The sequence below is a fragment of the Nocardia pneumoniae NBRC 100136 genome (genome assembly GCF_000308755.1).
In the GTDB taxonomy this organism is placed as follows: Bacteria; Actinomycetota; Actinomycetes; order Mycobacteriales; family Mycobacteriaceae; genus Nocardia; species Nocardia pneumoniae.
On the sequence record NZ_BAGF01000152.1, the window covers coordinates 229,229 to 286,899 of the forward strand.

Consider the following 57,671-nt stretch of genomic DNA (forward strand, 5'->3'; position numbering starts at 1 on the left):
GTCGAGCGCAGACCTGAAGGTGCTGAAGCACGTACCGCACGTGCGATGGAACGGGACCTCCATCGACGTACTGAAGTGGACTTCCGAAGAACTGACGGTGCCTCGGGGAGGTCGGTTTCCTGGTCGAGGCGTGACCGGGTACAAAACGCTGTCGGTGGACAGCGCGGACGTCACCGCCAAGTTCTTGCTCGAATTCAAGGATCGACCGCTGGTCGTGCGTGCGGATCGCCCCGAGGACGCCGCACGCATGATGGCACTCGGGCTCGACGTTCAGACGTTGAACCCGGACTTGTTGCCGGACATGCCGATTCCCGTACCAGGGTCGCGTTCGGTAGCGCCGGTGGCGTCACTGGACCTGATGTACCCGGCTGGCGATACGGCGAAGTCCTTCGTGCGGGCGCTGGAATCGGGCGCCACTACCGTCATGATCAGTACCACTGCGGTGGAGGGTATTCCGGTCCTCGGTGAGAACCGCTTCAGCACCGGAACGGCCTTCATCGACACCGGGGCATTCCCGGTTGCGCACGCGGCACGCCTGGCGCGAGAGCAGGAAGTCACGCTTCTTGTGTGTCCCGACGAGCTCAACGACGACGCGCTGCGCATGACGTTGTCGGTGTTGGAGCGATCCGGAGTCGAGTACCACTTCACGGTCCGCGATGCCCGTACAGCGAAGCGAGTCCGCAAGTTCGTCCGGGACGTGCGATTGGCCACCTTCCTTATCAACACCGATCTGAAGACTGCCGAGGCCCGAAGCAAGGCGCGCGTCGGCATGGTGCTGGTCGAACAGAACGCAGCGTTGAGTAACGACACGAGTGTGGCGTTCGGCCAGGAGTCGGTGATCGGCGTGAATCCGTTCAACGCTGGTCAGACGCGTAATCTGGTCCGTCGCGGCGTCGCCGGACTCTGTTATCCGTTCTGGAGCCTGGACGCGAATGTTGTTCCCGACTCGCTTACGAAGTTGATCGCTGAACAGCCCGTTGTCGACAAGCTCGGCGGAATGCCGAACACCCGTCCCGCACTGGAACCGACGAATAGCCGTGGCAGTCATGAACTGCGCATGGAGCACACGCTGCCGGCGGACCCGGGGTTCTTCGGTGCGAAGAAGATGTGGACAGTGTGGCGCATCGGAGATCAGTTGCGGGCGGTCGGTTTCCCTCCTTCGGCCGTTGAGTCAGCATGGCGTGCCTTCCGGCCGCTCATCAATGGGGCGCTGGGCCACGGGAACAAGCGTGTCGGCGTGGTGACACGCTTGGTCTACGGTGACCGGGTGCCGGTGTGGCGGCTCGGGGTGTTCACCGAGGACTCAGGATTCCCGGAGTACCAGTGGCTTGGCTACCGCGTCGAGCGCGTCTACCACCAGGATTGGGCCGAGGTCGCCCACGCGGAAGTTCGGCTCGATGGCGGCTATTCCTACCCGCGTGGTGAGGTCCTCGAATCCGGCGAGGACCCGAACCCGGTTGTGCGGATGCTGGACGCGTCAGCAGCGGTGCTGTGGTCCGCGAAATCTCTTACTGCCTATGGAGCCGAGGACGCGCATACGGCTGTCCTGCGTGCCCTGGACATCGCGCAGAACCTGCTGCGTGATGTCCAGGCGCATCCGGGGTGGCTGTTGGTGCGAACCGCTCGCCGTGTGGAACAAGGTGATGAACCCACTCTGGCAATGAGGGTTGCGGTGAATGCACCGATCAGACGGTTCATCGAGCTGCTGAAGGCGTTGCGCGAGGCCGGTCTCGTCGACGCCGAGCTCGTTGCGGGCGTCGACCGGTTCCTGTCCGAATGCGAGCGTTACGTAAGCCAACTCGCAGATCCCTACGCCGCACCCGACCTCCGCAACGCGGTGTCGGAACTCCGTGAGTGGCAGAGGGGTCGCGATGCGGAGCAGGCGAATCCGCAAATCGACGCCGCACCCGCTGACGAGACAGCCAGCTCGGACGGCTTGGCCGCTGAACCGGCCGGGCCCACCGACAGCGACATCACACCGCAAGACGAGGTGGTGGGTCGGCCGGGAGCGGAGGGCAACGATCCCGATAACCAGCATGTGGAGTTTGTGCGCGCGGCCGGCACCATGCCCACGTCGAACCGTCTGCGCGACTATGCTGCTCAGGCTTTGCCGACTGGAACCGACCCGGCCGAGGTTCAGGCGGCGGCTCGGCGGGTGCTGCAAATGTTGGAGTGCTTTGATGCCCGTGTCGATCTGGGCGTTGTACTTTCGGTGATCGACACCGCCGATGGTCCGGCGTTGGTGATTCACGTCGATGAGTTGGGTGCGGTGCAGCGGCGGGCGCGGGTGTTGCGCGATGGTGCTGACGTGACCGGGGTCGATGGTGGTCTGCGTTATACGGTGCGGGTTTTGTTGTCGGATATGGGTTCTGTCGATGTCCCGCGTCGTCGGCGCGTGGGTGATCTGTCTGGGCGGGCTCCCTATCGGCGCAGTCATGATGGGAGTGGGCATCGTCCGGACGGTCCGGCGGGCGAACCTGATGGTCCGGCAAAGCTTTCGGTGACAGGTGCGCGTCCCTACGATTCCGCGGTGCAGCCGGGTGAAGTGGGCGACCCTGGTCGATTTCCAGCCGCCGAACCCGGCTCGACGATGGACGTGGATGAGCAGATCCGGCGTGTGCGGGTCTCCGACGTGGGTGATGCCGATGTCGACGGTCCGCTGGTTCGCGTGCTGTCCAGGTGGGGTCTGGACTCGCGTAAGATCGAAATGGCGCGGACGGTAGCCGAATACGCGCTGAACGCGCACGGCGGCCGGGTATTCGTCATAGTGCAGGAAGCTGCGACCGGTCCCGTCTTCCAAGTGAATACCAGGGACGCCGACAACAATATGGCGTTGCGGGTGGGCTTCGAGGGCAGGGAACTCTCGTTGAAGCTGAGGCTGCCCTGGGACAGCGCCTGGACCGGTGAGGACAGTCAGGACCTGATCGACCTGGCAGGCCAGTTGGCCAGCAGCCCGGTGCTGTTCGGCCTGAACGAGGCGGACCGCGGTGACCTGCAATTCAGATTGGACATGCAGCTCGAGAACGGCGACGGTGAGGTCCACGGCCAGACCGCTGAGCTGGTTCTGAACCGCACCGGCATTCAGGTGACGACGGCGCTGTGGCCGACGGAAACCGACGAACGGGCGTGGCGAACGTACGAGGCCGTCTCCGCGGAACCCGCTGCCGAGGACGATAGTGCGCAGGCCGAGAGAGCTGCCTGGGAGAACGAGGTTCGGCAGGCAGCGGAAGCGCTGGGCGAAGACCCGGAGCAGTTCTTTATCCATGATCTGCTGGCGGCCCCCGATGATGTGCTCTCGAGGCTGCGGGCAGCCCTCGACCCGGACACGACCCGGATGACCGCAGCCGAACAGGCGCGCGCGTTCGCCGAGGGCAATCCGGACCCGGTACAGCGGTTGCGGCGTGCGGTCCGCAGGTATCTGGAGTTGGCGCTCGTCCCCGATTCGACATCGGTCCCGCTCGGTGCCGCGGGATCGTCGGCCGCGATCACCGAGATCAGTAGCCGCGAACACAAGAAGCACAACGAGGATGCCTGGGCGTACGACGAGGTCGACCGGAACGGCACACTGTGGCAACTCGGTGTGGTGTGCGACGGCATCGGGGGGACGACCAGCGCACATGTCGCGGCACAGTTGGCAGCGCAGGTCGCACGAGCGAGCCTGGTGCGTGCGCTGGGCCGTGGGAGGGCGGCGCACCAGGCGATGAAAGAGGCCGTCGCCGATGCCGACAAGATCGTGCAGACCGTCAACGAGTTGCTGTACGGCCATGAACCGAATCCGCCGGGTACCACGATCGCGATCGCCGTCTCCGAACCCGGTGAGGTGACGGTCGGCTGGCTCGGGGACAGCCGTGTATACGGACTGGGCGCTGACGGCATTGTTGAAATGCTCACGCGCGATCACGGGGCGGGCAACGTTGTCCTGAAATCCATCGGCGACGGCATCCCGGCCAATGACGCGCAGTACATCGACTCCGTCGGTAATGACGACGGCAAATCCGTTCGCGAGGACGAGATCACCGAACTGCTGGTGGTCAGCGATGGCGTGACGAAGAAGCTGAGCGACCAAGAGATCGCACAGATCGTGCGGAACGCGGCGACCGCCCAGGATGCCGTGAACGCTCTTGTCCGTGCGGGGCGGGAAAAGGGGGAGACCGACGACATCACCGCCGTGCTGATCGACCGGCGGAGCGGGCAACGTTATGTCGGTCGAACATCGGACCGGGATGCGGACGGATCGCCCACTGCCGAAGCTGTCTCATCGGTGGATGACGGCACCGATGAGATGCCCTTCGTCGCGCCGGAGCCAGGCGGCGGTCCGTGGGGCATCCTCTTCGAGGAACCGGACGACGAGGGAGTCGGCTTCGAGGTAGCTGACGATCCGCTGGCAAGTTCGACAGACGTCGCCGGGGAGTCGACCGGCTCCGATGCGCTGGTCGATGCCGACCAATCCACCACCCAGGTGCGCCGCCTTGTGGCGGTCCTGCGGCATCGTGATGGTTCCTTCCGGGAGGACCATCTCGGCGCAATCGACAAGCGTGACGATGTCAAGAGGTTCGTCGATCATTTGCGCACCCAGCTGGATGGCTGGAAATTCAAGGGCGCCGATATTCGTCGTCACTATGACGAGGACCTCGCGGAGCTGGTGTCCAAGACGCTGTCTCGGGCGATGAAAACCCCCGAGGGGCGTCCGGACCTCGCTGATTTCGACGTCGCGGTGCAGCTCGATGGCTGGGGTTTGCGGGTCGAGGTGGTCAATACGCGCAATGGCGCGGTGCACGTTGTGGAGGTGTCGGGCGAATCGGGTGTCTCCCGGTTGCGGTACGAAGCGCGGGCCGGTGCGGACGGGTGGATGAAGATTGTCGACGATCACCTGAAGACCTGGTTGACGGGTACGCCGATGGCCGCGGGAGCTCATGCCGCGTGGCGGCAGCGCACCGCCCGATCCTTCGATGCAGCGGATGGTCCGGTGACCATGATCGTCGATCTCGAGGACGTCGAGCCGACGGTGCTGCGCAGCAGCTTGCGCCAGCAGGAGCGCGAGTTTCCGTTCGAGTACCGGGAGTCGGTGTTCCCGCCCGCGCGAGGTGAGGACAACCCGGGGCTGGTGGAGTCGGCCTACGAAGCGGGAGCATTCGAGGCGAGCGTGGCCCCCGGCGACGGGGTCGCCGCCAAGGCGGTGAGCACAGACCTCGCCGGGTTGCTCGGCGACCGTTTGGACGAAACGACCCGGCGGGCGGTAGTGGGTGCGGTCGCCGGAACCTTGCGTGCCGGTGGTCGCCTGAGGTTCCGCCGTCACAGTGACATGGCGGGTTGGGATATGTCGCTCGTGGACGGCACCTCGGCGGAGCCGATGCTCGAGCTGACTGCCTATAACGCCCGGCTCGAAATGACATTCTCCAAGGAGCCGTTCGCTGATACGCCCAAATTGACCGCAGCGACAAAGGCGATGCTGCGTGATCAGTGGCGGGAGTTGCTCGCAGGCTGGCAGGACTCGGATCAGTCGGTGGACGCGAACCGGTGGCTGGAAGCGTGGCTGGATTTCGGTTTGTCGTCGATTCAAGTATCGGGCCAGTGGCCGGACCGCACCATGGGGCTGACTCGAACATTCTTCGTCGGCAAGCGCAAAGACAATGAATACCGTGAATTCGGTGAATCCTTTGGGGGGCACAGTCTCCCGGTCGTCGAGCGTGACACCACAACGACATCGCGCGAGGTCGGGTCGCTGGTGGAAAGCCGGATGGCCGGGTGGGTTGATCGCCGACAGGTAGCGGTCGCTGTGTCGTTGGCGGCCCGCGTGGCCGAGCTGGTGGATTCGCGTGGTGTGGACTGCTCGGTAGCGGTGGAGAGTTCCGCGGAGCCAACCCGTTTGCGGGTGGAGATGTCGGCGGTGGGGCTGTCCGGCAGTGATGTGGCTGAGCTGACGGCTGCGATGGAGACTGCCGGGCTCGTCGGTGGAGTCGCAGAAGACGTTGTCTGGTTCGAGGCTTACGACGACATCACCGGCAACTTCTTGGCGACCTATGAGAACCGGTACGGGACGAACGGAGAATTCAAGGGAATTCGCGCGAGGGTACGCCACGACGGAGTTCTCGACTACATGATTGTGGCAGAAGAGGGTACAACACCCACTGGCCGGGAGATGTTCGAGGAGATGGCGGCCGCATTACGACCGTGGGTGCGCGCTCTCCTCGTTTTCTGGCGCCCAGACCTTCCCGACAATCTGGCCAGTTTCAACGCGGGGATGCAAAACGACCACTCGCGGGAGGACGCGGCGAGAAGTACCTTCACCGGAAGATTTGCAGAATCCCAGTTCGGGTTCACCGAGGTGGGATTCAGGAAGCTGGTGGGTTCGTTCGGCGAATACGAGGACGTCGAATTGCTGTTCTCGCAGCCGGACACGGAATGGTCCGATGACGGGGCGTGGCGCACTAGCGCCAACGTCCAGAACGGCGTCGGCGTCGATGAGGCCGCGGCAAAGATACGCACGCTGCCCGGGCCCGATTCACAGGTTGTCGAGGTGGCAGCCGAACTGACCCGGCATGGGCTGACCGGGGTCACTGGCGATGTGGCGGCGACCCACGACCCATCGGGGAAGACAAACCTCAGGGTGTCGCATGCGGAGTACCACCAAACATTCTTGGATGCGACCGCTTACGGCTCGCGCCACTGGAAGCTGAACCACTCCGTCCCGGTGACCGACCCGGAGCTGGTTGCGGTCGTCGGCGAACAACTCGACGCCGTGACCGGCCATTTGCCACCTGAGCTGCGTGCCGCGCTGCGCGGCCGGGTACAGAGCATGCCCGCCGTATTCGGCCGGCTGCGAGAATCGCCGCCGCGGGGCATGGCCAACAAGATCCAGGTCGGTTCCGCAGTCGACGACGACTCCGTGGGATGGCAGTGGTCCGCCGGCTACGACTTCGAGTGGTCCTACAACTATCACCGGGACAGCGGTGACGGCGTCGCCTCGCGAGTTGGTCTGCGGCTCGGGCGCACTGACTCGGTGACATCGGAACAGTTGGCAGATTGGCTCGGTCAACTGGTGGCCGACGGCACCGCCAACGCCGGAGTCGTCATGGCGGCGACCATGTTGACGGAGCTTCTCCGCGACCAATCGGTGCGGCGGCAAGGGTCTGCCGAGATCGTCCCCGGCGAACACGGCCCCGTGCTTCGCGTCGAACTCGACTGGCGCGGTGGCACACTCGCCGACGCCGACTTTGCCCACGCATCAGGGTTCGCCGACCGCAGCGGATCGGAACCCGTGGACAAATATGGAACTGGCACCCACCTGTGGTTCGAATTCGATCTCGCCGCCGAGCCCACCTCGGACTCGCTCGAAGGTCCCGCCGGTCCGTCGCCCGAGCTTGTCGCTGGGGTGCGCGCATTGGCCGAGGCAGGTGCGGAGTTCGTCACTCCGACGGCGGGATTCGTCTCCGACGGTGCGGAGCGGGGGCTGGCGGTGCTGGTTCCGGCGGGTTCCGGCGAGAAGACCCGGCGCGCTGCGGTATTCGCGGCACTGTCCTCGCCGGGCGCGGCCGCGGGCATCGGCAAGCGTCAGATGCCGGTGTGCGTGCGGGAAGTCGACGCCGACGGCGTGGTCACCGCGGTGGAATCGCGTACCGCGCAGATCTTCGGTGGGATGGCAGTACTGCTCGACCCCGACGGGCGATGGCGTGACGACAAGGGCGTGGTGCGGACCAACCGCCCGATCTCCGACGGTCCGATGCGACGGCGGAAGCCGTGGGAGCATCCGAGGAAAGAACCGTCGGAGATGGGGTCCACCCATTCCCACCGCGGCGGCGATTCGCCGATCGATGCCGGAACGGACGACGATTCCGTGCCGCTACCAACGCCGGAGTCTGCCCAGGATACCGAGGTCGAAATCGGAGGGGAGGAGCCCACCGGTGCGCATGCTGAGGCCAGCGATTCAGAGCGCTCCGCGGAAGTGCCGGTAGCGGACGACACCCGGCCGACCGAATCCGACCCGCCCGATCTCGCGGACCGCTACGCGAAGGCGGAGCGACTGCTCGGCGCATTGTCCACGCAGATCACCGAGCTCGTCGCCAAACTGCCGTACCCAGTCGACCCCGCTGACCTCGACCCCCACAGGTTGCCCCGTCTCGTCCGGAATCTGCGGATCGGGCAAGCGGCCTCGGGCGATGCTGGGCGGCAGGTCGCGATTGTCGGTGCGCTCGAGGAACTGGCGCTGCGGCAGATCCTGGTGAGCCAGGTGCTTGCCGGCATTCGTGCCGAGCTGCGCGCGGCACGCGAGGCCATCTCGTCGGCTGCCGGAGCGGCCGTTGAGGTATCGGCGCCCGCCACATCGGTCGAGAACGGTGCCCCGCCACCGCGTACCGGCGATGCCTCGGATCAGGACCTGCCCGAATTCGTTCGCGAGCACGACAATGACCGGTATCGGCGGTGGCTGGCGGTGTTGCCGGCGGAGCAGCGCGACGCCGTCGAATCCCGTCTGTCCGACGCGGGTTCGACCGGCACGACAGAGGCGGCCGGAGCCGGCTCCGAAGGCAAGGAACGGTACCGCCGCGGCTACCGCAAGCTGGCGAACTTCCTGCGGTGGGAGTCCCAGCTCGCGGCCGCGACGCCACGGGTTGTGCACCAGCGCCGGCAGACCCTGTCGCCGGTGGAAGCACAGGTCCTCGTGATGATGACCGGCCCAGGCGAGTCGGTGACGAGCACGGCGGCAGCGACCGGCCTCACCGAGTCCGAGGTCGCCACGGTGCTGCACCGGGCCATGGGCGATCTGGCGACTTGGGTCGCCGAGCACTCCGCCGTGGCCACGGACAACGGGCTCGGTCTCGAACTGGAGCTCGCGCTGAGCGAAGCGAGGGCGGCGCGCGCGGGGTTCCTCGCCCAGCTGACCGGCCACGGTCGCGACGCGGCGGACTTCCCGCCCGGTGCGCCCCTGGTCGATCTGCGTCGGATGCGCAAAGAGTACAGCGATCAACTCGCCGGACTCCCGGCCGGCGAAAACGACGCGATCGCGCGGCTGCACCTGCTGATCACGGCCCACGACAACTGGATCGAAGGCGCCGAGGGGTACTACCGCACGGAGGCCAGGATCGCCGCGCTCTCCGCATTGGCCGACGTGCACCGCGAAATCGAACAGGCTCGCGCCCGTGCCGCCGCCCTCACGACGGAACTCGGCCTCGGGAATGCGGCCGCGGTACCCGGGCCGGACGACATCCGTGCGCTGGTCCAGCTACGGGAGGCGGTCTCGACCGAGATCACGGCGACGTTCACCGACATGCCAGCTGTGCTGTCTGCCGCGGCATTGCGGCCGCTGGTGGATCGGCACACCCTTCTCGGTGATCTGATCGCCGCCTCCGAATCGTGGGCGGACACGGTCCGGCGCTCTGGCTGGGCGATCGAGCAGGCGACGCGGCTGGGCGCGGTATCCGGTGACGAAGCGGCATTCGATCGCGCGATCGGCGACGCGCTCGTAGCGGCATTCGACGTGCCTCCGGAGCCGGAAGCCACTCACGGATCTGCTCCACATGTGAATGATGGTGTAGCCGAGTCAGATTCGGGAGCATATGACGCACGTCGTCACTTCGGGATACGTGCGATGGTTGACGCCAACGCCGAGTTCATTACCGAGCAAGCAGGATTCGTCGCTTCGGGTGTGGCGCGCAAACTGGCGGTGCTCGTCGATCCGGCCGATGATTCGTCCGCTCGGAGCGCGGCGGTGTCAGCGGCCATGGCACGGCTCGGCGCGAGTCCGGCGGCCTTGGACACGATGCCGATCGAGTTCTGGCAGGTCGACGACAACGGCACGATCACCATCTCCGATCCGATTGCCGCGGAGCTCCCCGGATCCGAGATCGGTAGACGTTTGCTCCTCGACATGTGGGCGCATCCGTATTCGAATCGGGTAGGACTGCTCGGCGAAGGCCGTGACGCGCGTGTGATCGTGCTGGAATCCGAAGTATCCGAGGTTGATTCGGCGTCGACATCCGACGCGAAACGGGTCCAGGTCGTGGTGGCTGCGCTCACCGACCGGGCGATGGCTGCGGTGGAAGCGAGATTGTTGGCCAGGATCGGCGCTGGGATCGGTGTTCCTGCGCGTGCCGGTTGGACCTGGGGGGTACCGGTCGACTTCTATCGGGTCGGTGCGCTGCAGAGCACCCTGGTGGAGAACGCGGAGATACTGGTCGACGATCGCACCGTGCTGATCCGACTCGGCGACGTCTGGTACCGCAATGACGGCAGCCGAGCCGATGCGGAGGAAATATCCGCCGCCCGGAACTCACTGACGCGAAAGGCCGCTGGGCCTCGGGTCGACGGCCTGTTCACCAACATGGGAAGTCTGGGTGACGGAGGCACCAGTGGTCGCCGGGACGCGGAAACGACCGCTCTGACCGACGATGGTCGCCTGCGTCTGCTGGAGGCTGTTCAGGAGGACCACGGCCTCGATCGGTCCGAGGTACATCGCCTCCTGGAACAGACCGACACCGAACTGATCAATGCCGGACTGGCGCAGCTCGCCGAACCTCAGCGCACCGCGCTGCTCCTGCGCTTCGGCCCGCGTCCGCACAGCGTCTCGGCGGTCGCCGTCCAGGTCGGATTCGGTTTGGACACAGCGGGATACCTGGCCTTCGAGCAGGCCGCGATCGAGGCGCTTGCGGCCGACCTCGGAAGTGCCGACCACGGTTCCCCGCGCAGCGCGCACCGCGATGGCGAGCACAACACGTCCGATACTCGGGAAAGCGACTCGGACGCAATCGGTGGGAAGACCGGCGGCAACCTGGAGGCAGTCTCGTTCGCGGCGTGGCCGGAGGGCCTGCGGCCGTGGTTGCAGGAGCTGGACGGTCGGGCCGATGCCGAGCGGGTGATGGCCGACCTGACCACAGTGTGGGAATTCCTGTGCGGCCCGGCACGCAATCCCGTCGGCGATATCGCCGGTGAATCGGGTGGCCGGCGCAACGCGGGCGGTGGGCCCGATTCTGCTGATCGGGTCGGTGCCGACCCCGAGACCGAACCCGGCACCGAGCCGGATTCTCTCCCCGAGCCCAAGGTCATTGTCCTGACCGGCAGCGACGATCTCGGCTCAGCGGCGGTACTCGCCAATTGGATCCGTGACATCGGATCGTCGAATGCCTACGTGGTGCTGTCGGGATTCAAGGGTGAAACCGCTCGATTCCGTCTGGTTCTCGAACAGATGGGGGTCGATCCCGACCGGATCTTCGACGAACCCGAGGCGCGCAACTCGGTCCAGAACATCACGAAATCCCTTGCGAAGCTCGAGTCGATCCTCGGTGAGGGGGCGGTGGAGGAAGTCCACTACCTGAGCAATCCGCATCACGCACCGCGGGTGCTGTGGGAGGCGCGGCGCCTGTACCCGGGGATTCGCGCCACGGGGGTGTCGGCGGAGGTCTCGCTCGACGCCTATCTGCTCGACGGAATGCGGACCGATCCCTATCGGCGGACGCCACCGGAGGACATCGCGGCGGTGATCCTGCTCGAGGCGAAAGGATTGCTGGAACTGCCGAGGCGCCGGAAGTCCCCCGGGATTCGGTTCCCGGGCGATGTTCTCGAGGCCTTCAGCCGCCTATCCGCGGTATTCCCTGCGGTGTACGCGCTCGATGTGCGAACGAGTCTCACCAAGAAGTTCGGTGCGGGGCCGGTGGTCGAGGCGGCCCTGGCGGAGGTGATGGCGCTCGCGAAGGGGCGGTCGTCCGAGTTCTACGCGGCGTCGGGCGATGCGGGGCTGCACCAGTTGCGTTACAGGCAGTTCCGCCCGTGGCTGGAGAAGGAGGCAATACCGCTGGTGGTGGACCGGCACCGGCGGTTCGCGGATCGAGCGGGCGTCGGTGTTCGCGAGTTGAACGCGATTCTCGGCGATGGGTTCGGCGTCGATGTCGAGGTTCGTCGGCGTGTGGCGGACGCGTTGCAGCAGGAGCGCGGGAATCCTGAACCATCTTTCGGCCCTGTGGGTTTGGTTCCGCCGCCGAGAATGGGGCCTGCTCGACCGGCCGCGTGGCGATCGAACGTGTGGACGCGGGCGGAGTTCGCGGCCGCACGAACCGCGGACGGGACGCCGGCCGAACTCTCGACGCTCACCACGACCTTGCGCAAATTCGGTTTCGGCACGGCCGCGATAGAGGAAGCCGTGCGGGTGTATTCCGCCGCGGTCGAGGAGGCGGTTCGGCACACCGGAACGTCAGCGAGCGTGGCGATGGTGGTGAAACACGAAAACGGGCGTGCCGTATTGCGACTCGGGGTGTTCAGCTCATGGCCGGTAACTGCCGACCTCACCGACATGTCGAGGCAGGGGGCGCAGGGAGAGTTCATATCGAAGGTCAGTGCCGAAACCCTCGCACACGACGAATGGCGGACGGTCACCTATGTCGAGATGAGCGCGCCCACCGATGCCCGGATAGCCGGGATGGGTCGGCCGGAGGAGCCGGGCGTGCGCCCAGATGACGGTGTGGCCATCGTGGAGGGCGCAGAAACGTCGCCGTTGGACGGACTGTCCACCCAGACCGAGGAAGCTTTGGCTCTGGCCAAGGCGGCTCGTCGTCACGTCGGGTTGCTGCTCGCCGAAGTGGTCGAGGGATTCGGTCCCCTTCGCCGTCAGTTCCTCACCGAACGGATCGAGGCGGACTGGGCGCGCGGCGGGCCCAAGGGCGGGATCAAGGCAAATGAGGTGGGCAGTACTCCGACCGGCATGTTGCTCGAGTTGGCCTCGCGTGTGGTCACGAGGCGAACCGCTCGTGGCGAGCATCTCGACGAGCTGGCCGATGTTCTCGATCGTGATGCCGGCACCTTCGAGGCGGTCGCACGGACCATCCCCACGGAGAATGTAGACCTCGTCCGCCGGTATCTCGAGCACAGGCGAGCCGGGACACGTACCGAGGAGATATTCGCCGCGATCGCAGCTGAAGTCGAAATCGACGGCAAGACACTGACGGCCGAAGCGCTGAAACAGCGCATCTATGGCGCGGCCACCGCGATGGCCCACGCATTGCCGCCAGGTGCGGCCGCACTGGGAGATATCGCCCTGGCGATCCAGGCACACGACCCGGGGTTGGTCGAGGACTGGCTCCACGACCTCGAGCGCTTCGGACTGCGGTCCATGGCGGAGCGCCTTGTCCTGCGGGGCGAATTGCCGACGACGGTGGCACGTGACCCGAAGGTGCGTGCGAATGCGCCGACTTTGAACGCAGTGCGCTTCCGGTTGTTGCGAACCCTGATCGAACGTGTGCCCGAAGGGTCGGAGATTTCGCACCGGGCCAATGGGGTACGGGCATCGGTCGAGAACGGCCGGCTGGTCGTTGTTTCGCACGGCGAGGGCGATCTCGCTCAGCGGTTGGCCCGTCTGCTGGACGAGGACTCGGAACTCGCGCTCGCGGCGTGGCGTGGACAGGTGACGCACCGCCACATCGATGCCGACGGATCTGAGCGCGAAGGGACGCTGCTGCGCGTTTCGGTGGGCTACTCGTCCGGTCATGAGCCCGCATTGGTGCAGGTGGACGGTGAATGGTTCGACAGCACGGGTTCGGTCGCCGCTATCGAGGTGTCGGAGCTGCTCCGTCGGCGCGGTCGGGAACGAGAAGGTGTGTCGGCGCGGATAGAAGCCGCGGATGCCGCCTGGGCACTGTTGCCCGACGGGGTAGACGGTGTGCGCCGACAGTCGCAGTACGACGACCTGGACGACCGGTACGACGAAGTCGCCGCCATCCGAGACTGGTACGCCTCGCTGGATGACGAACTCGGACCGGAGCTGGCCCGAGCAGCGCGGATCGGGCTGACGTGGGCGTACCGGGACCTCATCCGCGGTCTGGACGGAATACCCGATCAGGCGCGCGATGAGGCGAACCGTATTGTCCTGCGTCGCATGGGTCACGAGACACCCGCGGGAGCGCTGGTGTCCTCTATCGACGAATGGGCAGAATCCTCAGGCGTTCCGGTATACGTACGGTACGTCGATGCCACACCGACCGACGCTGGACTCCCGAGGGTGCTCGAGGTGCAGCTCGGAAATCTGAGTGTCGGCGGTTCGAATGCGCCGGCGCGGGTAGCGATGCACATCGCGGCGTCGGCGGCTGTCGATGAGCTGCGCGCGACGCTCGACTACGCGCGTCAGCATTACAGCGAATTGGCAGGAACACAGGACCGCGTGGACGCAGAGGAGCCTGCCGGTATCGGCAACGCCAGGGTCACCTTCGGCGCACCGGTGGTCGTGGTGCGCCTGAGCACCGATCTGTCGGGGCTGGTCACGGACTTGGCGGGCATGCAGGCCGCCTTCGAAGCCGACGCCGAGTCCGCCGGTCTCCCGCTGCCCGAATTCGAGAACCTCGTCGTGCACGATCACGCCGCAGCGCAGGCACTGAATGACGCCGACGCACTGGCCGAGGTCACCGAGCGCATCACCCTCGTCGGAACCGCGGAGCTCGCAGCCCGGTTCACCGAGTCGATGCCGGAAGTGGCGGTGTTCACCGCGACGTCCGAGCGGGATACCGCCGATATCACCAGCGGCCTCGAGGATTCCGGCAGCAGGCGAGAACGCGGACTGATCAGGCAAATGCAGCACGCGTGCTTCGAGCGGGTCTCGCTCGAACACGGGATCGATCCTGAATCGGCCGCGGCCCTCACTGCCGATGTCGCGACGCGATGGGACTACGCGTCGGAGCGGATCCGCCGGTCGGTGCGGCACCGATACCGCAACCACACGGACCGCCTTGTCGCTGCGGCGTGGGGCGTGCCATTCGATGTGCGCGGCGCGGAGCACGCGGAGTGGCTCGAGTCGCGGTCGGACCCGGCGGCGGAAGCGGTGCGCACTGCGTTGGCGGGTGTGGCCGATGCTGACGTGCTGTCGCTGAACCTGGAGCACGGCTGGCTGACGGCCGCACTCGGCGACCAAGAGCCGGAGTTGATCGTCGTCTATCACGGCGAAGGCTCGCTGATCGACGATGTGGACGAATTCCTTTCCGCCGCAGCCGAAATCAAGGCGCGCGCGGCCGCCTCTGGCCGTCGCGTGCAGGTGATCGCGGCATTCGGACACGGGCGCATCCGCGCGGACGGCAGTGCCCTGCGCACGACGGTCGCCGCCGTGACCGCGTACGCCCGGCACTGCGCGGGAGACAGTTCGATGCCGGAGATCCGCGTTGTCGGCGAAGACGCCGCCGGCCTGACTCTCACCGCGGCAGGCGAGCCCGGTAACGACCTGCTCGGCGATCCTCTCCAGGGTTCGTGGTCGTCCGCCGAAATTTCCAGGCCGAGCGAGGAGCCGGAGTTTGCGGCGGGGCGAGCGGTCGAGGCCGAGGCGGCCGCAGCAGGGCCGGATTACGCGCCCGCAAGTCAGATCGGAGACGGCGCCGATGCCGACGACGGGTCCAGGCGGGGCACGGGCTACTTGGAAAAGGACACATCGGGCGTACCGAGCTTCCGGCTCGAAGCCGGCGAGTGGATCGTGTCGTCGTCGGAGCGCCCGGATCTGGCTCAGCTGGTGGCCGCCGAACTGGATCGCAACCCGGACTTCCGGTCGGCGGTGTGGCGGCGCGAAGGTGCGTTCTCGGTACGGTTCGTCGGTCCCGACGGCGAGCTGGGGCCGAAGAAGCGGATGCAGGCGATCGTGGCGATGTCCTCGCGCGAGACGCCCGTGGCGGTGCGGGGGGCGGACCGGAAGTGGTACAGCGGTAGCGGCGTGCTGTCCGACGATGCCGTGGCCGAACTGGCCGCGTTGACCGGAACCGGTGGCATAACGCTCGGGGACATTCCGATGCTCGGCGGGTCGGCCGCGATGTCGGACATACCGGTCGACAGTGGTGACGAGCCGTCTTCCGGCGACGACACGACAGGTGCCGAACCGACAGCGGACGAAGGTTCGATCGGCATCCAGGTGCCATCGGCCGAACCCGGAGACCCCCATCTGAACGACCTGGCCGGGACGTGGTCGGGCCTCGCTGCCGAATCTCGGATCGGCGAGGGGGGATCGGAGCGGCGCCGTGGTCACGAGATCTATTGCAGGGCAGGGGCGGACACGTGGGAAGCGGCGATGGAGTCGGAGGCTTCCGTCGTCGAGGTCTCGGTCACCATGGACAAGGCCGGTCAGGTCTGCGTCGACGAAGGACTACCGTTGTTGTCGGAACTGGCAGCAATGGCAGAACGGGCCGGGAAGGTCATCTCGCTTCGTGTCGATCCCGAACCGCACTGGCGCGGCGACATTCTGCTGCGCCTGCGGGGTGTGCTCGGCGCGGCGGTTCTGGACATCCACGGCACGGGGGTTGCCTACGAAGTGGGCAGTTCGTACTGGCCGCTGTTGGAGACCGTTTCCGAAGTCGCTCGGGATGCTCGCGCGAAGGTGGCCCATTTCGGCGGCGGTCCGGAGGCCATGCAGTGGATCGGTGGTGCCGAACGGGTGAATCTGCCGAAGACCGCGCGGGCGCACGGTGCGACCGACATCCGGTTCGATGAGCGGTCGCTCACCGGAGAGCTCCTGCTGCAGGCCAGGCAGATTCGCGAGCTGCGCGTGATCGGGACCGCGGACAGCGCCGCGGAAACCCACGTCTTGTCGGCGCTCGGCCTGGACGGGATCGTCCTCTCGCGACCGGAATTTGTTGCTACCGCGAAGAACTTGTCGACGGCCAGCGATGAAGCAGACGTGTCGAGCGCGTCGGCGAGGCGTGGGGAGACAGCCGAGGATACTCGTGAGGAGCTGTCTCCGAAGGCCGTGGCAGCTGGGCGGCTGGCGAGATTCGAGGTGCAATTCGACCTGGCAATGGCGACGCCGAGCACGGTTGCCGCCGCGGTGAACTCCGGTGCCAATGTCATCGGTATCGATGTCTGGATGATCGAAGGCGTGCCGATGGTTTCCCATCTGGACTGCCGCGACACCGCGCAGCTTCCGACACGCCGCGCCATCGCGGACGGGACCGTCGAAGAGGCCCGCCGGGCCGGAATGATGTCCCTCGATGAATTCGGACGGCAGGTCTCCGGTCGGGGCAAAGCGGTCGTAATGCGCTGTAATGGCAAGGATTGGAAAGGTTATCCAAGCGGGCAATTCGCTCGGGAATTCGCGGTGCGCAGCGCGGCAGTCCTGGCGAAACACGATATCCGCTATCGCTGGGAGAGCAAGACGCCGGAAACTCTGCGTTCCTTGGCAATTCCTGGACTGGCGGTCGGCCGTGCCATTCGCCCGCGCGCGGATATAATCCCGACTGACGTTGCTGCCTCGGCGCGCGCTTGCGGTGCGACGATGGTGATCGCCGACAACGAGGCCGCGGCTCGCAGAATGGTCGAGTGGTTCGGGCGGCGGCGGCACGGCGCGCGGCTACCGGTGGTGTGCCGCGCGGTGAACGGTGCCGTGGCAGCCCGTGAACTGGCGGAGTTGGGTGTCGTCGGCGTGGTTACGGACCACCCCGGGCGAATGCGTGGTGTTCTCGCTGAGTACGGCGTGGAATCGAATTTGGATCGTGAACCGGGCCCCTCGATGGCGCCGGGCAGTACGAATCCGGGCATCGCGGTCCACGCCGTCGCGGATCATGGCGGTATCAAGGGGCTGCGACGAATGCTTCGATCCGATGTGGCCTCGGTGCAACTGTGCCTCGCGTGGACCGCGGATCACGAAGTCGTCGTCGTGCCTGCGGGAACCGCTGCGAAAGACCTTGCCGAAATTGCCAAGAGAGCATTCGGCTACCTGTATGCGGAAGGATTGTTCTCGCTTCATCAAGCTCTCATGCTCGCCACCGAGACCGGGTGGAGTGGCAAGTTCTCGGTGGTCTTTCTCACGGACGGTCTGTCGGAGGAGGACAGCGACGCCTTCGTTCGTTCGGCAATGGCGTCCGGTTCGGGCGTAACGAATGTTTCACGTGTGTGCAGCAGTGATCCGCGCGTACTGGAAAAGGTGCGGGAACTCCTCCCGTCCACGACGGACGCGGCCGAGACGATGGACTTCGTCGGTGTCGTCGAGCGGGGCAAGACGCCGTCCGACGAGCTGCTGGAATGCTCGTCGTCCCTGTCGATCGACTTCCGTGACCTGACGGCGGATCTCCTGCTGGCCACTCGGGAGATGCCGGTGATCGCCCGCGGCGCGGACAGCGCGCAGGACATGGCCGTCGCGATCGGACGAGGCGCCGACGGTGTGGAAACCCGTCGCCCCGACCTGGTTCCGGCGCCGATGCTGCCCTTCGAGATCGATCCCGTCGAACGGCTGATTGCGCGGTCGGAAGTCACCGGCGGCATTGTCACGGTCGACTACATCTGCGAGAACGGTGATCGCGCTGATTTTCTGCGGGGACTGCGATCGGGGGCCTCGACGGTCTGGGTCCCCGTGATCGTGGTCGATGGCGTTCCGGTCCTCGGTACGAAAGCACCCGTTGCGAATGCGGCGCTCGAGGATCTGAACGCGATCACCCTCGCCGAAGCAATGCGCCTTGCCCGGCGAGCACGAGTTGTGCTCTCGGTGAAGAAGAAAGTAATCGGTACGGGCAAACGCTCCGCTGAAGCCGAGACGTGGTCCATGCTCGCCGTCTTGGAACGTTCTCAAGGACAATACGAGATTCGATCCAGCGACGAACGTGTAGTGGCCATCGTCGATGAGTTCGCCGAGAAACACGGCGATATTCTGGTCGTCCTCGATAACGTCACCCCGAAGCGAGCCAGCCGAATGATGCCGGCGCGCCGCTCCCGTGAGATCCGGGATCGGATGGCACCCCGGGAGAGGGCGATGGTGTTGGAAGGCGAGGACGCGAACAGATACTCGGACACGCTGCCGATGTCGACAAAGGCCGGTCTCCGTACCGTGCTGTACGAACCGCTGAGCTCGATTCAGATCAGGGAGCTCATGTCCGGAGGCGTCACCCGCATCGCCTACCGGGCTTGGGCGCGCGGCACCGTCCGCCGCCACCTGGCCGCCGTTTCGGGCGAGGACTGGCTCGACACACGGTTCTCCGTCGCGGGTGGTACATCGGAAGAGTTCGAACAGGTCATTGCGTGGGTGGTCCAGCGGATGGTGGCCCATGGCCTGCCTGCCGCAAGCGATCAGGTCCGAGTCATGGCGGCGGCACTGCGCAACGGACTTCCATCGGTCCCAGGACCCAGCGGTCGGTGCACGTTCGAGTACGTGCATTCGGATGCCGCCCCCACGGTCGAGATCCATAACACCCAGCCAACGGACCTCCTCCGGTCGGACAGCGAAGTCGACGGTTCGGGCCTGGAATCCGTGTGGCACGTTGACTTCGTGCGCGAGATGGCGACGCTGACCGTGAAGCTCCCTCACGGAGCCGGTAGAGCGAGGTTCAAGAAGGAACGGCTCGGTGGGTTCCGGCTTTACGCCCCCGCGACCGATGAGCATCCGGCGCGCGATCAGGTCATCAGCCTTCTGGACAAGCAGCGAGAGGACGCACCTTATCCCGAAGAGCTGGCGGTTCTCGTACAACTCATCGCGCTCGAATCCGGGCAGGAGCTGGCATGTAGCTTGATCAACGGCACGCTCCAGGCTTCCTGTCATGGTGGTGGAAGGCGATTGTGGACGTTCAGCGCGTCCGGGGAACAGGCATCGAGGCGCTTGCGGCTCAGCTGGGACCTGCCGGACTCGCACTCATACACCCGCGTGGTCGATGCGCAGGGCCGTATGTTCGAAGGTCTGCATCCGTTGCTACAGCGACTGTTCGGGGACGGTCGCATCGACGGACTGCTGGCGGGATACGGAAAACTGGCCCTGGCGGCGGCGTTCGAGGCTGACACGATCGAAATCGGCTGCGCGGATACCGATAACGCGCTGCGCGGCCTCGAAGACGCGGCATTGGACGTGCGATTCGACCTTCCACATGGCGCCTCGGCAGCCACCAGGATGCGATTCGTCGCCCGGCGTGCCGTTCCCATCCCGAGTCTGCACACCTGGCTGACCGAGGTTGCCTCCGGGCTCGAGGGCACTGTGCCTCGTGCCCTGAGCATGCTGAACACACTGCTCGAGCGACACCATCCGCTGTCGGTGACCGTCGATTCATCGGTGGTCGAGGGACGGCGGGCGATGCGGGTGCATATCGAACGTCGCCGAGCCTCGTTCACCGCCGCGGACCGAGAATGGATCCTTCGCCACGCGGACGGTTTCGAATCGGGCCAGCGGCCCGACGACGATGGAACCGTAATCGAATGGGTCACAGCCGCATTCGTCACCGATGACGAGTCCGGTGATGCGCCGGTGGACGCAATCGGATCTGCCGTGATGCCGGAGGACGGAGCCGCCGCGGCCACGTCCTCCGCCACGACGGCAGATCCCCACGCCGACGACGAAGGTGGCGAGGCGCTCGCGTCATCTGGACCGGGCGACCGAGGTGTAGGGGCGGGCGAGAGGTCCGGCGAGTCGGATCCCGGTGGCGACAGGGAGGTGCCGAGCGGCTTCGGCGCCGACGTCCGTCCCGAGGACGAGGCGTTCGGAGGGGCGCTGCGGAACTTGCTGGCAGGCGGCCCGCGGCGACCGGCCCCCTCCCGCAAGCTGATGCGCGGCGGTCGCCATGCCGGTTGGTCATCGACCGGTGGCGACGGGAATGACGCCGAACGGGGCGTTCCCGAGGACGGTGCGAACTCGGTTCCGGGCAATGCAGACGAGGGCAGCGGCCGCGGGTCCGGGACCGACCAGGAACGCGGTCCGATCACCATTGACCGGTCGGACTGTGTTTCCGATGACGAGTTCGTCGCCGAGGTAACGCGGCATGTTCCGGATGCTGCGATCGCGGAGATCGTTGCGGCCACGGTGCGGCGAGGGTTGCCCGACACCCCCGATGGATTCCGGGTGCAGATCAATGCCACCGGCGACCAGGTGAGAGGATTTGCTGAGGAGTCCGAGGAATGGTGGTTCACGGTGACCACCCCAGCCCTCGATCGCATCAAGATCGAGGTGTCGGTAGCCGAGCACGACGTCGACCTCTTCTACAACACCGCCGACCGTGTTGGTGACATCGCTGAGCGCATGGTGAGCGGGCAGGGCGCACTGGCCCGCCGCTGCGTCGAGGTGCACGAATCCACCTGCGCCAACGGCGATGTGACGATCACCGTGGATATCAACGGCGCTCCGGGTACCCGGACGGTCACCGCCGCAATCAACGGTGAGAAAGTAGGAAAGGGGTGGGAGACCGGTGCGCGGTGGATCAGCGATCGCGGTGATGACGCTGCCGGCCTCGCCTGGACTGCGGCCACCGCAACGAAGCGGCTCTCCGATGCGTTGCGAATCAAAATGACGTCACGGTTCGAGGACGTTCGCCGGCCGATCACGGAGTTGGTCGGAAATGCGCTGCAGGCTGTCGATGGAGGACGTTTCGTCATCGATCATCAGGACGTCGGTCCGGCGCCCTCGTTCACCATCTCCCTGGACGATCGCGACAGCCCGTGGCTTGCTGTCACCGCTGAGGGCGCCAACCGTGTCGACCGGATGCTGCGTGTGACATGCCGTTCGACCATGCCGGGCCACGCCGTGATCAATCCGGTGCACGCCATGCTGGACTATCTTGCCTGGACGCGCCATCTGGACCGCAGTGATGTCGAGCGGGTGAAAGACACCATGACCAGGCGTCATGCCGCCGGCCGGGACGTGCGTCTGACGGTGGACTTCGCCCAGCGCAAGGTCGAGGTCGAGGAGTCTGGTGACATCACACCGCCGGGTCACTCCCTTGGGCACTGGCCGGAGGCTCATGGCGAGGGACCGGACTGGCCGTGGCAGCCGCATCCAGATGGTTCTTCCCGTCCGGCGGGGTCCGACCCGGTTGCATTCGGTGTGTATCTCGGTGACTTGGGAGTTCATGCGGAACTGCTGGACGGGAAAGAGGTCGATCTCGACAGGGCTCCTGATGGTTCTCGTACGGTTGCGGCGTTCCGGGTCGAGGACTTGGATGTCGAGTCGCTGAAGCAGAAGCTGAGGTTGCGGCGCTATACGGTCTCGCCGGGGCAGGATGGTCGCACGTATATCCGCGACGTATATATGAATTCGGCGTACGTGCTGCTCGACCGTTCGTCCTTGGGGCGAACCCCCGACGACGGTGGACACACCCCAGATGACGGTGCACCGCACGAACTTGCCGATGGCTACATTCGACTCGAGCAGGACGTCGACGGCAGCATTGTCTCGCGCGCTGCCGCGCTCGCGCAGGTGGACCGGCTGCTGGACGGCCTGGCGGCGCCGGCGACCCGCATCCGGGCTGTCGTGGAGGCGGCGCTGACTCGTAATGGGCTGCTGCGGATTTCAGGCCGCCGGGTGGGCGGTGGTGTCGTCATCTCGATCGCGGACGCCGAGGGAAGTGATTACTGGGTAACCTGTGTCGCGGGCGAGCCGATCGGGGGCGCTGTGCGTGCCGATGTGCGTGTATCCCGTCAGGTCGAGGACAGGTCGGTGATAGCGGATCGCATCAGCGATGCATTGGTACCTGCGGACCGGGGCGTCGATATCGCCGCAACCCACGCCCACGCCGCACGGCTGTTGGCGGACTTCAGTGCTGTCACCTTCACAGCTGCGGATCGCGAGGGTGTGCCTACGCTGGTGGTCGGTCGTCCCGGTGGCGGCCGCACGGTCGACTTTGTCGGAAGCCGACCGTTGCTTGCTGATCCGGTCGATACAGAGGTCGAGATCGGAGTGGTCTCGCCGGATGGTCAGCGAGGCGTCACCTCGTCTACCAATGACGCACAAGCGCCCAATGGGCCGTCGGAGAATCGCGGTGGTTTCGGTGCGGATCCTCGCCATGAGGCGCTAGGGGGTAAGGCGGTTCTGCACGAGGTGTTGGGGGGAGGCCCGCGGAAGGTGCCGCCGTTCGGACTGGGGATGCGGGGAGGACCCCATCCGAGTCCATCCCGGCGTGGTGGAGACGACAGTGTACCGCACGAACTTGCCGATGGATCCGGCCCGTTCGCGGAGGAGAGAACTGAGGAGCCAGCGGCGGCGGAGGTGCGTGAGCAGACTCCCGAACTCGATATAGAGGAAATGGTGCTGCGTCGCCTTGTGGATCTGTTGCCTCCCAGACATGCGGCGGTCGCGGCAAGACGATTCCTGGTGGGGGAGTCGGTCGAGCAGATCGCGGCGGTATTGAAACTCTCGGTCGCTGAAGTACAGGAACGTGTGCGTGTCGCGGCGCGGCAACTGGAACTCATGCACACCGCGGACCGGGTGATGCCGCCCGGGATGCAGCGCGCCGTCCTGTTGAGGGTGGTCGCGGCCATGTCGGCGGACGACGATGGCGCCCGGACTGTTATCGAGATGATCGATGGCGCGCTACAGGTGGACTGCGCCGATGGCGATACTCGTTCGTGGCGTGTGGTGGGGAAGCCGCGGCAGCCGGACGCGTGGCTCGGCATCGAGTTGGGGGAAGGGTTGACCCCTTCGCGGCGGAAAGAACTGGGCGACAGGCTGATGGACGGTCTGCGGCGGGTCTTCGATGACCTCCCGCAGACGGCCAAGGGGTGGATGCGGAAGATACTGACGGCGGTGGGACCCGCCGAGCCTGTGCGGGTCGAAGTCTCGGGTCGGCCGCACCAGCAGTTGGTGACCGTTCGTGCGGTGGAATCGGGCTCGGATAATGCGATCCGGCTCGAGTGCAACCCGGGTAGTGGCCGGGTCGAACTCGAAGCGACGGTGGGTGACGGGGTCGCCGTCGAAGACATGGTGGCGCTGATCCAGTCGGTGGTGGCTCACGCGATTGGCCATCGTGCGGTATCAGCTGTGGCGCAATGGTTGTCGGCGGCGCTGTCGGATGGTTCGCGGGTGAAAGTTGCGGTGTCCGAGAGCAACAAGGTGATGGTCGAGCTGTTCGACCACTGGCAGCCCGGAAACCCGGACTGGAGGTCGTGGCACACGCTGACGGTGTCGCGCGGCCGGTGGCACGCCGGGTGGAATTCCACTCGCAGCGTCGACAGCGACCGGATTCGTGGTGTCGCCCATCGCCAGCTGACTGGCATAGGGATTGACGAATGGCACGGCGGCGCCGCCTTGGACGACCTCGACAATCCGGAGAATCTGTTCCGGAAGCTGTTCGATGATGAGGCGGCGAGTGGTCGTCCTGTCACGGCGGTTCTGGAATTCGGAGACCTCGGCACAGCGACGGTGGGCGTGGCCGGCAGCGATGTCCGGATCGAGTGCCGTGAGCCGCGTACCTCGCTGGTCGAACAAATACTCGAGGATATCGACGCGACGAAGGAGTCGTTGCTCGACGCTCAGCGGATGCTGGACGGGGCCACCGAGGCGCAGGGTCACAGCACACTGCAAGAGATCGCGGCAGCTATTCGCAACCGCCGCACGGAACTTGGTGATATTCGCCACCGCCGTGAGGAACTTGCCGACCCGTCGATCGATCGTGACGAGGAGGTTCTTCTCGAGGCGCGGATCGAGCTGCTCGATCGCCGCTGGCAGCACGAATTCGCGGTAACTGTGGACAGCTCGGCATCTGATCTCGACGACTTCGATGCCTGGGTCGCAGCGGAACTCGAGATCTTGATCGAGGCACTGGAGATCGATGATCCCGACCGACTCAGCGGTGAGTATCTACCCAGGGTCCGACATTCCGAGGTGCGCGCGATCCTCGAGCTGCGGCGATTGGGACTCACCGTTGCCCAGCTGAATGCGGAAGTCCTCACGCTCTATCTCGATGTGGAGAGGCTGGACAACGAACCCGCGATCAAGGCCGTCGCCGAGCGGCTGGGCGTGGAATGGACACGCTACCGAGACCGGGCCACCGGCTGGTATGGGTGGAACCGACGTGCCAGGCAGGATCGGGCTCCGGAGGATGTCACCGACTTCGATCCCGAGATGGAGGCGTTGCTGGACCGCATCGCGGACGCGACCGAGGACGGTGCGGAGTGGCGGATCGATGCCATCGACAGGGACAAGGTCCCGGATCTGGTGAAGTACGTGACCCGCAGGCAGGAATTGCGGAAATCCCAACTGGAAGGCATCTTCTCGAGCAACACCTATTCCGACGGACCCCAGAACAAGCGGTATCAGGCCCGGCGCAAGTGCGAGGACTTCTTCACGAACGAGGACCGACGCGAAGAGATCGTCGGCAGCATCGCCAGAGAGATCGGGGTAGCCGGGGCAGAGTCGCGACTTGTCGCCGACATCTACGAACGGATCGTTCACGAGACCGAGCGGCTCGCAGTCGACGTGGCGAATTGTTTCGACGCCGATGCCGAGCTGGACAGTGAAGGCACGGTGCGAGATACCGTCCGGGACAGGTTTGTCGACTTGTGTGCGCAGGGGATCGCCGCCGCGGCCGCACCGGGAGACCGGTCGATGATTTCTACACAGGACGTCGCGAATTATCTTGCCGACGAGGACATCGATGTCGAGAAGCTGATCGGCCGGGCTATCGCCCGGACCAGTACTGAGTACCTGCGAGGTGTCGAAGACTGGGAGATCGAGGGGGACGTCGAATGGTCGGTGGATAAAGCTGAAGATATCAGGGAGGGCGCGGAGACTCGGTGTGCCGGCACCCTGGACACGGCGATCTGGGCCGAGCAGGAGAAACTCGCGCAAGTCGAGTCGCTGCTGACGGAACTCTTGGCTGGACCGAACGATGATTCGCCGTTGCCGGACGGCCTGGCATTCAGCGAGTCCGATATCGCATTTCTGACCGGCAACGGAATCGACGCGAACAACACCCCAATCGAAGATGTTGTCGACAAGCTGCTGAGTTTGTTCAAAATTTCGGTGGGTGATCCGATCGAGGAAGGCGACGACCCGTTCTACAAGTTCTTTGTCAATTTTGTGCTCGGCGCGCTGCGATCCGAGATCGAAGGTGTAGGACCCTATGCGTCGAAGGCGACCAGGAGGAGCGCGGACGGGACGCTGACCGCCCATGTCGAGGACGCCCCGCTCGATGAGATCGCGGGCGCGGCGATCGCTGCACTGCTGTACGAAGTGCTCGGCGGCGCGGCACATATCATCTTGCTGCTGGATAGATTTCATGAGCTGGAGCAACATGAATCCCTGGGCACGCGAGACGAGAACGGAAATCTCCGTCCGCTCACGAAATACCTGGTCAAGAGAACGAAGCGCGACAAGGCCACGAATGAGACGATCCGGCAGTTCATGCCGATCTCGGATGAGTATCCGATTCGATGGCACTTGAGCATGTCCAAACGTAAGGGAATCGACCCGCGGAATCTCGAAATCCTCGATGAAAGCGAGATTCCCATGATGGAATTCGTCGAATACCTCAAACGCATGGCACAGATCATGGACCCCGACCTGCTGTCCGTCTTCTATGCCTGTACTGACCCCGATTGTCCGAATCATCTCGCCTCGGATGATCGGTTCACCTCGGATGAGCCGGGCGTCTGTACATGTGGCGGTCGGCTGAGTTTCTTCGCGAGCTTCAAGGGCGAAGTCGTGGAAATTCTGGATCATATGGGTCGCGGAACGTGCGAAGGTCTCGATCTCGCGGCATATCACCGCGATGTACTCGCGCGGAACCGCAACAGCTTTACCTCGACATTGCTGATCCTCGGGAAATATATGGAGAAGCAGATGCGGCCCGTGGCGGCCGGTCAAGAGATCTTCGGTGTCAACTACAACCCCGTGACGTTCTCGCTCGATGCGACGGGTCTCGACGAACAGACCGCGGCGCGGCTGATCGTCCCGCTTGTCGAGATCGCGCTTCTGCGCAAGCTCAGGGTGACGCTCGAGCGGATCTCGATCGATGTCCGGAATCGGCTGCCCGAGTTGGTGCTCGAGCACGGGATCTCGGGGCCCGATGAAGAATTGGCGAAGGCACTGCAGGCACGGGAATCGTTGCTGGCGGCCATGGCACAGGACAATGAGTCGGCTCAGAAGGTGCAGAACAGGAGCAAGGAAGCGCGGAGAAAGGCCGCCGAAGCGAAGGCGGAGGCAGCCGCGGCGCGGCGGCGCGATCGGCAGGAGCCGGGGCCCGGCGGCCATGGACCTGAATCTGCCCCGCCCGAAACAGTCGAGGAGTCCGACGGCGCGAACGGCAACGGGGAGCCGGCGCAGGTCGAGGCGCAAGTGCGGGTAGGTGAGCCGGTGCAGGTGCACGCGGCATTGGAGGCGCTGAACTGGCGCAACCCCGAGGTGGTCGAGAATCTGATCGGGCTCGTGGTCGACGACAGTCCACACTTGGTCGGTAATGATCCGGTCGCCGCCACGGTGACTTTCGACGTTGATCCGGACACCCGCATGCTGACCGTCAGCATCGCCGGCCGTGGCGTCACGGGTGGGCGGACAGTCGAGGCGATGCGGTACCTGCCTGGCGGCGAGTGGGTATGGTCCGATGCGGACGACGACGGCTTGGCGCGGTGGCAGATCCCCGAGTCCGCGACATGGGAGCAGCCGCAGGAAATTCCGTTGTGGAACCCGGACGGTGGGTGGCATCCGCCGCCAGACGGGGACTACGAGCAGCCGCCGCTGGATGACGCCGTCGCATCGGCTGCCGCGACCTCCGCGCTCGGTGGTATCGACCCGCACGAGCCTTTCACTTCCGGCGCGTGGCGGTCGGCACAGGAGGTCGATGTCCCCGTCTCTGACATTGACGAGCCAGCGCTGCCGGAAAACATTTTCGGTCTCGGTGGACGTGGTGAGGTCTCGCTGGATGGCCAGCGAGGCGTCACCTCGTCCACCGATGACGCACAAGTGCCAACGGGGCTGTCGCCGAATCACGGTGGCTTCGGTACGGATCTTCGCCCTGTAGACGAGGCGCTCGGAGGTAGGGCGGTTCTGCACAGGATCTTGTCGGGAGGCCCGCGGATGATGCCGCCCTTCGGGCAGCGAATGCGGGGAGGCCGCCATCCGAGTGCACCCTGGCCTGGTGATGGACATGACAGTGCACCGCACGAACTAGCCGATGGATCGCGCCCGTTCGAGGAAGGGGGAACCGAGGAGCAGGCGCAGAGTGGATCGGTGTTCGGAGGCGATTCGGACGCCGAGTGGGATGCGGAGGCCGAACGCGAGTACTGGGCACAGTTCGCGGCAGACGCGAGTGGTCAGCATGATCCGGACAGGGCGGTGCTGGATCCGCCGGGTCAACCGGCACCCCGGCTCGACGACGTGGGTTCGTCGGAGACTGTCGGCGCACCGGAATCCTTTGCGGTACTCCCTGACCCGGATGGCGGTAGCCGGCTGCGGAATGTCATGTCCCGACGCGACGAGCTGGGTCGCGCGGTGCATCGTCCGGCGGCCGATGCTGTGGCTGAACTCGGGCTCGACATAGATCGGACCTTCGATCGGGAGGCCTTGGGGCCGGGGTGGGTTCAGAACACGGTAGCCGCGTTGCGGGCTGTGCTGGGTGATACTCGCACTGCTGAACTCGCCCGGCTGGCCGAGCAGTATGTAGCGGCCGACCGCGAGGTGCGCGAGCTGAACGATCGGCATGTGGCTGCGGGTCTGCCGTGGGTCGACACCGGACAGGCCGTCGATCGTCGCCGCGCGGTGGTGCGCGTGGATGGTGGTGCGCCGGTGGATGGTGCGGTCGCGCACGCGGTGACGGATGCGATGCCGCCCGGTAGTGATCCGCGGTGGGTGGACGTATTGCGCACAGCCACAGCGGAATTGGTCGCCGAGGCAGCAGCGCACAGCCGCGGCAAGATTGTGCTGGTGGTGGAACTGCACGATACGCGGGACCGGACGTATGTGAGAGTCGCGGTATTCGACACCCGCGGCGACCAGCCGTCTGTGCCCGGGGTCGCGCCGGTGGTCGGGGACGCGCATCACGGCTCGTTCGCCACCGTCGATGGCCGGGTGCGCTGGTTCGAGGTCGACGTCATCGCGCGGTCTCGAGCTCGGTCGCCCGAGTCGGCCGCGCGCCGCGAGGACGCGATAGAGATTCGCGATCCGTTCGACGCGATGACCGGCCGGTGGTTGAACAGCTGGTTGGATGCGGCCGGATGCACTGATGCCGCCGGGGAGAAGGCGCGTTCGACGGTGTACGACGCATTGCTCGAGCGTGGCGGGCGCGCGCTGCTGAACAGGGTCGCCGGATCCGGGGTGGAAGTCCGAGTTGAGGACGGCGATCACCTCTGGCTGACGCTGCACCTGTTCGGAGCCGATGCCCGGCGCCGTGTAGTGGAGGCGATGTGGGAGCTGCGCCAGGACAGTGCGGACCTGGAGTTCCTGGACCGCCACATCCGGTATCGGTTGCTGGCCGACTGGGCGAACCGCGACCAGATCAACGACGCGGTGGGCCGGGTGATGGTTGCCGTCATCGGTACACACGCCCCGGAAGTCAGCGTGCGCGCGACTATCACGGGCGCACCGGGCCGTCGCGTCGTCCGATTCACGGTGCTCGTCGACAGCGCCGCGTGGTACTGGTGCGAATATCACGAATCATCCACTGGCCGGAGTCCCTTCGCGCAATGGCCGGACAGTGGACCACCGCCCGCGCCTGACACCGACCCTGGCCCGAGCCGCCCCGGCCCGACAGAACCCGAAGCGCCGGTCGATACTGTCATCGGCGGTGCCGACTCGCCACCGGCGAGCATGCAAAACCTCGAACGACCCGGTTTCCGTGGCTTCGGTATCGCCGGGCTGCATGCGGAACCACCTGCACCATCGTCCGGCGGCGGATCCGAGCATGCCGAGGACGATGCGGGTAGCAGTGTGCATGCCACCGTCTCCGAGCCGTCGAACCATCGCACTGAGAGTGACGACTTGAACCGGCGGGCACGACGGGTGCGGCGGTTTGCGGATGCGCAGGGACATACCGCGCCACCGCGATTCGGGATAGGTGCACCGCCGCGAAATGAGCGAGCGCATGCCGCCGGTGATCCCGGTGCGGGTTCGGACGGTTCGACGCCGCGCCCAGACGATGGCGAGGCATCCCCGGCGTCCGGTGCGGGTGGTGCGCGATCGGTCGAATGGTTGCGCCAGCGCTACGGCCGGGAGGTGAATAGCCTGGTCGAGGCCGAATTGGGTTTCGGCCGCGCGGCGCAGGAAACCATCCGGGACATTTTCGACCGAGCCGAGACCGGTCTCGGCAAACTGGGTGATCGCGACGCCGGGCAGTGGCTGTTCCGGGAGATCGCGCCGTTCGTGATCGAGGCCAATGTGCGGGCCGTGGATTTCGGGCGGTGGGTCGCGGACAACTACCGATTGGACCACCTCGGTCTCGAGACCGGGACGGCGCGGGAATGGGCTCGAGCATTGGCAGGGCTCGAACCAGCGGAACGCGAACTGGTGCAACGGTTGTTCTGGCAGCGTGAACGGCTCGTTGCGGGGATGCCTATCCTGGCGATGCTGGCCGATCGGCTGCGGGAGGCATGCTTCTCGGCGAATGCCGCGTGGTTGCCCGGTAGTCTGGCCGAATTGTTCGACGCCGCCGTGGCCGAGCGTGCCGCGCATCGCCGGATACTCGATGACATCGCGTCCCGGAGTTCGCGCCGAACTGGTTGGGCAGCACATGATTTGGAGCGCCTGCGGCGAGCGCACGAAGCGGATCTGCACCAGGTCGATATCCGCGTCAAGGGGCTGGCGCGGTTGGCGGCCCAGGCGCGATCCAGCGCGGATCTGACCGCGCGAATCTCCGCTGTGGTGAACGGTGGCACCGAGCAGCTGTCGCTGGACGTCGGCACCAGAACCGACTGGGTGCAACGGGTCCGCGCGCTTGCGGCGACCGTTCCGGCAAATACGCTTGTTGCACAAAGTCTATTGCGCGTTTTGGCGGTTGATGACCGGGCTCGCCGGGTCGCGGAGCTGGCCGCCGGGCGCCGGACTGCCGACGAAGAGCGGTTGTGGGCGGGCTACTGGATGGCTCACTTCGCCGACCGTGCCGGGGTAGACCTCGCGGAACTCGGCACGGCATGGAACCGCGTGGATCGGTTGCGCGACATACGCGTTGCAGCCGCGCATCACTTGTCTGGCTGGCTCGGTATTCCCATGGCGGACCTGAACCGAGACCGGCTGGAAGCCGAGCGTGCCCGAGCCACGGAACAGATCGACCGGCTGCTCGCGATCGACGACATGCTGGAAGCGGCTGTTTCGGTCCGCGACCGCACGGAGGAAGTACACCGTCTGGACCAGATCATCGATGCGATCCTCGCGCGGGAGGAGACCGGTGCGGATCTCGATGATCCGATCCAGGCAGGTACCTCAAATACACTTGAAGCACGGCACGATTCGCCAGCAATTACCCGGGATGACCTGGACGAGAGGCCGGGGAATGATGATCCGCATCACGGTGGCGACTCGGGTTCGGAAACGACGCTTCGTGTCGACACGCTGATCGTCAACGGTGTGCTGATCGACGGTACGGGGAGCGGTCGCATCGAAGGCGGCATTGCGCTTGCCGACGGGAAAATCGCTGCGGTGGGGGATGTTTCGGGCTTCACGGCGGACACCGTGATCGATGCCAAGGGGAAGGTCGTTTCGCCCGGTTTCATCGACACCCATACCCACGCCGACCGGGCGCTGTTCGGCACGATGCTGGCCGCGATCAGCCAAGGTATCACCAGCGTGGTCGCCGGAAACTGCGGCATCAGCTCCGCGCCGCGCGGCATCGACGGGTGGCCGCCCAGCCCGGTCGACCTGATCGGCAAAGGGAGGGAGGACTTCTTTTCCTCCACCGACGGCGCGGTCACCGCTTTCACCGATATGCCGCCGACGGTCAACGCGGCCCTCCTGGTCGGCCACACCATGCTGCGCATCGCGATGATGGGCGGTGACCACCAGCGCCCGGCGACCGCTGGTGAAATCGAGGAAATGTGCGCCCTCCTGCGGCTCGCGCTGGAGGCCGGTTACGTCGGTATGAGCACGGGCACCTTCTATCCACCCGCCGCCGACGCACCCACCGAGGAGATCATCGCCCTCGCCCACGTGCTGGCCGAATACGACGCCATCTACGCCACGCACATGCGTGAGGACGCGGGCAGCGACGCCGACCTGGAGGAAACCTTCCGCATCCTGCGCGAGACCGGCGTCCGGGGGATGATCTCGCATCTGAAGTTCCCCGGCGAGCAGAACCACGGCGGCGCCGCCGCCGCTCTGGCGAAGATCGACGCGGCGCGCAGGCCGCGCGCCGAAGGGGGACAAGGGCTGCGGGTCTGGGTCGACGCCTATCCGTACGAGGCCGGTTCGACGATGCTGGACATGGCCTCGGTGCGTGAATCGAGCAAGGTTCTGGTGGCCTGGTCGGCGCCCCACCCCGAGGCGGCCGGGCGCTACCTGACCGAGATTGCTGCCGAGTGGAGCGAACGCGAAGGCCGCGAGATCGGCATCGAGGAAGTGGTGGAGCGACTGCGGCCCGCGGGTGGCGTCTTCTTCATGATGGACCCGGCGGACGTGTGGGAGGTCCTCCGCGACCGGAACTCCATGCCCGGCTCGGACGGGCTGCCGCACGACGAACATCCGCATCCTCGGCTGTACGGCGCAATCACCCGATTCCTGCGCTGGGTGCGCGAAGAACGGCAGCTGTCGCTCGAAGAAGCGATCCGCAAGATGACCAGCCTGCCCGCCGAGGTCTTCGGCCTCACCGACCGCGGAGTCCTCGCGGTCGGCAAGAGCGCTGACCTGGTGATCTTCGATCCCGAAACAGCCACCGACAACGCCACTTACGAAGAACCGACCAAAGTGTCGACCGGAATCGACCTGGTGATGGTGAACGGCACCGTCGTGTGGCGCGACGGCCTCCAAACCAGCGCACATCCCGGGCGGGTACTGCGGCGCGGGGAAGCGAGCGCAGGAGCCGACGATGCGGATGCGCACATCGACGGCAGCGTGGATGTCACACCTTCGGCCGCGGGTACCGATCGCGCTGCGGGCGCCGGTGCGGATCGTGCGCAGGGCGCTGGGGCCGATCATGGCGGCGAAGCCATCGATAGCGCACCGAGGGCTGGCTATGACTCGGTCGCAGCGTCTTTCGGGCCTTTGGCTTCGGGTGCGATCGGCTCGGTTGTGGCGGGTCCCACCACCGCGACTCGGGATGGTCAGACGTCCGCCGAACGGCAGTCGGCAGAGGGTAAGGAGGGTTCCGGCTTCCGAATGCCGTCCGAATCAAGTGCCGGGCAGCATGATTCGTCGAAAACCGCCGCGGTTGGTATGGAATCGGGCGAGTTGCCGGATACGGATGCATCGCAGGACGGCGGTATCGGCTCGGCACCTGGACAGCCTCTGCCCGGCCGGTGGCTGGATGGTTCAACAGAGGGTGGTTGGAGTGGGGGAGAACATTCGCAGGCGCCGGCCGACGAGCCGGAGGCGGGCGAAGGTTTCGGTGCGGATCTTCGCCCTGCGGACGAGCTGCTCGGGGGTAAGGCGGTTTTGCACAAGGTATTGGGGGGAGGCCCGCGGATGAAGCTGCCCTTCGGGCAGCGGATGCGGGGAGGTCCCCATCCGGGTTCATCCCGGCCTGGTGGTGGAGACGAACTTGCTGATGGCTCCAGCCCGTTCGTGGAGGGGGGAACCGAGGAGCCTGCGCCGACCACCGGTCGGTTCGAGCAGGAGGCCGACGACGCAACCGGGCCGTCCGTGTCGTCCCGTCCGGATGGTCATCGCCAGCGGCCCGACGCTCCCGCTCTGCCCGGTGACGCGGACTCCGAGGTGCCGAATGCGTTCGCGCCCAGCGCCGTTTCGGCGCTATCGATCCGTGCGCAGGTGCAGCGGACCGGGAACGCGTTGCACGGCTGGGAGGTCGACGGCGATGTCGTCGACACCATAACGGGTATCGTCCGGGACGCGCTGGTCGATCCGATGGAGCCGGATTCTGACGCCATTGCTATCGGCAACAACGGTGCACCGATGGCGACCGTGACGTCGCGCCGCGACGACGACGGCGTGCATGTCGTCGTGACGATGATGCAGGGCGTCTCTTACGAGCTCACCTTTGACGGTGCGGAATTGACCTACACCGCCGTGCATGGCGAAGCCGGTTTCGTAGAAATCGACAATGTGCTGCGGGTACACGTGGCTCGGTTGCTGAGACACATCGGCGCGCCCGCCGGCGATCCGCTCTTTCTGGTGGGTCAGCTGCACGAGGCCGTCACGTTCACGGTTCGCGGCGCGCCGCCGTGGCGGGTGTTGGAGGGCGAGAAGGGACCGGTCGGCGCGGACGGTCACGCGCACGGCAGGGCGACCAGGCAGGCCTACGAATCATCCACGCCCACCGCGGATATGCCATTGCGGGTTATCCCGACGGCCGACAGTCGGTTCGGCGTCGGAGTGGTCGACGGCCGCCTGGTTGTGGCGGGCGAGGTCCGGGCCTCGGTCGACGATATGGTTGCGTTCCTCACCGGCCTGCTGCGGATCGACCACGACCTGCGGCGTGAGCTGGGTGACGGTATGGACGTCGACTTCCGTCGCTGGACCCACCTCGGCAACGAGTTCGGCGGCCTGGGCATCGGCCGGGTCGAGATCGACGGCGACATGGCTCGGGTAACCCCGCCGGACGCGAGTTCGCCATTCGCCCCTGTGGCCGAGGAGTTATCCGCGAGGGATCCCGGTGCCTTCGGGTCGGGTGCACGGAAACTCGGTGGCGGGGACAGCAAAAATGGCTCGGGCAGTGATGGTTCCGGCGACCTGGTTGCGCAGTCGGCGGCGGTTGCGGAGGCCGCGCAGGCGGTGGCGCAGACGCAGGTGCGGTGGACGGCGGCCGTGGCAGCTGCCGAGGCGGCGGGTGTGCCGGTCGCGGGGAGCTTGGCGGTGTCGGAGATGGCCGAGCTGCGTGCCGCCGCCGACGGCCAGTTCGTCGAGTTGTTCGCCGATCGGACGGAGGCCGTGCCCGCCGCGCAGGTGGGTGCTTTGCTGGATCGTATTGCGGCGCTGGGTGAGCTGATCGCCGCCGCCGACGCTTTGGAACTTGCTGACCAACGCCATCAAGGCTTGCTCCGCGGTGTGGCGGGGACTGCGGAGTCGTCGAGTCGCGAGTCTCTAAACGCCGACCGGCACGGGGCGCCGGCGCCTGGACAGGCGACAGGGCCGGGGGAATCCGAGTTTCGGCGGGCTGTCGACGCCGGCACGCGGGCGCTGGTCGCGGCGGGGGCGAGGTTCGTCTCGCCGAGCGCCGGGTTTGTCGGCGAGACGCTGGTGGTCGCCGTCTCGCCGGACGACGACCCGTCCGCCCGCGACGCCGCGGTGTTCGCGGCCCTTACACATCCGGCGGTCGAGGCGGGGGCCGACAAGCACGGAGTGTTGCGCATCGAGGTACGGGAGGTGAGCACCGAAGGGCCGGGCTTCGGTGCTGAGGTCCAGACCCGCGAGGCGGCGATGGCAAGGGGCATGCCGCTGGTCCGCGACGACGCTGACAGTCCATGGCGCGACACCGCCGACCGTGCGCTCAATCTGGAGCAGATGCGCGCGGCGTTCGCCGAACTCCGAGGCCGGGTGGTGCGCGCCTACTGTGATTCTTACGGCGTTGGCGTCGACGACCCATGGGCAGTGGCTCTGGCTGGCATGACTGAAGGACAGTGGTATGCCGCGCTGGATGAACTGGACCCGGCCGAACGGAACTTCCTGCGGATCGTCGCCGTCAATGGATCGACCGCTGCTGATCTCGGTCTTCATGAGATCGCGGCTGTCCGTTTCGCTGAGGGCGTGCGTGTCGCCGTAGGCGTGCTCGCCGCTGAGGTCGCCCCCGCTTCCCGCGACTGCGGTTGGCGGATGTTGTTGGTGACGCGGTTGCGTCTGGCCCGGCAGTTGGGTGTGCCGCCCGCGGATGTGTCGGTCGACGTCACTCCGCCGGACGCGGGCGGTCTGATGGGTTATCAGCTGGCGGAGCGACGTCGAAATGCTTGGTGGACAAGGTCTTTCGACTCGATGGCCGATGTGGTCAAGGCGCTGGAGGATGCGCCGCTGGGCACTCGGATGGAAGTCGCTATCGATTACGCCTCTCGTCGTGGTGCCGGCGCCTATCAGGTCGGTTCGCATGTGTTCGAGCTGAGAAAGGCCGCCGATGGCCGGATCATGATGCTGGAGACCACCAGGATCAGCCCCGTGGATATCGAGCGACTCGCCGCCGGCGAGGACGTCGACTCGAGCGGGTACGAAAGGGAGTATCAGCCGGGCGCGTCGTGGGTGGCTGAAGTGTCGCGGGCCACCGTCCGGGTCGACGACCGGGGTCTGGAACTCGCTGGTGGCTTCGAGCCCGGCCGGGAACGCGGCCCGCACTACGTCGTCGAAGGCACTGGTCGTTCGCTTCGTGGGCCCGGTGGCGGTACTCCGCTGACCGGCCGCAACCGCGCGAGGGACCACGGCCGACCCGAAAACTGCAGCACCGCAGCAAAGCTGGCCACCGAACAAGATCCGGCCACCTCCGGGGCACAGCGACCCTCCGCGACACCTAACCAGCGACCGATGCAATCGCGGGCGATCGCCGATGGCCACACCGGCGACGTCTCGCTCGTCCCACCCCTGGTGCGGGAAGCGTTGAGCGCGTGGATCGCGGCCACCGAGCAGCCGCCGCGGGCGGACGACATCGAGGAATGGCGGCGGGTGGCCGACCGGTTGCCGCGTGAATATCCGTCTCCGGGAGCCGTTGCGAGGGACCATGCCGCTCATGTCGAACGAGTGGCGCAGTGGTGGGTGTCGCTTACCGAGGAAGAGCGCGGTGCGCTGAAGGAATTCTGTCCGCGATCTGTGGGTAATGCCGACGGCATCTTCTACGACGTGCGTACTGCGGCAAATTTGGCTGTGATGAAGCAGGAACTCGCGGAGTTCCACGAACGCCGCACGCCACTGAGCAACTCCGACCGCGCCCGCTTTATCAGCATCCAGGCCGCGTGGAGCGCTGTGGCGGACGCGGTGGCTCGTTTCGGAGCGGACCTGGTACACGTCCTGGAGTACGACAGCACAGCATTCGGCGGTTCCGGACGTGCGGTTGTTGCGATAGGCAACCCCGCCACCGCCGATCGCATCGGCGTTGTTGTTCCCGGCGTGCTGACCGAGCTGAGGACGCTGCCGATCGACGTCAGACAAGCCGGAAACTTGTACGCGGAGGCCAAGCAGCTGGCTCCGGACGCCGAACTCGCGGTCATAGCGTGGGTCGGGTATGACACGCCGAGCGATTTTCCGCAGATGGTTCCCCAGATGGCGGGTACGGCAAAGGCGTTCGAGGGCGCGCCTCTGCTGGCGCGGCTACTACACGGCGTGGAGGCATTCCGCGCGTGGCAAGCCGGTCGGCCCGACGGACGGTCGGCACCGACGATTGCGCTGTACAACCACAGCTACGGGTCTGTACTCGGCGTTGTCACCGCGGTTGCGGGGGGCCTGCCCAACTCGGTGACGGATTTCGCGATTCTCGGCTCACCGGGTGTCCCGGTCGAGCACGCTTCGGACCTGGGTCTTCCTCCCGACCACGTGTTCGTGTTTGCGACCTCGGGCGATCCGGTTGTCGAATTGCCATCGGCAATACCGGTCCATGGAACCGACCCGGCCGCACAATCTTTCGGCGCGGTTCGGGTACGAGCCAACTCGCGGCGCGCCAGCGGTATCACCAAACACCGCAACTTCCACGAATATGAGCAGGACAACATGCCCTCCGAGTCGCTGCTCGGCAGTGCCATGATCCTGGTCGGCATACCGCCGATGGAGGAGGACCACCGCCCCGCAGTACCGAAGCCGACGCTGCTCCGGAAGATCGTGACCCCAACGCCCGACCCGGCGGCCGATCGGAAGCTCGACTTCTACCGCGGCGTTGCGGAATTGCCGGAAGAGTACTCCGATGTCCGATACGTGACAGCCGAGGAACGCAACTACCTGGACGCACTGCGGTTCGCGGCGGCGAACTCCACCGACACGACCGATTACTTCGATCCGGCTGCGGCAAGTGCCCGAATGCGCCGGTTTGCCGACCGCGACAGCGCTGCCGAGCGGCTTGCACGAATGCCGGCCGGAGCGGTGATCGCCGGTGTCGACGAACTTGCCGACGGCAGCCTCGAGTTCTGGGCGATGGCTGTTACGCGTAACGGACTTCGAGTCTACGATCCGGTGACCGGTATCGACTTGCCGTACACCCGAGGAGCCGCCTCAGGCGGGCGTACCAGCTACGGCACCGTGTACAGCCACGGAATCCCGGTGGCGGTCCCGGCAGACCGCGTCGCCCACCCAGCCCGCTGGGGTGCGCTGGTGCCCTCAGCTGGGCCTGCCGGGAATGGTGCACCGGCGGGTGTCGACGCTGAGCATGAAATTCCTGAGGCATGTTTGCCCGGGGCGGGCCTTTCCCCCGAGGAGCGCGCGGAACTTCTTCGTGCCCTCGATGATTCCGAAGGCGAGGCAGCCCAGGGCGGGGGTGACACGTTCCGTGGGCTGGTGTCGGGGTCGCTGGATGGCTGGCCCGAGGGCGTTGTCGAACTGGCGGGCACGCTGGTTCAGGAGCTTGTGGACAACGGTCTGCCGCACGGCGGAGGTGGGCAATTGGCATCCACCATCGCGGGTGAGCGGGGTGCTCAGCGGCTGGTGGTCCGGTTGACGACGACGGCACTGCGTGCGGATGGTCAGAATGCTGTGGTCAGGATGGTCGGGCAGGTGGCGGACAGGTCCGGCTGGTATCCCGTTGATACGGAGGAGAGTCCGGCCACCGTCGTGTGGTTCGAGTTGGATCGGCCCGAGTCCGATCCTCCGGGTGAGTCCGGCATCGACCCGGATGGTCCGAAACCGGACCCGTCGGACGATGGGTGGTCGCAGGGAACGGATCCTTCACAGGATGAAACCGACAACCCGGTGCTGGGCGAGGACGAGGACTACCTGCTGGCCGCCGCCGCGTTCGAGGAGAGGCATCCGGAGGAGCCTACCGATTTCGAACGAGCTCACGACGATGCGGTATCCGAGCTCGATTCGCCGAGCAGCGGCGCGGGTAGCGCGCCATCGCCACCCGAGACAGGGGAGAACGTTCGCTATCGGTGGGGTCTCGGCGGCGGTCCTTTCCGGCTGTGGATGTCCGATATCCCACGGGGGCGCTCGGGTACGGGCGACAGCGGCGAAGTCGAGCCGGAACCTCAGGACGCACACCCCGTGGTTGTTGAGGGGGCCACTGCCACGGGTTCAGCTGCCGACCCTCACCCCCGCGATTTACCGCATACGGACGACGGCCCGGTCGATCGATCGAGCCACGCCCCGCCTGCTGATGACTCTTCCGGTAACGGAAGCGCCGAGAACAGGACGGGGCCGGAAATTCCGGCCCCGGTCCTTGTGAAAGGCGCTGGTGCGGAGAGTCGCGGACGATCCCACGGCGACAACGGTAGCGCCGCCGACATCGCCGGTCGGGTGCGGGCGGCGGGGGAGACGCCGACAGGACCGGCTGACAGACCCGATCCGCAACCATCCGATCCCGTTCCTGACGACCACTACATTCGGCGCAACAGCCGTCGGCTGCCGGGGCCCGGTGATTCGAGGCAGTCCGCGCCGGGCGGTGCGTCATCGTCCTCCGATCCGGGCGCGACCCAGCCAGCCGATGAGCGCGGTCCCGAACCTACCGCTCCGCAATCGTGGGATCAGCGTGGCGCCGAGTCCGGCGTACCGGGTATCGCCGCGTTGGCGGGGTGGGTGCGGGTGGCCGCGCTTGTTGCGGATGACCCGTACGCCGAGCTGGTGTTGCGTGTCTTGGGCACGTTGCCGGACCGCGACCAAGCCGTGTTGTGGTACCTCGATGTCGAGGGTGGGACTCACGATGTGGCGGCGTCGGTCTTCGGCGTGCACGATGTCGCGGATCTCCGTTCCCGGGCTCGGCGGAAATTGCGGCAGGCTTTCGGGGCGTTGCCGCGGGGCGATCTGAACGATGACGTGGCCGATGTCCCTGACCCCGTGGATCTCCTGCGGGCAATCAAGCAGGACGCCGATCTGAATCGGCTGCTGCCGCACAGCCGCAACGGTGTCTGGATGCTGACGCATGAGGCGATGGTGCGGGCCGACGAGGAGCACAAGTGGTCCCGGTATGGAGATCCCCGCGGTGCCACGGGATTGTGGCTGCTTCAGCATCTGAACCCCAATGCGGTGGTGACGCTGCCCGAGCGTGCGCTGGGTTCGGCTGGCATGCATCGACTCGAGTCGGAGCGGCGTTCCGGAGGCCGGCACCGGCCGTACCGATCACCGGACGACGCCGAATCCTGGCTGAAGTGTCAGGATTCGGGAGCAACGGTGTTGATGACCGACCGGTACGCCGACAATTCGGCGCACCAGTGGGTGGCGGCGCGCGACGGCAATGACGACGACCGCGCTGTCGTGGTATATCCGAACAAGATTCGCGGAGCGGTCCCGCATCTTTTCCCGCCCCGGTTCACCGAGGAAGCCGCCGAGTACAGCGGCATCCCGATCCGCGCCGACGGCACACCCCTGTATCGGGCGGATGAGTTGGATGTGCCAGGCGCAGATCCGCAATCGCGGACCGCGATCATCGCATCGCTCGGTCGGGTAGCGCAGTGGAACAAGGCCAGCCGGGCACGGGTCGACGATGCGATGCGCTGCGGCGTGGATGGCATTGCCATCGATCTCGTCGACATCGGCGATGTGGAGGTTCTGGAACGAATCGCACAGCAGGCAAGGATGATCCGGTGGCAGGGCACGTTCACCGTGACGTTGCGCCCGGAAATCTCCGAGTCGAACGGTCCCTTCGACCTGACGGGCCGGACGGTGCAGATCATGGAGGCGTACTGGCATCGGTACCGATTGGCCGGTCATCGCAGTGATGTGCTGTGGTGCGCACGGCGTTTGGCACCCGCCGACGTCGACGTGGTTGCTGTCTTCGAGCCCGGCGGGGGAATCACGACTGTCGACGACGCCCTGGCAGCGGGTGCGACGGTCTTGTCCCCGACCTGCGGCCAGGTGACCGAGCAGTTCCGCACCGACGCCGGTTCTCTACCGGTGCTGGTGCGCGACGCCGACGACCCGGAGGTTGTTCGGGAGCTGGTCGGCACGGTCGCCGGGATCATCACCAGCGCACCCGAATACGCGCGGGCGGAACTGGCCCGGCGCGGCGACGCATTGCCCAGCTCTGTGCCGATGCCGTATCGCATTCCAGGGATTTCCGCCGTATCCCGCCCGCAACCACGGGGCGGTGGCGTCGCCGCAATGCTCGGCACCGTCGTCGAGTTGTATCGGCGACGTGGCATCGATATCGACATCAACCTGCCACCAGCCGGAACCGGCGCGGTAATGAAGGTGACCGAGCTGGAGCAGCGTGCCCGCGGCCGGGTCCGTCACGTGCTGTCCGACACCTCCACCGAGGCGGAACTGTTGAAAGCCGGTATCGGCGCCACAGCGTTGATGCTGCGCCAGTATGCCCTGCCGATGGACGAGTATGGGGTCGCTACCGAGCCATATGTGATGACCGTCGAGGATTCCGGCGGCGGTCCGGCGGTGATGGTGTACGGACTCGGCGCGGAAGAACCGGTCCGGTACAGCGATTGGCAGCCTCCACACGACGGTACGACCTGGGAGATCTTCTGGGATTCCCTCGGCGCGGCCGAACTTCCCATCGCCCTCATTGCACCGGGACTCATCCGGCCGATCTCCCTCATCGGCCCATACCGCGATCCCCGAGATACCGATGAGGCCGACAGCAGAAGAGCGCTCTCCGCCGCCGATCTACCGCCCCCTGAACCTCCGTCCGCCGATGGACAAGACGAGGAGGAGAAGGGGCCGGATTATCCGGCCCCTTCCGCTGTACAGGACACCGCATCCGAGGCCCGCGGTACGCCGCGCCGGATCCTCGTGTTCGCCGTGGCGTTGGACTTTGGGGCAGGCGGTCTCAGGTCGCTGAACACCAATCTGCTTCGTGCGCTGGCACATCGGGGACACGAGGTGACGGTCGTGGTGGCGGAGGAAGTGCCGGCTGGAGTGAGGGTCGATGCCAGCGGTGTTCGGGTGGTCGGTCTGCCGGCGCACGAAGCGGGTCGGTCGTTGCGCGAGCGGTTGGCATCGGCCCGTTCGGCTCTGCCTGCCGACGCGAGCTTCGACGTGGTCCTCGGGCACTCGAACGACCTGGGCGAGGTTTCCGCCACGGCGGCAGCTGAATTGGGCATCCCGTTCGTGCACTTCAAGCACGCGGACTACGAGACGCTCCAGATGGTGACCGGTGAACACCGTCGGGGGATGGAGCGCGAGCGCCGCGAGGTCGCCCTTGCCGAGCAGGCGGCGGCGATTGTGGCGATCGGGCCGCTGAATGAGCGGAAAGCGTTGGAGCACATCGTGTTGTCGTGCCGACCGGACCCTCCGCCGGTGTACCAGATGCTTCCGGGGTGTGAGTTCACCGAGCAGCCGACGCTGGACAATCCGGACGGTCCGTTCCGGATCCTTCTGTGTGGCCGCGTGGATGTTTCGCTGAAGGGAACCGAAGCGGCGGCTCGGATGGTGCATCTGCTGAACAAGCGCGGCGTGGATGTGGAATTGACGGTGCGTGGCGCCTCCGAGGCAACGGCGCAGCGGCTGCGGGCCATGCTCGGTGACAAAGTCGTGGTCAAGCCGCGTACCTCGGATCGTCGAGAAGTGCTGTCCGACATGCAGAACGCGCACGCGGTGATCATGCCGTCGGTCGCGGAACCCTTCGGCCAGGTCGCGCTGGAGGCGATGGCCGCGGGTATCCCGGTGCTGATGCCGTCGACGAGCGGTATCGGTGAGATGTTCCGCGAGCTGTTCCCGCGACTCGCCGAATTCTGCTGTGTGGAACAGGAATACGAGGCAGCGCCGTCGGTTCTCGAATGGGTCGAGCGACTCACGACACTGTTGGGGGACCTGGCCGCCGCATGGCAACGGGCACGGGATATCCAGCAGGCGCTCTCGGCGATGGAGCTCACCTGGGACGGCGCGGCAGCAGGGCTGGAGACGGTGTTCGACGCTGTGATCGGGGAGCCGTTGTCGAGCGGGGAAGGCTCCACCTTCCGCCCTTCGCCCACGCGGTTCGAGGAGGTTACGGAGGCAGGGCCTGGTGCGCGCCGCCAGCCCCCGGCGGACTCGCCAGATGACAGTGGTCGTTACCGCGGCTCAGGACCTCTGGGTCGCCCCGAGCCACCTTGGCGCGGTGGCCGGCACCCGCAACGCAAAGGAGGAATATTCGCGCGTGCCTCCCATCGTGGTGGAGGCGAGCCGCCGTCGTCGCGGGGGCCGGCGACCGATGCCGAAGGTGCGGAGACGACGGAGGTCGACGCCCGTGAGATGCTGGATCGGCTCCTTGCGGAGATGCCGGAGGGCGACTGGCTGCGTGACATCACTGCCGCGGGTGGCGGTGGATTGTCAGAAGCGGACGACGCGGTCGCCGCGGTGGTGCGGTGGTGGGAGAGTCTGGACGCGGACGAGGCGGAGGCGGTTTGCGACGCTTATCCGGAGGTCGTTGGAAATCTGCCGGGGGTGCCGATTCCGGTGCGGCACGTTGCGAATGTCGCGGCGATGAAGCGCGAGTACGAAGACCTGTCGGCGCGGATCCGGCAAGCGCCGATACGCAGCATGCTGCGGTGGAATCTGCGCAAACGCAGGAAGGATCTCGGGTACATGATCGCGGATATCGCGCTGTACAACCGGCGAGCGCGCAACCACGCTGTCGCGGTTCCCACCCCTGCGTATGTGATGCGCTATGTCCCCGGCGGATTTCGTGATCTCGTGGCGGTGCTGGTGGGCAATCCCGAGGCTCGTTCGGTGACCTGGTATGAGCCCGACCATATCGGTGGGGTGAGCATGTTCGGGGCGCTGCTCTTCGGCGGCGCGCATACGGAAGCGACCGTTGCGATGAGTCGTCCGGAGGGGCGGACGTTTCCGTTGAGCTCGGATCTCACCGCGGCGACCGTCGTGTGGTTCGACGGTGATCCGCGCGGCAATCTCAGCCGATACGACCACGGCGATGCGGCCGATGAGCTCGCACAAGAGATTGTGTTGAACACGCTGGCCCGACATCGGATGAATTCCGCTACCGAGCCGGTGAATTACCTGATCGGCCTGTGTCGCAAGAATCGGACCGTCGAGCTGGCCCGCAGGTGCCTCGACGGAATCGGTCGTTCCTTCTACGAGAAGGTCGTGTACATAGATCCCGACCGGGCAGTCGAAAACACTGTCGCACAGGATAATTACGGCGATGTGTATCTGGTGGCGGGTCAACGGGAACTGGAGGACGACTTCGACGCGGCGATCTTGCCCGTGGAATTGCCGCCCACGGTGCGGGCGAACCTTATTTGGGTCGCGGCGCGGATGCATCACGAAGTGCGAGATATGCTGTCGTTGTTCGGCAATGATCACTACGCCCGTTTCATGCTGTCCGGTGGAATGGACGCGCTGTTCGGGTGCGAGTCGTACGCGGGTAGGTCCCTGGTGTCCGGCGAGTCGGTGCCGCCCGGGCAGGCGAACCTCGCGCGGATCGCGGCGGGCCGATACGACGAGGTCGTTCTCACTCGACCTCCATCGTTACTCCGGGCAGTGGCTGACCGAATGATGTCGAAGCCGGTGGATCGCCGGCGTTATCTCGCCGTCGAGGACGCCGCACCCGCGAGGTTCCAGGCAGCGGACGGGATCCAGGCGGGGGAAACCGGCGAGTTCATCGTGCCCGACACCCTCCTGCTACCGATCGCGGTGCAGTACTTCGCGGTTCGAACCGGGCGGGATCTGCGGTTCGATCGCGACGTCGGACCGGGCGGCGTGTCCGCGGCCGAGCTCGAACATGCACTGGGCGGTCGACTGCGGCGATTCGAGTCGGTGGACGAACTCATCGCGACGTTGTCCGATCTCGGTGATCACGCGTCCGCGCTGGTGGCCGAGTGGGGCAGTGGGCGACGCAGGCATCCGCGGGTGTTGACCGTCGACGGAGACGATGTCCTCCTGTTGGATCCGATGCGATCCCTTGACCCGTTGCCGGTGGGAAGTTTCGGCTCCGGGCCGGTACTCGCGGTGGTCGCCGACGGTAGTGGTCACGACCTCGCTCCGGTCGACAGTTGCGAGGCCGAGGTGGATCCTGACATCCGCTTCGGCGCAACGGCGCCGGCGGAGGTCGAGGCCGCGGACTCGCCGGAGTTCATCGAACTCTGGGAACGCTATGGCGAAGAAACAATCGACTATGTGGCGTTCACCTTCAGCGCGGATGAACGGATCGTCCAAGAGGTGATCGGTCGGGTCGCAGAGCGGGCACGCCGGGAGATCGGGCGCGCACCCGCCGGGGACGATATCGCGAGGTGGCTCGACGACATTGCATTCGACGAGATGATGGACCAGTTTGCGTATTTCCGGATGCAACGTGGGCTACAGGACATAATCGCGGCACTCACGACCACGAGTACCGACGCAGGGCGGCGATTGACCGAAACACTGGCCCGCGTGCCGTGGTCGGATTTCCGGGACGCAATGTCTGCCGTATCCGCTCGTGAGTGGCCGATGTTGTTTCTCCGATTGACGCTGCTGGAATGGCCGACGACCGGGCGGATCGCGCACGTGCTGGGTGTTCATCCGAAGTATGTGGAAATTCTGACGTATCGGCTCGTGCCGAAATTGATCGAGCAACTGGGGCTGGACGTGCCGGTGTGGCCGGATATCGGCGAGGTTTCGGACATCGACCCGGACGATATCGAGGAGTTCGACGCAGAGGCGCAGTGGCGTCCTCCGGAGATGATCACGCCGGACGAGATCCAACGCACCCTTGGTGATATCGAAATACTTTCCCCCGACGCGGAATTCCTCCCGGCCATGACGCCGGACGAGATCGAGAGACATTGCGGTATCTCGATCAGCGGTCAAGTGAATATCCAGCGTGCAGTAGATACGCTGGGAATAATCCTGGATATCCGTCCGGCGAATCCGGAGGGTGTGCGCTGGGTCGAGCAGGGGCTGGCTCTTCCGAAACCCGAAACGATCAAGATCAAGACATTGACGGAGGTCGATCGACTACTGGGTGCTCATCCGTTCAATCTGGGGCTTGTCGGGATATTTCGACCGAAGCTGCCGCCGCGTCCCGAGTGCCCTCCCGGCATGTCCGAAGCCGATTGGGACGCCCGCTGGAACGTGCTCGTCCGTCGCTACGAGTACCGGCGGCGCGAGTGGGAAACGCTGCAGGGGCAGACCGACCTCGACATCGGCGACGACGGTCTTGTGTACGGACGCGATGCGCGGAACGTACGCCGCCCATACGGATTGGACTACGACCTGCTCGCCGTGCGGAATTCGGACGGATCGCTGATCACGTCGAAACCCGTTTATGAACAAATTCTCCGAGTGCTCCGGAACGAGTTCGGGATTCGCGTTGAACACGGTGCGGTATTGCAATGGTCGACGAGAGACGACAGCGAACACAAACTCCGAATGAGTCTGATCAGGCAACACATCCGCGGTGGCACGCCCTTGATCAGGTTCGCGCCGGGCCGGGCGTGCCGTCGAGTATGGGCGCCGACGCCGACGGACGGGCTGCCGACGGTGGGCGATATGCCCACGGGAGCCGTACAGCCATGGGACGAGGACTCGATCACCGTCTTCGATGAGCGGTGGGGTGCGGTGCTGGGTTCGGGTGACGCCGCTGAGTTGGTGTTGATGCAGGCCGCGAAGTCCGGTGACGACGAAGCATTTCGGGAGTTGTGGGAGAACGTCGAGGACGCGGTGTTCGACCACATGTATGAGTCTGTCGACGACGGTGACATACCGGCTTCCGAGGTCAGGGCGGTCGCCTGGAACATGACCATGCAGCTGGGCGGTGTCGCGCAGCGGGACATCGTCGGGTTGCCGGATTCGGCGACGTTCTGGACCTGGCTCGGCGGCCTCGCCTCGGAACGCCTGATCGAGTACCACGGATTCCTCGCGTGCCTGGAACCGATCGCGGAGGAGTTCATGGTGCTCAACGGAGTCGGTCGATCGGATACGCGGATACAGGCGTTGCTGCGAGCACGAGACGACCGGCCTTTGCGGACCTTCACCGACAACGACGTGCAGCGCGATGTGCTGCTGCTGACCTACCTGTACCAGATGCCGGAGCACGTGGTCGCGCGGCTGATGGGCCTACCGATGGCCGTGGTGGCGGATGTGCGGTGCCAAGCAGTCACGGCGTTCGTCGATTATGTCGCGGTGTGGCAGCCGGGAGACTTCCCGAGCGAGGAGCTCCCACAGCCGGGCGGTCCGCCGGTCGATTCTCTGGCGGCGGCCGGGTTCGACAGTCCGATGCTGCGTCGGCTGGGTGCGGAGTTGTCGGCCGCCGGGTTCGGGACTCGGCCGCCGGTGGAGCTGGCCGAAGACATCGAGCCCGCCGCCGCGGTCGCTGTCGACGACGCGGATGCCGACGGACAGACCGATCCCCGCGCCGCCGCCGACCGGTCGTCGGAGGGCTGGGGGCCGGATGCGTTACTGGGAATCGCGCCGATACGAGGGATCGGTCGACCCCCGCGTTTGTATTCGGGGCATCCGCACGGAGGTTCGCGCGCAGCGGATGGCGGATCGGAGTCGGATTCGGCAGCTGGTGGCGATGAGGGCGCCGAGCAGCGGGCTGACGATGATCCTCCGGACCGGTTGGATGGCGGCGGCGGTGGTGTCGGACGGGAGTCTGATGCGGATGCTGCCGGTCGCACGGCGAGTGAACAGCACAGCGCGGATTGGGCGGAGGCCGACATCGATCGTGAACAGGCGCTGGAACGGCTCGCGGCCGAGTTCGATCGTATCGCGGTGCCAGTGCGGGATGCGGTCATGAAGTTTACGTCGTTTTTGGCAGCTGAGCCGATCGATGCTGGCAATAGTGTCGTGGTTGCACTTCACAGGGCCTATGCCGCAGACCCTGAAATGGTTCGAACTCTTGCTGAATTGATGCCGGAGGACCAGTGCGAGGCTTTCCTGCGCGGGGTCTCCGAACCTGTTTACCGGGACGAAGGAGGATATCCGGGGGCAGCGGTTCGTCTCCCCCTTGCGATGTTCATGGCGCTGGTGTTTCGGCTCCGGGAAGATGGTCCGCACCTGAGTATGCTGTTCCAAGAGCATGTGCTGTTGCAGCTGGCTGCGCGAGTTGGCGATGAGGCACTCGGATCTCTGTTGGACGGTTGTCCGCCGGATCTCCGGGCGACCGCGGAGGAAATCCTCGATGCGGCCGGCGGCAGGTTCGCTGCCGCGATGGAAATAGCGATGCAGCGCGGACTGCCGGTCCGGGACAACCCGTTCGTTCATCTCTTCGCGGAGATCTCCGGCAGTGCGCACCCTACCGGTGCGGAACGCGCACAGTGGGATTACATCGTGAAACGCTCGGTCCGCAGCCCGATCATATGTCGGCAGTGTATCCGCGAACTGGCGCGCGTCGATCGCGATGCTGGCACTTTCATCCGCGATTGGCTCCTGGGGTGGCGCTTCCCGTATGAACTGGCGCGAGAGCGCGGTTTGACTCCACAGCAGGTTCAGGAGCTGCAGCGACGCGGAATGCGTCAGCTACACACCCTGCTGAGGGAGCCGTCGCCGGAACCCGGATCGGCGCTCGATGCGTTGCCGGACCAGCCGTGGACCGCCGAGGAGATTGCACTGCATCGCACTCTTCGCCCGAAGGCGGTTAAGGACACCCGAGTGAACCTGGGAGGCAAGAGCTGGTCCAATGCGATCGATGAGGATAGTGGTAGTCTTCTTTGGTCCGGGGTGTATTCAGGGAATCCGGCATTCGAGAAGCAGGATGGCGTGCCTGCCAGTGCGCCCGCCGCAAATGTCGTCTACTACCGCCTCGATCGCAGGTTGGGCTATCGGATTGCTGCGTTGGCGACTTTCTATTATGACAATATTGAGCACAGATGGACGACGCTGGTGGATCCTCCTGGATGGTCCACGATTCATTACTTAGCTTCTTTGTCGCGCTGGGAAATGCGACCAAAGCCCGTGTCGTATCTCGATCCGGTCCGTCGGCAGCAGCTTGCGGTGCTGGACTACGTCTTGGGGATGTCCGGTGAATTGATGACTGCGCCGGAGATTGTGGATGATACAACCGGTCATGCTTATCGGATTCCACTCGTAACCGGGTTTGTGCAGGTCGCGGAAGACCAGGATGAGAATCGTCCCACTGAGCATCGCTCGAAAGCCGTGATCAGCGCTCTCGGGCAGCCATTGCTGCCGAACGTGCTGGAGCCTCTGCTGGAGCTGGATGAGACCGAGTTGGTCGAAATGATTCGAACGACAAGGACTGCCAACCCGCCGTCGGAGTCCTATATCGACGGCGTGCGCCGGCGGCTACGGGAGATGAAGACTCTCGGGAGAATTACCGGAGAGGCGTCGGAGAAGTTACTGCGGTCGGTGCCGGCTGCCCTGGTGGAAGGTATTCAAGCCCAATGCCGGAGAACCGAGGCGGAAAGCATCGGACGCGTGATCAACGCTGTGGCACGCACTTTCCGGCCGCTCGGACCGCTGACGCCGATCAGTGCCGAGGACTTCTACGGTGTGCCGATCCAGACGCAGACGGCTTTCCAACGGCTAGCCGACGAGCTCGACGTCACCATCCGGCTGTGCCCCGTACAGCGGGACGCGACCGACGTGATACGCCTCGGCCTCGGGCGGGGCAAGGTCCGCAACGTCAAGTACAAAGCAGTGGACCTGATCGACCTGCTCTTGGGCGCCAGGAGCGAGGACCTGGGGAAGGTGGTGTGTTATGAACCCCGAGAAGTTCCCGACGGCCTCAGCGAAGAACACACCGGTATATTGCAGCGGCGACGTGAGCAGCGAATTCGAGACCGGCAAGGTGCATTGAGCCGCAACGATATCGAATTGGGACCGCGGGGTGAGGTATTCATCGTCGGGCCGAACGGCAAGAGCGAACAGCTCTGTTCTGATGTGGACCTCTACGACATCGCGGACGCCGACGGAAATCCCATCACTGACCCATTGCGGGTGAAGCACGTCCTCGAGGTTCTGCACCAGCGCGGCCTCATCGAGCACGGCGATATCGTGCACTGGGCGCCGTCGACCCCGGAGGAGGCCGAACTCAAACGGCAACTGATGGAGAAGTTCGGGCCAGACGGAGAGCGAGTACTCGCCATAGCATCTGGCAAACCTCCCGCAGGTGAAATCGGGCTCCCGCCGGACGCCGGGGTGTCGATGCTGGAGGAATACAACCACAACCATGTGCCCGAGTGGGTGGTGGCATCTCACTACCGTAGTCCGATGCCGCGTCGGCTGGCCGAGGAGCTGTCGGCCTCCGGGTCCGGGACTCGGCCGCCGGTGGAGCTGGCCGAGGACATCGAGCCGCGCGGTCCCGCTGCCGAGACTGCCGTTCGCGACGCGGAAGCTGAGCAATCGATCGACGATGAGCCCTCGGTCGGTGAGATGCCGCAGGAGGTGATGGATGCCCCGGTCGGCGCGGGGGAACCGGGCGGAGACGACGCCGATGGTGGTGATCCCGCGGAGCAGTCGGATTCCGGTGGCGCGCGGGACAGCTCGTCGAGTCGGTGGGGACCGGATGCGTTACTGGGAATCGCGCCGATACGAGGGATCGGTCGACCCCCGCGTCTGTATTCGGGGCATCCGCACGGAGGTTCGCGCGCACCGGATGGCGGATCGGAGTCGGATTCGGCCGCTGGCGGCGATGCGGCCGCCGAGCAGCGGGCTGACGATGTCGCCGAGCTCGCCGGTGCCGGTGACGATGTCGTGACAGGAGGGTTGCAGCGGGCGGACTTCCCTGACCGCCCTGGCTACAGCTCGGAAGGCTCTGTGGGAGAGGGCAATTCGGCGCAACCGGACGTTGTCCCGAGTGTCGTCGACCTGGACCGTGCCGATGTGCTCGAACTACTCGGTGAAGAACTGGAACGTGCTGTCGCCGAACAACGCGGTGCCGTGCACTGGTTACAAGGGTTTCTGCGGCAGCGTGACGAATTCGAACTGGTCGACGAGCCGCGGGCGCGCGCGGCCATGGTGGTCGATGCGTATCGTGCGGATCCCGACGCGTTCGAGCTGGCGATCGCACACTTCGATGTCGATGTGCGTGAGAGCCTGATGCGGCTGGTGGATTCGGACCGGGCGGGCTGGCCGGAGGATGCTGGAGTGCATATGTTGGCGATTCGGTTGTCCGAATGGGTGCCGCTGCTCGAGCTGGGTGGTCAGGAACTGGCGTTGCGCAGAGTTGCGCGGCGGGTGGGATTCGATACGTTCCGAATCGGATACGCTCACTTTCCGGAGCAGGCGCGGATGTGGATCGAGCACCGGATTTTGCGTCCGTACGATCCCGACGCCGTGAAACTCAATACCAGTCTGTTCCACGAAAAGGAGTTGTGGGAAGCCCGGCAAGAGGCGGTCACCGGGCTGTTCCTCGAGCTGTCCGGTGGGGCGATGCCGTCGCCGCCCCGGCGCGACACATGGGTGGATGTCGTACAGGGGCCGGTGTGGTGGCCGCACCTTTGGGAGCCCGCCTTGAAGAAGCTCGCCTCCGCTCACCCGGTGCATGCGGATCTGCTCGAGCAGTGGGTGGTCGGGCATTTGCTGCACCGGGAGATTGCCTGGCGGTGCGGGCGAGACGTGGACGAGGTGCGCCAGATCCTGGACGAGGCCGTCGTGTGGATGCATGTGCTGCTCGCCGACGCGAGCGCTGGAACTCCCGTCGGGCATGACCTGATCGGTGACGTTCTGGAGGGTGACGAGCCCGACATACTCGACGCGATCCTGCTGCTCCTGGAACAGGAGTTCGTGCACAGCCACGGCGTGCCGATGACGGCCACCCCGGAGCGGTTGGAAAGCCTCGGATTCCCGCCCGCGCAACAGAATGCCATCCAGCAGGTCATGGAAAGACACGGGATCGGGAGTATGTGGTCGCCCGGTTCGCCCGAGAGCAGCAGGTGGTTCCGGGCTGAGCGCGTCCATCCCCGGCCCGCCGATATCGATATCGAGGAACGCACCATTCTCGACTGGCTGCTGGGCGCACCGTGGTGGAGTCTTGGCCTGGTCGGACCATTCGAACCGCGCATACCCGCGCTTCCCGACGGACTGAGTCTGGAACAGCAGTCACAGATGTTCCGCCTGCTCTGGGAGCGATTCGAGTATCGACGGCGGGAATGGTTGCGCTATCACGATGACGCCTACCTGGATCACAACCGTACTTATCTGGACTTCGATGAGCACTTCATCCTGCACGGCACCGACGCGTTGGGGCGTCGGCGGCCGATCGGCCGCGGCCCGGAACTGGCCGGGCTGACCGGGCCGGACGGGACACCGATCCGCGATGCGAAGGTGCTGCGGCGAGTACTCGAGGACCTGTCTGGCACCGCAGCGGTAACCAGTAGCGCCCTCATACAATCGGAGACGTTCGGGGCGCACGACGAGTACGCCGATAATGCGGCATCCCCTCCATACAATTCGGACAGAAGCCGGAAGATGGCTTTCTTTCTGCCTGGCAGGCAGACGAGTATTGCAACCGCCGTCTGCCCATCCGAGGGGTGGCCCCGTGTCGGTAGCGTGCCGGTCGAAGCGCAGCAACGGATCACAGTCGTCAAGGCCCGGTCGGAGCTACTGGCTCCGGACTACCCGCTGAGCCCCTGGGAACGGTTGATCCATGAGAAAGGTCTGCCGGTATTCGGTCCGTGGAGGGACCGGTCCCCGGACGACACGGACGGTGCCGATCCGCACGGGCAGATGTATCAGTTCGCCGACCGGAGCGCGTATGTACTTCGTCCGGCGACAGTCAATTTCCAGCCGTATGACGGTGCGCCCGAACTTGCGCTCGCGGTCCGTGATGTGGGCTACTCGTGGATTCATGAATTCCTTGCCGAGCACATCGCGGACTACACCGGAGTTCCGGCCAGTACCCTGTGGTATTCGGAGGACGGGTGGGGATCGCTTACCGAGAATCCGAACCGCATCGACGGTCGCCACGTGTGGGACTACCCAGTCGAGTACTGCAATGCGAGAGCTGTCGGTGATTTCATCGCCGGACTGCTGCGCGGTCCGGACGGCCGGGGCTGGTGCCTGCCGCCTGAAGAGCTTCTCCTGGAGTCCATTCCCGACGTGCGATCGGATTTCGTCGCCGACGCCGTCGGTCGGCCACTGGATGCCGGAACCCTGACGGCGGTGCGCGCATTGCGGAAGGTGCTGGCGGCCAGGTTGTCGGAGATCCGCACCGAGAGTGTCCAGCCCGTCGAATGGTCCGCCATCAATGGTGCTGTCCAGCGATGCGATGCTGTTCTGCGGGACGGCATGATCACCGAGGAGGCATGGCCGGAGTTCATCCGTATGCTTCCCACACCGCGAGCACCGCGCGGGCCGGGAGATATCAAGCAGATCGAGCGGATGATCGATCGCGCCAAGCTACCGGTGCGCCCGCTCGGACCCCTGACGAGGTTCGACGCCGAGGAGTACTACGGTATTCCGATAGAACTGCAGCAGCAGTGGGAGCTGGCCTGCGCGGACCTGTCGCGGATCATCGGGCGGCCGGTCGAAGCGTGGCTGTGCCCGGCGAATGCGACCGGGCTCGCGACACTGCGGTCCGGCGCAGGGCACGCTAAGGAACGCGATGTCAAATACAAGAGCCTGGACCTGCTCGATCTGCTGCTGTGTCCCCAGCTGACGCGGGCCGACCTCGGCAAGGTGTTCTGCTACGAACCCGGACCGATACCGGAGGGGCTCGGGGTGCGGTACGTCGAAATCCTGCGCCAGCGGCGGGAAGAGCGGCTGCGAGACTGGCGGGATGCACTGAGCCGCGCTGATCTGCGGCTGGGGCCACGCGGTGAAGTGCTGGTCGTCGGGAAGGACGGAAAGCTCAGACAACAGCGCCTCGATACGGACTTGTACGGTCTGTTCTACCGTGGTGGTGTCGATATCGACGATCCGGTTCTCTTGGTGTTTTGCCTGAATTTCCTCGCCGAACGTGGCCTGATCCAGCACGGTGGTATCAGAGACTGGTACGTCGTTACCCGACAGCAATATGCAAATCGACACGCGTTGGAGGAAAAGTACGGCCCCGACGGTGAGCACCTGCTGGGGATCACACCCGATAGGCCACCGTGCGGGATGCGTGGCCTGCCGCCGTTGACATGGGCATGGGTATCGCTGGTCGTGGAAACCGACCATGACGGTGTACCGAGATTCTCGGTGAAACCTGGTATTTCGAGTTCGGACCGGAGACGATCGGCCGCCGATGCGCTTGCCCGGTGGGCCGAGCTCGACGCCACAGTCGAGGAAGCGGAGCATCGTCCGCAGTCGACCGAATCGGCAGAGGCGACAGACTCGATTTTCGGCGACATGCCCGGCACCGTCGGCATGGCCGATGCGGACCAAGCCCTGCGATATGCGTGGATCCGTTTCGGCCGCATGATCCGTAGCCGGGTGAAAACCGTTGTCGCGGACTGGCTCGACATGTGGCCGAGCACCGATCCGGTGCGCGACAGCGCCGAATACACCGTGAACGAGATCGTCCGGCTGATCACCGAGCGGGCGCGCGCGGAGGTCGCCCGCAAACCGGTGATACTCGACGATCAGGTGTGGATAGATGCGCTCACCGAGGATCTGCTGGTGGAATACCAGGATTTCTGGCGCTGCCGCACCGCACTTACCGAATTCCTCACGGACATTGTGCAACTGGGCGCTGCTGATCGGCGGGTGCAGTGGGTGCAGCGGCTGACGCTGACCCAATGGAAGACCGCGGTGCGGCGCTGCCCGACCCGTGCATTGGCCCTGACCGCGCTATATCCCGGCGCCCTGGAACTGCTGCTGTCACGGCAGCGGTCCGCGACTATCGCTGACTTCCTGGGGATTTCCGAGCCACAGGCGGAGAAACTGGTATATCAGGCGGTGCTGCGGTTGGCCGACCACGTCGTGGCGGTGGCCGCCGACCAGGGGGTGGCGGTGCCCGATCCTGTCTCCAGGGATGCTGCACCCGCCTTCGTGTCCGACGATGCAGTGTCGGAGGGCGAGTGGGGCACCTCGTTCGGCAGCGGTGATGCACGGGAAACAGAGTTGGCGGCCGCAGCCGCGCAGGATGATGAGCAGGCGTTCGAGCGACTGTGGGCCGGGGTCGAAACCCAGGTGTACGAGTACGTGTATCGCCGTGTCGACAGCGATGAACAGGTAGCGCGCGAGCTGCTCTCCGAGATTCGGCAGCACTGCCGTGACGATATCCCGAACATACCGGTGCAGCTGACGTTCGGTTCCTGGCTCGGCGGCCACACCGCGCGACGGCTGCGAGACTACTTCGGATGGCGGAACTTCCGGCGACAGGTCGCAGTCAGATACGTCAACGCCGCCCACGTCGGGACCGAAAATATACTAGTACGCAATATATTCCAGGCCGGAGAGCATTCGATACAGGCCGCGCTGGAGAATTTCGCCGGCAAACCGATTCTCCGGGAAGTCCTGCGTATGCGTCTGCGCTACCAATTCTCGGTCGAGGACGTCGCGACTTGGCTGGGGATACCGGCTCGTATCGTCGATCGCCTCGAAAGCGAGGCCGTCCGGGTCTATGTCGAACATTTCGCCGACGCCATCGAGGACGGCGGCGGACCGCAGGAGAGTCGCGGTGATGAGTTCGAGTTGTCGGATCAGTTCGTGGTCGATGTGCTCATCGCCTCTTCTGGTCCCGGCCGCGCAGATGTCGGGGTTCCATTGACGCCTGAAGAGGTCGAGCGGCTGTGCAACATCCCGGCCGCCGACCTCGCCGATATGCAGCGCATGGTCGATGCGCGCGGCAAAGGGATCGCTGTCCGAATCCCGAGTGTCTTCGGGGTGCCCTGGGTCAAGGCCGGAATCGCGCTGCCCAAACCGCGGTTCATTGCGGACCGGTTCATCAAAACGGTCAACATGATGGATGTTCTGCTCGGCGCTGATCCGGGCAACCTCGGTCTGGTAGCGATCTTCGAACCGACCATGCCGGAGCGGCCCTTCCCGCCGTCCTGGTTGTCGGAGGAAGAGTGGGATCAGCTGTGGGGCTCGCTGCAGGCACGCTACGAGTACCGCTCGCGGGAATGGCAGGAGCTGGCCGAGTCCAATGAGATCGACCGGGACGACACCGGTGCGCTGTATCTCATCGGTGAAGACGGCCGCCGCCGGTACATCACCTCCGACTACGACCTGTACGCCATCTACAACAGTGACGGCACTATCGTCGACGACCGCGACGAATACGAAGCCGATGTGGTCTACTTCTGCACTTGGCCGGGCAGTCGGCACATGCACGGAACGGTTGTCCAATTGCGCGGTTGGCATCCGGAGCATCCCACGGTCAAACGTGGCCTACTCGCCGAGCACACCGAAGGCGGCACCCCGGTCCTTCTGCTCAGGCCACACCAGCCGCCGGTGCTGATCTACGGCCTGGACCCCGACAGCGACCATATCCCCGACGTCAGTCCGATGTAGCGTCCAAGATATTGCCAATTATTCATGCTTCGTATTGTTCGCAGCGTGCGATACTCGGCGGCGAGGTCCGGTCCGTGCGAACTAGATGATGCTGATTTGCTCTGGGCTCTAGAGGATGGACAACGTATTCGGGTCCTTCTCGGCGGGTACCCCCCTTGCCGGGTTTCGGCTTACGATCCCCGCTGGTCTGGGGCGCCCGGACCCCGAACTCGGGTTGCCGTGGCGTCGCGACGGACTGCAGCGGGAAGCTGCGAACTGCTCGAGGGGTGTCAATGCCGTGCTACGTCGGTGCCGGATCCGCGGCGCGGGAATAGGGTTCGATGACTGGCGAATGCCGGGGTTCGCGCGGGTGAACGGGTTCCCGGTGGACGATCGACCGGATGGGATGCCGGTCGAGGGGTTGGTCGTCGCCCACGATGTGCTGGGTGGTGTGTTCGTGCTGATCGACCGGATCGCGCCTGCGCCGGCCGCGCGGATCGTCACGGTGACCAGCGTGACGCACCGCCGTGCGCGGATGGACTTGGACTTTGCCCTCCGCCGGTACCGCTACATGACCGCCTACGGCCAGTCCGAGCGGGCGAACCTGCTGTTCACCTTCGAGCTTCAGCGTCGCCGCCCGCAGTCGTGGGCCGCGGCGGTCGCGATTGCGGCCCATCCGGGCTCGGCGCAGACGGCGTTCAGCAGCCATATGGACCGCAGGTGCCGGCGGTTGAACGCCGCCGCCCTGTTGAAGCCGTTCACGACACGGCTGCAGCAGCCGCCTGCCGACGGTGCGCTGCCGACTCTGCGTGCGGCGACCGCCCCGGACGTACGGGGCGGGGACCTCTACGGCCCGTCGCGGTTCTTCGGGTCGAAGAGAGATCCGATGTCCATCCGCGCTGCCCGCTCGGCTCTGGACGGGGAAGTGTACGCAAGCTGTGGCTGGAGTGCGAACGACGGACCAGGGTCGTGTTTCCGCTGTGCACCGGACCGGGCTCCGGAAGCTCAAAGGAGTGTAAGAAGCTGATTTCCAGCTTGTTATTGGGGAATCGCGGCGACCAGAATCTGGCGAACGACGAGCATTCGAGCCGGGATGTGGACTGCCCTGCTCGTTGACCTGCCAGGAGGCATCCATGTCCCAGCCAGGACCGCCGCAGCACGACCCGGCACCGGGAGAACCGCCCGCCCCGTCGCCGACGGGGCCGTCATTGCGTAAGGGCGACGGTGGCGCGGCGTCCATGGCGCAGGCCGCGGAACCTAGTGCACCGCAAGGGCTGCCGCCCTCGGGTAGCGGGCAGCCGAACACCCCGCAGGGGCAGGCGTTCCCCGAGGGCGGCCAACCCTTTCCGCAAGGTCAGCCGTTCGCGCCCGGACCGGGCGAGTTCCCGCAGGGACAACCGTTCCCGCCGGGCGTGCAGCCCTTCCAGGGTGACCCGGCCCAGTTCCCGCCCCACGGCGGCCCGCACGTCCCGCCGCAGGGCCAGGGCTTCCAGCAGCCGCCTCCGTACGGGCAGCCGTGGCCGCCGCAGCAGCCGCGCAACGGGCGCGGCGGCGTGATTGCGCTCGTTCTCGTTCTCGTGGTCCTGGTGCT

At 65.7% G+C, this 57,671-nt stretch carries 3 protein-coding genes (2 of these 3 running past the window's edge); all 3 read left to right on the forward strand.

Annotated features, from left to right (window positions below; genetic code table 11):
• Positions 1–56,101: the 3' portion of an alpha/beta hydrolase gene (locus tag ON34_RS32865; protein WP_157172575.1), read on the forward strand. It extends 27,659 nt beyond the left edge of the window; only the last 56,101 of its 83,760 coding nucleotides appear in the window; its start codon lies beyond the left edge, outside the window; its stop codon occupies positions 56,099–56,101.
• 331 nt (positions 56,102–56,432) lie between these two features.
• Positions 56,433–57,107, forward strand: a complete 675-nt coding sequence (locus tag ON34_RS32870; protein WP_051023470.1) for a hypothetical protein — start codon at positions 56,433–56,435, stop codon at positions 57,105–57,107.
• Between the two features lie 106 nt (positions 57,108–57,213).
• Positions 57,214–57,671 carry the start of a hypothetical protein gene (locus ON34_RS36690; RefSeq protein WP_157172576.1) on the forward strand. 556 nt of this gene lie beyond the right edge of the window, so 458 of the gene's 1,014 nt are visible here — the first part of the coding sequence; the start codon lies at positions 57,214–57,216; its stop codon lies off the right edge, out of view.

Excerpts from the sequence above, each read along its gene's own strand:
- ON34_RS32870 (WP_051023470.1), top strand. The coding sequence starts at position 56,433 with ATGCCGGGGTTCGCGCGGGTGAACGGGTTCCCGGTGGACGATCGACCG.